The 56,255-nt window shown below is 62.7% G+C and carries 50 protein-coding genes, 1 tRNA gene and 1 riboswitch (2 of these 52 only partly in view); of the genes, 25 read left to right on the forward strand and 26 right to left on the reverse strand.

The genetic code is table 11. The features are described from left to right. The 5 genes from recQ to EIC84_RS11890 form a co-directional block, all read left to right on the forward strand. Positions 1 to 799, forward strand: partial view of a DNA helicase RecQ gene (recQ, locus tag EIC84_RS11870; protein WP_003069534.1) — the 3' portion only. Its footprint begins 1,112 nt before the window's first position; only the last 799 of its 1,911 coding nucleotides appear in the window; its start codon lies beyond the left edge, outside the window; the stop codon is at positions 797 to 799. A 265-nt stretch (positions 800 to 1,064) separates the two neighbouring features. Continuing rightward, complete coding sequence (locus EIC84_RS11875) at positions 1,065 to 2,438, forward strand: aspartate aminotransferase family protein (RefSeq protein ID WP_003069536.1); 1,374 nt, start codon at positions 1,065 to 1,067, stop codon at positions 2,436 to 2,438. Positions 2,439 to 2,626: 188 nt separating this feature from the next. Beyond that, on the forward strand, positions 2,627 to 3,688 hold the full coding sequence (locus EIC84_RS11880; RefSeq protein ID WP_003069537.1) for a peptidogalycan biosysnthesis protein: 1,062 nt from the start codon (positions 2,627 to 2,629) through the stop codon (positions 3,686 to 3,688). Next, the gene (locus EIC84_RS11885; RefSeq protein WP_003069539.1) at positions 3,685 to 4,584 is read left to right on the forward strand and encodes an arginase family protein; all 900 of its coding nucleotides are present in this window, start codon (positions 3,685 to 3,687) and stop codon (positions 4,582 to 4,584) included. Before EIC84_RS11880 ends, EIC84_RS11885 begins: the two co-directional genes overlap by 4 nt. Positions 4,585 to 4,631: 47 nt before the next feature. Continuing rightward, on the forward strand, positions 4,632 to 5,933 hold the full coding sequence (locus EIC84_RS11890) for a cyclopropane-fatty-acyl-phospholipid synthase family protein (RefSeq protein WP_003069541.1): 1,302 nt from the start codon (positions 4,632 to 4,634) through the stop codon (positions 5,931 to 5,933). Positions 5,934 to 5,960: 27 nt separating this feature from the next. Here the strand turns inward: EIC84_RS11890 and EIC84_RS11895 are convergent, their stop codons facing one another. The 12 genes from EIC84_RS11895 to EIC84_RS11950 form a co-directional block, all read right to left on the reverse strand. Continuing rightward, positions 5,961 to 6,965 (reverse strand): ABC transporter substrate-binding protein, encoded by a 1,005-nt coding sequence (locus EIC84_RS11895; RefSeq protein ID WP_003069542.1) that lies wholly within the window; start codon positions 6,963 to 6,965, stop codon positions 5,961 to 5,963. 14 nt (positions 6,966 to 6,979) lie between these two features. Beyond that, on the reverse strand, positions 6,980 to 7,309 hold the full coding sequence (locus EIC84_RS11900; protein WP_003069544.1) for a ferredoxin family protein: 330 nt from the start codon (positions 7,307 to 7,309) through the stop codon (positions 6,980 to 6,982). Further along, complete coding sequence (locus EIC84_RS11905; RefSeq protein ID WP_034363127.1) at positions 7,306 to 8,937, reverse strand: FAD-dependent oxidoreductase; 1,632 nt, start codon at positions 8,935 to 8,937, stop codon at positions 7,306 to 7,308. Before EIC84_RS11905 ends, EIC84_RS11900 begins: the two co-directional genes overlap by 4 nt. Positions 8,938 to 9,082: 145 nt before the next feature. Beyond that, positions 9,083 to 10,288 carry a DegT/DnrJ/EryC1/StrS family aminotransferase gene (locus tag EIC84_RS11910; protein ID WP_003069548.1) on the reverse strand — a complete coding sequence of 402 codons (1,206 nt, stop codon included), beginning with the start codon at positions 10,286 to 10,288 and terminating at the stop codon, positions 9,083 to 9,085. Between the two features lies 1 nt (position 10,289). Next, on the reverse strand, positions 10,290 to 10,676 hold the full coding sequence (locus tag EIC84_RS11915; RefSeq protein ID WP_003069549.1) for a multidrug efflux SMR transporter: 387 nt from the start codon (positions 10,674 to 10,676) through the stop codon (positions 10,290 to 10,292). A gap of 12 nt (positions 10,677 to 10,688) precedes the next feature. Next, complete coding sequence (locus EIC84_RS11920; protein WP_003069552.1) at positions 10,689 to 11,057, reverse strand: EamA family transporter; 369 nt, start codon at positions 11,055 to 11,057, stop codon at positions 10,689 to 10,691. Further along, on the reverse strand, positions 11,050 to 11,958 hold the full coding sequence (locus tag EIC84_RS11925; RefSeq protein WP_003069554.1) for a carboxylesterase: 909 nt from the start codon (positions 11,956 to 11,958) through the stop codon (positions 11,050 to 11,052). Before EIC84_RS11925 ends, EIC84_RS11920 begins: the two co-directional genes overlap by 8 nt. Continuing rightward, on the reverse strand, positions 11,955 to 12,668 hold the full coding sequence (locus EIC84_RS11930) for an MtnX-like HAD-IB family phosphatase (RefSeq protein ID WP_003069555.1): 714 nt from the start codon (positions 12,666 to 12,668) through the stop codon (positions 11,955 to 11,957). The genes EIC84_RS11925 and EIC84_RS11930 overlap by 4 nt, the downstream gene beginning before the upstream one ends. Continuing rightward, entirely contained in the window at positions 12,661 to 13,596 is a 936-nt protein-coding gene (locus EIC84_RS11935) for an HlyD family secretion protein (protein WP_003069556.1), read from the reverse strand. Before EIC84_RS11935 ends, EIC84_RS11930 begins: the two co-directional genes overlap by 8 nt. 2 nt (positions 13,597 to 13,598) lie before the next feature. Beyond that, positions 13,599 to 14,354, reverse strand: a complete 756-nt coding sequence (locus EIC84_RS11940; protein WP_003069557.1) for an ABC transporter ATP-binding protein — start codon at positions 14,352 to 14,354, stop codon at positions 13,599 to 13,601. A 10-nt stretch (positions 14,355 to 14,364) separates the two neighbouring features. Beyond that, on the reverse strand, positions 14,365 to 15,513 hold the full coding sequence (locus tag EIC84_RS11945) for an ABC transporter permease (RefSeq protein WP_003069558.1): 1,149 nt from the start codon (positions 15,511 to 15,513) through the stop codon (positions 14,365 to 14,367). Further along, positions 15,510 to 16,898 carry an efflux transporter outer membrane subunit gene (locus EIC84_RS11950; RefSeq protein WP_034363130.1) on the reverse strand — a complete coding sequence of 463 codons (1,389 nt, stop codon included), beginning with the start codon at positions 16,896 to 16,898 and terminating at the stop codon, positions 15,510 to 15,512. Before EIC84_RS11950 ends, EIC84_RS11945 begins: the two co-directional genes overlap by 4 nt. A 235-nt stretch (positions 16,899 to 17,133) precedes the next feature. On the opposite strand from EIC84_RS11950, the gene EIC84_RS11955 reads away from it, so the two are divergent. Together EIC84_RS11955 and EIC84_RS11960 are read left to right on the forward strand one after the other, a co-directional pair. Next, on the forward strand, positions 17,134 to 17,883 hold the full coding sequence (locus tag EIC84_RS11955) for a response regulator (protein ID WP_003069560.1): 750 nt from the start codon (positions 17,134 to 17,136) through the stop codon (positions 17,881 to 17,883). Continuing rightward, entirely contained in the window at positions 17,868 to 19,040 is a 1,173-nt protein-coding gene (locus tag EIC84_RS11960; RefSeq protein ID WP_003069563.1) for a cell wall metabolism sensor histidine kinase WalK, read from the forward strand. Before EIC84_RS11955 ends, EIC84_RS11960 begins: the two co-directional genes overlap by 16 nt. Here the strand turns inward: EIC84_RS11960 and EIC84_RS11965 are convergent. Together EIC84_RS11965 and EIC84_RS11970 are read right to left on the reverse strand one after the other, a co-directional pair. Further along, complete coding sequence (locus EIC84_RS11965; protein ID WP_034363132.1) at positions 19,015 to 20,571, reverse strand: DUF3482 domain-containing protein; 1,557 nt, start codon at positions 20,569 to 20,571, stop codon at positions 19,015 to 19,017. The genes EIC84_RS11960 and EIC84_RS11965 overlap by 26 nt on opposite strands. A 2-nt stretch (positions 20,572 to 20,573) precedes the next feature. Continuing rightward, positions 20,574 to 22,022, reverse strand: a complete 1,449-nt coding sequence (locus EIC84_RS11970) for a DUF2868 domain-containing protein (protein ID WP_003069567.1) — start codon at positions 22,020 to 22,022, stop codon at positions 20,574 to 20,576. Between the two features lie 187 nt (positions 22,023 to 22,209). Here EIC84_RS11970 and trpB point away from each other — a divergent pair, with 187 nt between their 5' ends. Both trpB and EIC84_RS11980 read left to right on the forward strand, forming a co-directional pair. After that, the gene (trpB, locus tag EIC84_RS11975; RefSeq protein ID WP_003069570.1) at positions 22,210 to 23,412 is read left to right on the forward strand and encodes a tryptophan synthase subunit beta; all 1,203 of its coding nucleotides are present in this window, start codon (positions 22,210 to 22,212) and stop codon (positions 23,410 to 23,412) included. A 120-nt stretch (positions 23,413 to 23,532) separates the two neighbouring features. Next, on the forward strand, positions 23,533 to 24,909 hold the full coding sequence (locus tag EIC84_RS11980) for a glycerophosphodiester phosphodiesterase family protein (RefSeq protein ID WP_192810463.1): 1,377 nt from the start codon (positions 23,533 to 23,535) through the stop codon (positions 24,907 to 24,909). A gap of 66 nt (positions 24,910 to 24,975) precedes the next feature. Here EIC84_RS11980 and EIC84_RS11985 read toward each other — a convergent pair whose 3' ends face one another. Together EIC84_RS11985 and EIC84_RS11990 are read right to left on the reverse strand one after the other, a co-directional pair. Then, complete coding sequence (locus EIC84_RS11985; protein ID WP_003069574.1) at positions 24,976 to 25,296, reverse strand: hypothetical protein; 321 nt, start codon at positions 25,294 to 25,296, stop codon at positions 24,976 to 24,978. Positions 25,297 to 25,322: 26 nt separating this feature from the next. Then, on the reverse strand, positions 25,323 to 26,555 hold the full coding sequence (locus EIC84_RS11990; protein WP_003069576.1) for an ammonium transporter: 1,233 nt from the start codon (positions 26,553 to 26,555) through the stop codon (positions 25,323 to 25,325). A gap of 209 nt (positions 26,556 to 26,764) precedes the next feature. Between EIC84_RS11990 and cls the strand changes: the two genes are divergently transcribed. The 3 genes from cls to EIC84_RS12005 all read left to right on the forward strand — a co-directional run bounded on the left by cls (position 26,765) and on the right by EIC84_RS12005 (position 30,494). Next, positions 26,765 to 28,207, forward strand: a complete 1,443-nt coding sequence (gene cls / locus EIC84_RS11995) for a cardiolipin synthase (RefSeq protein ID WP_003069579.1) — start codon at positions 26,765 to 26,767, stop codon at positions 28,205 to 28,207. Positions 28,208 to 28,452: 245 nt separating this feature from the next. After that, on the forward strand, positions 28,453 to 29,793 hold the full coding sequence (locus EIC84_RS12000) for a C4-dicarboxylate transporter DctA (protein WP_003069580.1): 1,341 nt from the start codon (positions 28,453 to 28,455) through the stop codon (positions 29,791 to 29,793). A gap of 8 nt (positions 29,794 to 29,801) precedes the next feature. Next, on the forward strand, positions 29,802 to 30,494 hold the full coding sequence (locus EIC84_RS12005; protein WP_003069582.1) for a GntR family transcriptional regulator: 693 nt from the start codon (positions 29,802 to 29,804) through the stop codon (positions 30,492 to 30,494). Positions 30,495 to 30,568: 74 nt separating this feature from the next. Here EIC84_RS12005 and metH read toward each other — a convergent pair whose 3' ends face one another. Then, positions 30,569 to 33,328, reverse strand: coding sequence for a methionine synthase (metH, locus tag EIC84_RS12010; protein ID WP_003069583.1), 2,760 nt, complete (start codon positions 33,326 to 33,328; stop codon positions 30,569 to 30,571). A 36-nt stretch (positions 33,329 to 33,364) separates the two neighbouring features. Next, positions 33,365 to 33,474, reverse strand: a riboswitch (S-adenosyl-L-homocysteine riboswitch). A gap of 417 nt (positions 33,475 to 33,891) precedes the next feature. Between metH and gltS the strand changes: the two genes are divergently transcribed. Next, positions 33,892 to 35,130: a sodium/glutamate symporter gene (gltS, locus tag EIC84_RS12015; RefSeq protein ID WP_003069585.1), complete on the forward strand. Its 1,239-nt coding sequence runs from the start codon at positions 33,892 to 33,894 to the stop codon at positions 35,128 to 35,130. Positions 35,131 to 35,240: 110 nt separating this feature from the next. On the opposite strand, the gene EIC84_RS12020 is transcribed toward gltS, so the two are convergent. Beyond that, positions 35,241 to 35,744 carry a PACE efflux transporter gene (locus EIC84_RS12020; RefSeq protein ID WP_003069587.1) on the reverse strand — a complete coding sequence of 168 codons (504 nt, stop codon included), beginning with the start codon at positions 35,742 to 35,744 and terminating at the stop codon, positions 35,241 to 35,243. Positions 35,745 to 35,837: 93 nt separating this feature from the next. On the opposite strand from EIC84_RS12020, the gene EIC84_RS12025 reads away from it, so the two are divergent. Both EIC84_RS12025 and EIC84_RS12030 read left to right on the forward strand, forming a co-directional pair. Next, positions 35,838 to 36,749: a LysR family transcriptional regulator gene (locus tag EIC84_RS12025; protein WP_003069589.1), complete on the forward strand. Its 912-nt coding sequence runs from the start codon at positions 35,838 to 35,840 to the stop codon at positions 36,747 to 36,749. Between the two features lie 126 nt (positions 36,750 to 36,875). Continuing rightward, on the forward strand, positions 36,876 to 37,985 hold the full coding sequence (locus tag EIC84_RS12030; RefSeq protein ID WP_003069592.1) for a PPK2 family polyphosphate kinase: 1,110 nt from the start codon (positions 36,876 to 36,878) through the stop codon (positions 37,983 to 37,985). A gap of 154 nt (positions 37,986 to 38,139) precedes the next feature. Here the strand turns inward: EIC84_RS12030 and EIC84_RS12035 are convergent, their stop codons facing one another. Next, entirely contained in the window at positions 38,140 to 39,063 is a 924-nt protein-coding gene (locus tag EIC84_RS12035; protein WP_003069594.1) for a fumarylacetoacetate hydrolase family protein, read from the reverse strand. 209 nt (positions 39,064 to 39,272) lie between these two features. Between EIC84_RS12035 and EIC84_RS12040 the strand changes: the two genes are divergently transcribed. Beyond that, entirely contained in the window at positions 39,273 to 40,580 is a 1,308-nt protein-coding gene (locus EIC84_RS12040; RefSeq protein WP_034363165.1) for a Glu/Leu/Phe/Val dehydrogenase, read from the forward strand. A gap of 163 nt (positions 40,581 to 40,743) precedes the next feature. Here the strand turns inward: EIC84_RS12040 and EIC84_RS12045 are convergent. Continuing rightward, positions 40,744 to 40,820, reverse strand: a tRNA-Met gene (locus EIC84_RS12045). A gap of 181 nt (positions 40,821 to 41,001) precedes the next feature. Between EIC84_RS12045 and radA the strand changes: the two genes are divergently transcribed. The 4 genes from radA (at position 41,002) to EIC84_RS12065 (ending at position 44,396) form a co-directional block, all read left to right on the forward strand. Continuing rightward, a complete protein-coding gene (gene radA, locus EIC84_RS12050) occupies positions 41,002 to 42,387 on the forward strand; it encodes a DNA repair protein RadA (RefSeq protein WP_003069598.1) in 1,386 nt (461 codons plus the stop codon). A 180-nt stretch (positions 42,388 to 42,567) separates the two neighbouring features. Beyond that, complete coding sequence (locus tag EIC84_RS12055) at positions 42,568 to 43,023, forward strand: hypothetical protein (RefSeq protein WP_003069599.1); 456 nt, start codon at positions 42,568 to 42,570, stop codon at positions 43,021 to 43,023. An 81-nt stretch (positions 43,024 to 43,104) separates the two neighbouring features. Further along, positions 43,105 to 44,043: a branched-chain amino acid transaminase gene (locus tag EIC84_RS12060; RefSeq protein ID WP_003069602.1), complete on the forward strand. Its 939-nt coding sequence runs from the start codon at positions 43,105 to 43,107 to the stop codon at positions 44,041 to 44,043. 143 nt (positions 44,044 to 44,186) lie between these two features. Then, positions 44,187 to 44,396: a zinc-finger domain-containing protein gene (locus EIC84_RS12065; RefSeq protein ID WP_003059801.1), complete on the forward strand. Its 210-nt coding sequence runs from the start codon at positions 44,187 to 44,189 to the stop codon at positions 44,394 to 44,396. A 45-nt stretch (positions 44,397 to 44,441) separates the two neighbouring features. On the opposite strand, the gene EIC84_RS12070 is transcribed toward EIC84_RS12065, so the two are convergent. Beyond that, complete coding sequence (locus EIC84_RS12070) at positions 44,442 to 45,407, reverse strand: capsular polysaccharide synthesis protein (RefSeq protein ID WP_237704513.1); 966 nt, start codon at positions 45,405 to 45,407, stop codon at positions 44,442 to 44,444. Positions 45,408 to 45,469: 62 nt separating this feature from the next. Here EIC84_RS12070 and EIC84_RS12075 point away from each other — a divergent pair, with 62 nt between their 5' ends. Next, positions 45,470 to 46,603 (forward strand): glycosyltransferase, encoded by a 1,134-nt coding sequence (locus tag EIC84_RS12075; RefSeq protein WP_050789005.1) that lies wholly within the window; start codon positions 45,470 to 45,472, stop codon positions 46,601 to 46,603. Here EIC84_RS12075 and EIC84_RS12080 read toward each other — a convergent pair. After that, positions 46,593 to 47,357, reverse strand: a complete 765-nt coding sequence (locus EIC84_RS12080) for a glycosyltransferase family 25 protein (RefSeq protein ID WP_003069612.1) — start codon at positions 47,355 to 47,357, stop codon at positions 46,593 to 46,595. The two genes, EIC84_RS12075 and EIC84_RS12080, sit on opposite strands and share 11 nt — an antisense overlap. A 76-nt stretch (positions 47,358 to 47,433) precedes the next feature. On the opposite strand from EIC84_RS12080, the gene EIC84_RS12085 reads away from it, so the two are divergent. Beyond that, positions 47,434 to 48,732, forward strand: a complete 1,299-nt coding sequence (locus tag EIC84_RS12085; protein ID WP_003069614.1) for an O-antigen ligase — start codon at positions 47,434 to 47,436, stop codon at positions 48,730 to 48,732. Here the strand turns inward: EIC84_RS12085 and EIC84_RS12090 are convergent. Both EIC84_RS12090 and EIC84_RS12095 read right to left on the reverse strand, forming a co-directional pair. Next, a complete protein-coding gene (locus EIC84_RS12090) occupies positions 48,723 to 49,622 on the reverse strand; it encodes a lysylphosphatidylglycerol synthase transmembrane domain-containing protein (protein WP_003069617.1) in 900 nt (299 codons plus the stop codon). The two genes, EIC84_RS12085 and EIC84_RS12090, sit on opposite strands and share 10 nt — an antisense overlap. A 32-nt stretch (positions 49,623 to 49,654) precedes the next feature. Continuing rightward, complete coding sequence (locus tag EIC84_RS12095; RefSeq protein ID WP_003069620.1) at positions 49,655 to 50,671, reverse strand: glycosyltransferase family 2 protein; 1,017 nt, start codon at positions 50,669 to 50,671, stop codon at positions 49,655 to 49,657. 265 nt (positions 50,672 to 50,936) lie between these two features. On the opposite strand from EIC84_RS12095, the gene EIC84_RS12100 reads away from it, so the two are divergent. From EIC84_RS12100 to EIC84_RS12110, 3 genes are read left to right on the forward strand one after another with little or no spacing between them, the layout of a single operon-like run. Continuing rightward, on the forward strand, positions 50,937 to 52,316 hold the full coding sequence (locus EIC84_RS12100) for a glycosyltransferase family 39 protein (RefSeq protein ID WP_003069622.1): 1,380 nt from the start codon (positions 50,937 to 50,939) through the stop codon (positions 52,314 to 52,316). Further along, positions 52,313 to 53,323, forward strand: coding sequence for an NAD-dependent epimerase (locus EIC84_RS12105; protein WP_003069624.1), 1,011 nt, complete (start codon positions 52,313 to 52,315; stop codon positions 53,321 to 53,323). The genes EIC84_RS12100 and EIC84_RS12105 overlap by 4 nt, the downstream gene beginning before the upstream one ends. Continuing rightward, positions 53,320 to 54,657, forward strand: coding sequence for a UDP-glucose/GDP-mannose dehydrogenase family protein (locus EIC84_RS12110; RefSeq protein ID WP_003069626.1), 1,338 nt, complete (start codon positions 53,320 to 53,322; stop codon positions 54,655 to 54,657). The genes EIC84_RS12105 and EIC84_RS12110 overlap by 4 nt, the downstream gene beginning before the upstream one ends. Positions 54,658 to 54,709: 52 nt before the next feature. Here EIC84_RS12110 and EIC84_RS12115 read toward each other — a convergent pair whose 3' ends face one another. Together EIC84_RS12115 and EIC84_RS12120 are read right to left on the reverse strand one after the other, a co-directional pair. Further along, positions 54,710 to 55,930 (reverse strand): ATP-binding protein, encoded by a 1,221-nt coding sequence (locus EIC84_RS12115; protein WP_003069628.1) that lies wholly within the window; start codon positions 55,928 to 55,930, stop codon positions 54,710 to 54,712. Further along, positions 55,930 to 56,255 carry the end of a response regulator gene (locus EIC84_RS12120; protein WP_034363143.1) on the reverse strand. It continues 424 nt past the right edge of the window, so 326 of the gene's 750 nt are visible here — the last part of the coding sequence; the start codon falls outside the window, past its right edge; the stop codon is at positions 55,930 to 55,932. The genes EIC84_RS12115 and EIC84_RS12120 overlap by 1 nt, the downstream gene beginning before the upstream one ends.

The raw sequence follows: 56,255 nt of genomic DNA on the forward strand, positions 1-56,255 counted from the left end.
CCTGCTCGGTCTGGCCGAGGCCACGGACTGCCGACGCGTACGCCTGCTGGCCTATTTTGGCGAGCAGTATGGACAGGAGCCGAGCCTGGATGGCAAGCCACTGCAGGCCGTTGCCCGCACCCATTGCGGCAACTGCGACAACTGCCTGGAACCGCCGGCGCTATGGGATGGCACGGATGCGGCACGCAAGCTGCTGTCCACCATCTTCCGCGTGCACGAGGCCAGCGGCCTGACCTATGGTGCGGGCCACATCATGGACGTGCTGCGCGGCAAGGAGACGGACAAGGTCACGCAGTACGGGCATGACAAGGTCTCCACCTTCGGCATCGGCAAGGAGTATTCGGAGCCACAGCTGCGCGCCGTGATGCGCCAGTTGCTGGCCACGGGGGCCCTGGGCCTGCACAAGGTGGTGAGCGAGAACAGCGGCCATGTGTTTGACACCTTGTGCCTGGCCGCGGGCTCGCGTGCCGTGCTCAAGGGCGAGGTGCAGGTACAGCTGCGCGAGGCCGTGGCCGCATCGCGCAGCAAGAAGCAGGGCAAGAAGTCCGCTGCCAATGCAGCTGCGGTCAATCTGGGTCCCGACGCACAGGTGCGCTTCATCAACCTCAAGGCCTGGCGCGCCGAAGTGGCCAAATCTCACAATCTGCCGGCCTATGTGATCTTCCACGACGCCACCCTGGCATCGATTGCCGAACTCAATCCCCAGAGCCTGCAGGAGCTACAGGGCGTCAGCGGCATGGGCGCCAAGAAGCTCGATGCCTATGGTGCCGAGGTGCTGCGCGTGGTGGCACTGGGCTGATCGGCCCGGATTCGACAGCGGTCTGGACGCCGCCTCAAGGACCTGCAGCAAGCCGCGCCCCGGACCTTGAACAGGGTCGGGCAAGCTGCTGCTGGCAGCTGCGCGCGCCCGGACACCTGTTGCCGCCGTTTGCGGCGCTGGAAATCGCCCGACGCAGAGCTCTCCACAATTCCCACACAAATGCTCGACAGCCCGGAAATATTGCAAACGCACACTGCTTCCGCATACCGTTGACCGAATCCATTTTTGCGGAGCGCTTTCTGCTGTGATCAATACTGCCCAATTGCTGGCTGACGAAGCCAAATACTGCTCGTTTGGCGACACCGTCCACTACGTCAATCCTCCCAAGATCTTCACGGGCTGCGAAGGCAGCTATATGTACGACGATGCCGGCACGTCCTACCTCGATCTGCAGATGTGGTATTCGGCCGTCAACTTCGGCTACAAGAACAAGCGTCTTGAAGCCAAGATGATCGAGCAGCTGCAGGAGCTGCCCCAGGTGGCCAGCCAGTATCTGCACCCCACCAAGATCGAACTGGCCAAGTTCATTGCCGAAGACGCCAAGAGCAAATGGGGCCACGACGGCCGCGTGCACTTCAACGTGGGCGGCGCGCAAGCCATCGAGGACTCGCTGAAGGTCGTGCGCAACGCCAGCGGCGGCAAGAGCCTGATGTTCGCATTCGAAGGCGGCTATCACGGCCGTACGCTGGGCGCGTCCTCGATCACCTCCAGCTACCGCTATCGCCGCCGTTTCGGCCATTTCAGCGACCGAGCACAGTTCATCCCCTTCCCCTACCCCTTCCGCCGCCCCAAGGGCATGACGGCAGAGGAGTACGCGGAATCCATCGTGGCCGACTTCCGTCGCAAGTTCGAAAACGAATACCACGCGGTCTGGGACCCCAAGACCAACCAGTGCGAATACGCAGCCTTCTACATCGAGCCCATTCAGGGCACCGGTGGCTACGTGATTCCGCCTGCCAACTTCTTTACCGGCCTGAAGAAAGTACTGGACGACCACGGCGTACTGCTGGTGGTTGATGAAATCCAGATGGGCTTCTGGCGTACCGGCAAGCTGTGGTCGGTGGAAAACTTCGGCATCCAGCCCGATGTGCTGGTGTTTGCCAAGGCCCTGACCAACGGTCTGAATGCACTGTCCGGCCTGTGGGCTCGCGAAGAGCTGATCAACCCCACGGTGTTCCCGCCCGGATCCACCCATTCCACCTTTGCCTCCAACCCGCTGGGTACGGCCCTGGGCCTGGAAGTCATGAAGATGACCCACGAGATGGACTTCGGTCGTCAGGTGCGCGAATCGGGTGCCTACTTCCTCGAAGGCCTCAAGGAGCTGCAAAAGCGCCACAAGGAAATCGGCGATGTGGACGGCCTGGGCCTGGCGCTGCGTGCCGAAATATGCACCGAGGACGGCTTCACGCCCAACAAGGCGCTGCTGGACAAGATGGTGGACATCGGCCTCGAAGGCGGCCTGGAATACCAGGGCCAGAAACGCGGCCTGGTGCTGGACGTGGGCGGCTACTACAAGAACGTGATCACCTTCGCGCCTTCGCTGATGATTTCGCGCAGCGAGATCGACGAAGCCATGGTGCTGCTGGATCAGTTGCTGACCAAGGCTAAAAAGGCGTAACCCCCTGAGCGGCTTTGCCTAGGCGGCCCCGCCGCTTCCCCCTCTGTCTTCGGGAGGGGGAAGACAGCCTCGCTGTGCGGCGGCGGGGGCCGCCCAGGTCTTGCTCGTTGTCTCTTGCTTGAGTTGTGCCAGTTTTCTGCGCTGCAGACACACTCAGGCGCCATCAAAACCGACTACAAAAAGGCGAAATGGCGACGGAAAATTTCCGCAACCAGCTCGAACCCAGTGGCTTGCTGCAGCAGTTCTCCAACCATCCTCCAGAAGGCTTTGTCTTGCTGAAGGAATGGCCGGCGCCAGCATTCACGGCCCCCTTCGATTTGCTGACCACCGCAGAAGACGCGCTCAAGGCGCGTCTTCTGTCGTTGCCGGGCGGGCGCTGGCTGAGCACCAGGCTCAGGCTGAAGACGGACTTCATCGGCAGCACGGTCAGCGAGTATGCGCCCCTGCCCCAGGGCGTAGAGGCCTCCACGCTGGCGCGGCAACTGCGCGCCGTTGCAGGCCGGACCATGCTTACCATCGTCAAGGATCTGCCGCAGGCATCGCCCCTGCTGAGCGCCAGCGACAATGACTTTGCCAGAGCCTTGTCGCAGGCGCTGGCGGAGCAGGGCTTTGTGGCCCTGGAAGGCCAGGCGCTGGCCTATGTACCTCTTGGCTTTGCCAGCACCGATGAGTATCTGGCCGGCCTGTCCAAGAACCGCCGCAGCAGCCTCAGGCGCAAGCTAAAGAGCCGCGCCGGGCTTGACATTCGTCGCCTGCCGACCGGCGCTGCCTTTGCCGGCGAGAGCCGCATCGACGCCTACTACACCTTGTTCGAAGCGGTGTATGCGCAAAGCGAGATCCATTTCGACAAGCTCTCGCGCGCCTTCCTGGCCGGCCTGCTGCGCGATGCGGACAATGGCGGCATCGTGTTCGAGTATCGGGATCGACAAAGCGATGCTCTGCTGGGCTGGAATCTGTGCTTCGAGCATGACGGCAGGCTGATCGACAAATACATAGGCCTGTCCTACCCGGCAGCGCGTGAGGCGAATCTCTATTTCGTGAGCTGGATGGTCAATCTCGAGTACGCACTGGAGCGGGGTCTGTCCCACTATGTGGCAGGCTGGACCGACCCGGAAGTCAAGGCCCAGCTCGGCGCCAGCTTCACCATGACGCAGCATCTGGTCTTCATCCGCAACCCCGTGCTGCGCGCGTTGGGGCGACGCTTCTCCGGTCTGTTTGAAAGCGATAGCCAGTGGGGTGACAAGCCATGATGCAACAAACACCTGTGGTGCTGGATGTCGATGGATCGGTAGGCCCGCTGGCGCAAGAAAAGCGCCTGCCGCTGGCCGACTGGCAGGAGCTGGTGCGCTTTGGCTGCGGACTGCGCAGCTTCAGGCGCTTCGGCCAGGCCATGCAGGAGCAGTTGCCCGCGCAGCACGGCACCGTGCTCATGGGCAGCGGCGACTTTCACCATCTGAGCTGGCCGCTGATCGAGCGCTGCATCGCCCAGAAGGGCTTCAGTGCCAAGCATCCGCTGCGCGTGGTGGTGCTGGACAACCACCCCGACAATATGCGCTTCCCCTGGGGCGTGCACTGTGGCTCCTGGGTGCGGCGCGTGGCCATGCACCCCGCCGTGTCGCAGGTCCATGTGGCAGGCATCACCTCGCAGGACATAGGCTCGGCCCACGCCTGGGAGAACTATCTGCGGCCGCTGCGCGCCGGCAAGCTCACCTACTGGAGCTGCGGCGTGAACACCGGCTGGGCCAGGCACGTGGGCGCGGGCAAGGCGTTTCGCAGCTTTGCCGATATCGCCGAGCTGGTACAGGCGCTGTCCGACCATCTGCATGACTGGCCGCAGGACACGTATCTGAGCATAGACAAGGATGTGTTCGCCGCCGAAGTCGTGCGCACCAACTGGGACCAGGGCCGGATGCTGGAAGAGCAGGCCGTGCAGCTGATCGATGCGCTGCGCGGACAGATCGCGGGCAGTGACATCACGGGCGACGTGTCGTCATGGCACTATGGCACCTGGTGGAAACGACTGATGAGCGCGGGCGACGGCCAGGACACACAGATTGACGCCGCTACGCTGGCCGGCTGGCAGGCCGGGCAACATGCATTGAACCAGCGGCTGATAAAGCGCATAGCGCTCAGCAGCGCGAGTTAGGGCGATTTCACCGACCACTTTTCAACACTTCGCTTCAAGGAGCTGACATGCTGGATCGGTTGACCGAAAAATTGCTGCAACAGGCATTTGCACCTCTGGTCACCACGGGACGGCTCGAAGTCATCACTCCTTCAGGAAAGGCGCTGATCTTCGGCGACGGCGGCCAGCCCCAGGCGCGTCTGCGTTTTGCCGACAGACGCGCCGTCATTGCACTGCTGCGCGATCCCGACCTCAACTTTGGCGAGCTGTTCATGCAGCGGCGCCTGCTGGTCGAGCAAGGCACGGTCTACGACGTGCTGGAGCTGGTGCTGCGCGGCGCCAGGCACGTGCCCGTCAGCGCCACGGTGCGCGTGCTCGATGCCTGGCGCATGAAGCTGCGGCCCTTGCTGCAGAACAATCTGCGCGGCAAGTCGCGTGCCAACGTGGCGCATCACTACGATCTGGACGACCGGCTCTATCAGCTGTTTCTCGACAGCGAGCGCCAGTACTCCTGCGCCTATTTCGAGCAGGGCAACGAAGACCTGGAAACGGCACAGCTGGCCAAGAAGCGCCATATCGCCGCCAAGCTGCTGATCGAGCCGGGCCAGCGCGTGCTCGACATCGGCTGCGGCTGGGGCGGTCTCTCGCGCTATCTGGCCGAGGTGGGCGGTGCCGGCCATGTCACAGGCATCACGCTGTCCACGGAGCAGCTGGCCGGCGCGCAGTCCAGGGCCTCGCAATCCATCCATGGCGAGCGGCTGGAGTACCGGCTGGAAGACTACCGCGACACACAGGGGCCGTTCGAGCGCATCGTCTCTGTCGGCATGTTCGAGCATGTGGGCACGAGATTCCATGACGCCTTCTTCCGCAAATGCCATGAGCTGCTCAGCGAGGACGGCGTGATGCTGCTGCACTTCATCGGCAACAGCGATGTGCCCGACTTCAACAATCCCTGGATAGAGCGCTACATCTTTCCCGGCGGCCATATCCCGTCGATGTCGGAGTTCACGCCGGCCATAGAGCGCGCGGGGCTGGTGATCTGCGATATCGAGGTGCTGCGCCTGCACTATGCCCAGACCCTGCGCCTGTGGCGCGAGCGTTTCATGGCACGCCGTGCCGAAGCCGCAGCCCTGTATGACGAGCGCTTCTGCCGCATGTGGGAGTTCTATCTGTCCATGTCGGAGACCGCGTTCCGCTATCAGGACATCGCCATCTTCCAGGTTCAGCTGGCGCGCAGGCAGGATGCCGTACCGCTCACGCGCAGCTATATCGCCGAGAGCGAGACAGCACTGAAAGCCAGGGAGTCCGGACAGAAATGCAGAGTCTCCGCTATGACGGATCCCACTGAAGCAAGGGAAAATATCGCTTGATTCCAACGATCTTGTCAGAAGAAAAGCTCATGAAAACCCGGGAATCTTCCAGCTCTCAACGGAAAAATCCTTGCGCACCAGCTTTTCATTGAGCAGGAAGCGTTTGGCCTCGGAGATCAAATGCAAGCCTTGCTCCGGATAGGCCTGAGCGGGCAGATTACTCAATGCCACAGAGGCTTTGACCGCAGGCACCGGGAAACCGCTGGCCTCGGCATGAAACGCCAGATACGCTGCGCTGTCGCTACGAATCTCCCCCAGGGCAATGCTGCGTGCGCGACCCCAGGTAGCAGGAAATTGCGGCAACCTCGCAAGCAGTTTGGGAGAAATCACAATGACCGATGTGCCCAGCAGCGTCGGATACTGCGCAGCCTCTGCCAGAACCGGAAAGCCTTGCTGCGCCAGCAACGGCCCCATATTGATAGGTGCGGCAAACGCAGCCACATCCCCACGCTCCAGCGCCGGTGCACCGTCGCGCGGCAGCATATGCACCACCTTGACCCTGCCGCTCAAACCATGCTGCCTGAGCAGACCCAGCACAAAGCGGTGCATGTATGAGCCCAGAGCCACGCCAACGACTTTGCCCTTGAGCTCCTCCACCGTCTTGATGCCAGCCTTGGGCGTCAGCAGCCAGGTGTTCATGCCCACGCAATCAAAACCCAGCAACTTGCCTTGAAAGCCTTGCGCATGGGCGACCACTGCGGGTGTGTCGCCATAGATGCCGATGTCCAGATGGTCGGCAATGAATGCTTCGTTCAAGTCCGGTCCATTGGGAAACACACGGGTCACGACCTGGGAGAAGCCCAACGTGCTCAGTTCTCGCTGCAAGATGCCCTGCTGCAGCGCCCAGCCCGTGGCATAAGCAGGCTTCTTTCCAGGACCGATATAGCCGATACGCAAGGTCTGCGCCGCGCTTTGAGACTGCGCTTCACCCAGCATGGGAATGCTTGCCGCCAAAGCGCCAAGCAGCCATTGACGACGATTGAAAGCGGCACAAGAGCCTGCTTCCGACAAACGGATTTCATGTTCTGACATGGATGACAAAATTTCTAATGCGCACGCGCCAGCAGCTCGTAGCTGGCATCCAGTGCCGCGGTAGATTGGCGACCTTTGCCCCAACCAACGGAGGCGCGATAGCTGCCCAGCAAAGCTTGCGTGGCAGGCGAAAGCTCATCCACATGGGCAGCCGCATCTGCCACCGGGGCAACATACAAGGCGTCCTCGGGGCAATACAGCTCGCACATAAAGCAAGTCTGGCAATCGCTTTGCCGGGCAATGCGCGGAGCCTGCCCTTTGACCATGTCGAACACATTGGTAGGACAGGCATGGACGCAGATATTGCAGCCGGTGCAACGCTCTGAGCTGATGATTTCGATCATGCGAGCACTCCTTCGGAAGACGGCACTTCTTTGACCCGCTGACGACGCACCCAGACTTCATCAAGGCCGCCAGAAATCAATCGATGTCTCTGGCCAGGGTCCAATTCTTGATGATCGCGACGGCGATGCATGCCCCGGGTTTCGGTACGCTGCAAGGCACTCCGGTACATCCATCGCGAGGTAGCCAGCATGGCTGTTGCCTCCCTCAGGCGCAGGCGCTCTTCGATGGACTGGAACTGCACACCAGTACGCAGGCGCAGCCACAAGGCATCAAGGTTCTGCAGAGACTGCTGCAACTCATCGGATTGGCGATTCCAGTTGCGCTCGTACGGGAAGACTTCGGCCTGTACCGCTTGAATCAGCTGACTGCTGTCCAGCCGAGCTTGACCCTGCTCCTCAAGACCTGGACTGCCTGCGCGGTAAAGCAGCCGTTTTTTCATCGGGTTATGCAAGGCAAAGCGCGCAGCGCCGGCACCAGCCCAGAATCCCGAAGAGAGCGCCCAGGCTGCGTTATGACTGCCGCCCCCGGTAAAGCCACCACAGATCAGCTCGCGCGTTGCTGCATCGCCTGCAGCGTACAGCCCGGCCACGGAGGTTGCACAGTCGGCATCCACCACATTCAGACCGCCAGTGCCACGCACCGTTCCTTCCAGCCGCAAGCTGACCGGGAACATTTCATGAAAAGGGTTGATGCCTTTGCGGTCAAACGAGACAAAGAAGTTGGGCTGTGCCGTGCGCATCCATGCCTGAATGCTCGCATCGGCTTTATCCAAGCGCGCAAAAACAGGCTGTGTTTGCAACGTCTGCGCAATGATGCTGCGCCCACGCGAAGACCCTGCACCATCGATCAGCGAGCCGTCTGCATAGTAAAAACTGGCCCAGTTGTAGAACAGGGACTTGGTGACCGAAGAGAACGCCGGCCCCAGCCCATAGGCATTGGAGAATTCCATGCCCGAGAGCTGTGCCCCCACCTCGGCGGCCATCAGGTATCCATCACCGGTCAGCACATTGCAGCCCAGCGCGCGGCTAAGAAAAGCGCAGCCGCCGGTGGCAATGATGGTTGCACTTGCACGCACAACCCAGGTATCTTCGGCTTGCCTGCGCACACCTGTTGCGCCGCATACCGTGCCAGCGTCATCCACGAGCAATTCCAGCGCCGGGCTATGGTCAAGAATACGTACGCCGGCAGCCTTGACCTGCTTGCGCATCAAACGCATATATTCAGGGCCTTGCAGGGAGTTGCGCCGCAGCTTGCCTTCCACATCGACAGGAAACGGGTAGCCCCATTCAGTCAACAGCTCGATGTTGTTCCAGGTCTGCTCCAGCACCCGATCCATCCATGCCTGCTCGGCCAGCATGCCGCCCATGGTGTAACGGCTGGCTTTGGCTTTCTCACGCAAATCCCCGGTATTGTCGACATGCCAAACGCCGCAGCCCGAAGGTGCAGTTGCGCCCGATGTTCCGCAATATCCCTTGTCGACCAGCAGCACGTTTGCCCCCTGGCTGGCCGCACTGATGGCAGCCCATGCCCCTGCTGGCCCAGCGCCGATAACCAGAACATCCACATCGTGCTGGCAGGCCCCCGCCGCGCTTGACAGCGCTTGCCTTGAGCGTTTTCCTACTCCCATTTTCACCACTCCTTGTGCCTTGATCTGCGGGGCAACAGGCCATGCAGTCCGTTCAAGTTCAGTGTAGAAACGAGCCGGCGAAAACAGAACGAATGGATTTCTATATCGTTATTGCAGACAGATTGCAGGCGTAGGCGTAGGCGTATCAGCGTGCTGCCAGCGTGTCCAGCAAATCCGCAAAGCGCTCGTCATCCAGCCATGGGCTATTGCTGATGGCCAGCAAGCGCTGCGCCCAGTCGCGCGCCTGGCTGACCGCATCGTCGCGTGCAGCACCCAGTACATGGTCGTAGCGGCCATAGTCGGGCAGCACATGGACAAAGGGCAGAGACAGACCACAGCCACCGCCCCAATGCGCGCGCAGCACGGCATCCCTGGCCTGCTGGCTCGGCATGCGCAGCAGGATCACCGGCCACACGCCCTGTGCCCGGGGCACGGCATCCTGCACCACTTCCAGCCCGCAAGCCTGCAACTGAGCGATGCGCAGGCGGGCCTGTCCGGATGCTTGCTGCTGAAACCCCTCCAGCCGCCGCAATGCCCTGGCCCCCACGCTCTGGCGCCAGCGCCCCAGACTGTGCTGGGGAATGAGATCGTCGAAGTCATCGCCTGCGGCCTCTACCCAGTCACCACGCGACAATGATTTCTCCAGCGGCTTGCCATAGGCCATGCGCAGACCCGAGGGCCGGTAGAGCATGGCGTAGCCCAGCAGCTCGATGCTGCGGCGCAGCTCCCACCACAGGCTGAACCGGGTGGCGGCGCCGGCTGCGCTCAGCGCAGCACGCATGGAAGGCTCGCGCGCCATCAGCACGCCACCTTCAAAGGTGCTCAACCCCTTGCCGACGGCCAGGCTGAAAAAGCCGATATCGCCTTTGAGGCCCACCGAAGCTCCGCCGCTGCGCGCTCCCAGCGCCTGGGCGGCATCCTCGATCACATAGGCGCCCACGGCGCGCGCGCATTGCAGGGCGGCGTCCACATCGGCCACACGCCCGCACAGATGCGTGGGCAGCACGGCCAGCGTCCGGTCGCTGCACAGGCGCTGCAGGCAGACAGGGTCCATGTCCAGCGCATCGGCGCGCAAATCGCACAGGCGCAGTTGCAGCCCGCACTGCGCAATCGCCAGCGCCACCAGCGGACAGGTATAGGCCGGTGCAACGACCTCGCTGCGCCCAGGACTGAGGGCCTGCAGGCTGCGCAGCGCCACCATCAGGGCCGAGGTCCCCGAGCATTCGAGTTGCACCGCCTCCACGCCCAGCCAGCCAGCCAGCTGTCCTGCCAGGCTGCCCGCACCCGAAGGCCAGAGGTCGCCGAGCTGTAGTGGCAGGCCGGCCGTTGGCGGCACCGTGGGCTGGCGCATGTCAGGCGGCCTGCTCGGCCTCTGGCTTCTCGCTCACCGCCAGGCACATGATGCCGGCCACGATGAACAGACAGCCAATGATCTGCGGCCAGCCAATGGGCTCGTTGAACAGCCAGTACGAGATCGCCAGCACCGAGATGATCTCCAGATGCGAGGCCGCGAATGCCGGGCCGATGGGAGCGTGCTTGAGCAGGCTCATCCAGGTGAAAAAGGCACCGATGTAGCCAACGAATGCACCGTAGATCCAGGGCTGGCTGAACACGCGCAGCAGCCAGCCGGTGGAGAACTCCAGCGGCAGTGCGGAATCACCGGCCTGCTTGAAGCTGAGCTGCGCCAGCGTGTCAAAGGCCATGAGTACCAGAAAGCCGACAATGTAAAAACGCTTCATAGCCGACGGCCCTCAGTGCAATCCAACGATGGCCACGCCTACGGACACCAGCACGATGCCGGCTACGCGCATGGGCGCCAGCTTTTCGCGAAACAGCACCCGGCCCAGAATCATGATGGCGACGATGTTGATCGAGCCCAGCAGCACCCCGTCCGACAGCGGCACCAGCGACAGAAATGCCAGCCAGACCAGAAACTCCGCCACATAGCAGGCAATGCCCACCCACAGCCAGGGCCTGGCCAGCATGAAGCGCCAACGCTCCGTGCCATTGCGATGCCCCGGCTCGCTGGCCGCGGCCTTGAAAGCCAGCTGTCCCCCGCTGTCCACCAGCACATTGAGTATCCACAGCGTCACCACCAGGGGCGAGAGATCACTACCCATTCGCACCCCTGGCAGGCGCTGCCGAGCTGGCGATGCGCGCGATGAACTCGTTGAGCTTGGCAATCACGGTGCGGCGCTCGCGGTCGATGGTGATCATGTGATAGCAATTGTCCAGCAGCACCAGGTCGACATGGGCGTTGACCGCGCCGCGCTGGATATCGTGGGCATTGCTGACCGACGAAATATCGTCTTCCCGGGCGTGAATGACCAGACAGGGCGAGCGCAGCTGCGCCAGTCCGGCCTGCACATTCGCGGACAGGGCGCGCAGCTCGATGACGCTCCACCAGGGATTGCCGGGCAGGCCTGCGGCAGAGCTGTCGCCGCTGTTCATCTGCTCGACCACGCGCGCGCGCAAGGCCTCGTCCTTGATGCCGTAGGGTGGCGCCTCCATGAAGACGCTGTTGCGGCCAATGCCCAGCAGGCGGAATAGCGGCAGCAGGAACGCCAGCTTGGTATAGGCAGGGATGCTCCAGCCGTCATAGCGGAAGGTGGTGGACAGCGCGCAGACGCCCGCAACCTTGTCGGGATGGCGCTCGGCCACGGCCAGCGACAGCAGCGCCCCCATGGAAAGACCGCCGACCACCACATGGTCCACATGCAGCGAAAAGCGCTGCAGGCCCGACTCCACACTTGCCAGCCAGTCCGTCCAGCGGGCAGCCACCAAGTCTTCCATGCTGCCGCAATGTCCTGCCAGCTGCACCCCGTAGACCGTGAAGCCCTGCTTGTTCAGACCTTTAGCGAGCAGGCGCATCTCGGCGGGCGTGCCGGTCAGGCCATGGATCAACAGCACGCCCGTGCGGGCATTGCGGCCTTCGCCGGGCATGACGAACTCATGCGGCGTCACGCACAGCTGCTGCAAATCCGGCTGCTGCAGCAGCCCCAATCCATCGGCCGCATTCATGCAATCTGCTCCATGCCGAGCAGGACCTGCTCCAGCAGCTGGGTGGCCTGCGCAAAATGCTCGAAGCGCGCGTGGGCAATCCCCTGGCTCTCGCAATAGTCGATGAGCTTGTACTTGGCCAGCACGAAATCCGCCTTGCCGGAAACGCAGAAGTCCGACGTGCTGTCGCCGATATAGAGCACCCGCCCATGAACGGCCTGCTGCTCGGCCAAGCGTTCGCACTTGCAGTTGCCGCTGGCCCGTGTGCAGCGATTGCTGGCCCAGGGCGAATCCAGTCGCCAGCTACGCTCGCCCGTCTGCACCAGATGGTTGGCGATCACTTCCAGATCCCCGAGGCCATGGCGTGCGAGCACATGGCGAATCGCATAGTCAATGCCGTCGCTGACGACCTGCACCTTGATGCCATGCAGCCTGGCCTCGGCCACGAAGCCGGCAAAGTGCTCGTCGATCTCGATGCTGTCCAGATGGTTCTGCAGCTCGACCTCGCTCATGTCCAGCAGGGCCACCTGCCCCTTCATGCATTCGCGCGAGCCGATATCGCCGCGCTCCCAGGCGTCTTCCAGTTCCTGCCAGCCCGGCTTGCCAAAGCGATTGAGCAGAGTATCGGTCACGTCCAGCAGGCTGATGGTGCCGTCGAAATCGCTTTGCACCATCCAGCCGGCCGCAGCTGTACCTGCAGGCGACGGGAAAATCTGAATGCGCTTATTCATGGAAACTGACCCTCACGTTCTGACCGACCTTGACATTGGCGGGCGGCTGGTCAAATGCCAGCACGCATTCCACAACCCTTACCGGGCCGCGCTGCGCGTCGTCCTGCAGCTTGGCCGCTCCATAGACGGGACTGATGCGCAACACGGTCGCAGCAGGAAACTCCTGGCGGGCAGCGCTGCCGTCTGCGTCCACCGTCACCAGGGCCTTCATGCCCTCGCGAATCGCCGTCACAAAGCTTTCGTTGACTTCGGCACGCACGATAAAGGGGCGCTTGGGCAGCAGCACCGCCACCGGACTGCCGCTTTGCAGCATGCTGCCGCCCTGTGCCTGCAGACGCACCACGACTGCGGCCTCGGGCGCACGCAGCTCGTGGCGCTGCAGCAGGGCCCGCAACTGCTCGGCCTTGCGCTTGGCGACCGTGACTTCTGCAGCCGCAATATCCACTTCGGACTGCGCATCACGCAGGGCCTGCACGGCTTCGTCCACGCTCTGCAGGTCCGCTGCCCCCTGTTTGGCAGCGGACTGCCAGCGCGTCAGCGTGGCCTTGAGCGCGGGCAGGCGATTCTGGCGCGTCTTGAGTTTGGTCTGCGCCAGCTGCAGCTCGGACTCCGCCACCGCCAGATCGGCGCGCGCCGCATCGTCGGCGAGACGCAGCACTGGCTGGCCTTTCTGCACGCTCTGCCCTTCCTTGACCAGCAATTGCTGCACCACGCCCGATGCGGCAGACGAGAGATCGAGCAGACCGCCTTCTACATCGATCTTGCCCCGCGCAACGGCTACCTGGCTTTGAGGCTTGATCTGGGCTGCGGCCGGCGTGATCACGGAGGCTGCGTCCTGAGACGGAGAGCACCCGCCCAGCATCAGCACGGCAGCCGCCAGCAGCGGCGCGCCCGACACAATGCTGAGACGAAATGGGCTTGGGTTCATGTTTATTCCTTGATGGGGCTGTTCTGGCGCCAGTCGCTGCGAATGGCGCCGTCTTCCATGCCCAGCACACGATCGGCGTGGCGTACCAGGCGCGGATCATGGCTGACGCAGAGCACCGTGGTGCCGTGCGTGCGCGCTGCACGGTGCAGCAAATCAATGACACGCTGGCCGCTCTCGGCGTCCAGCGCACTGGTGGGCTCGTCGGCGAACAGCAGGCGAGGCTGCTTGGCCATGGCACGTGCGATGGCCACACGCTGCTTCTCGCCACCCGACAGCTGGGCCGGGCGCATATGACTGCGGTGCGAGAGCCCCACTTCATCGAGAGCCTCCTTGGCACGGCGCAATGTCTCGGCGTTCTTGAGGCCCATATAACCAAGCGGCAGCTGCACCTGCTCCAGTGCCGTCAAGGCCGGAAACAGATTGAAGCCCTGGAAGACAAAACCCGTATGACGCAGACGAAATTTCTCCAGTGCCGCCGTACCGAGCTTGGCCAGGTCCTCGCCCAGTGCCAGCGCATGGCCGGCATCGGGCTTTTGCAGTCCCGACATCAGCGACAGCAGCGTGCTTTTGCCGCAGCCCGAAGGGCCGGAGATCAGGCTCAACTCCCCCGCATACAGGCTGACGGACAGTCCTTGCAGCACATGCACCTGGACGATGCCCGACACAAAGGATTTGTCGAGACGCACGGCCTCGAGGCTGGGCGCTGCATCCTTGACTGCAGCAGAATTTTTGATGCGTTCCATGGTCTCGGCTTGCATGTTTCAGGCCTTAACGCAACAGGGTTGCCGGGTCGGCACGCAGCAAGCTGCGCATGGCGCCCAGACCCGACAGCAGCGACAGCACGGCCACCAGAAAGCCGCACGCAAGTACCGCGGACAGGTTGAGGGCAACAGGGACGCGGTAGCTGGATGCAATGCTGAGCAGCACCGCGCTGGCCAGTGCCGCCAGCACAAAGCCCAGGCCGCCAATCCAGCAGGCCTGCTCGACCACCACGCGGCCCAGGGCTGCTCGGCTCACGCCCAGAGCATTGAGCACCGCATACTCGCGGGCGGACCCTGCCACCACCGCCTTGAGCGACTGGCTGGTCACGATGGCGCCCACCAGGCAGACGATGACGGCCATGAAGAGCACGCCGGCACCGGCGCCGGTATCGAGCATCCAGTAACGCTGAGAGCGGCGCGCAAAGGCATCCGCCGTCCAGACCTCGTACGGGCCGAAGCTGCTGCTGGACTGACTCAATCTCGCCTGTGCCTCGCCTGCCTTGGCTCCTTGCTTGAGGCGCGCCACGAAATAGGTGCTGCCATGCTCGGCACTGGTTTCTGCAATTTCGCGGGCCGTGCTGAGCGAGGCGATCACGTTGACACCGCCCAGGCCGCGCAAGCCGTCTACGGCAGCCACGATCTTGACCGCATGGTTGTTGATCCAGGCCGTGCTGCCTTCCTGCGCGCCCAGAGTCCCCAGGTCCGCCCTGTCCACAATCACGGCACCGGGCTCGCGCAGCAGCTGTCGCTGCCAGGAGGTGAGCACCTTGGTGAACATCATGGAGTTGTCCGCAGTGCTGACGCCCGAAAGATAGACCGAGACTCCGCCTCCGGTCGCGCCCTGGGCACCGGCGCGCGCGCGCCAGTCGCCATCGACCCAGACATAGGATTCCACGGCCGCCACATCGGGGTCCATGCGCAGACGCATCTCCACATCGCTACCGATATTGCGCCCGAAGTTCACGCTTTGCGTGCCCGGATAGCCCACCCAGAGATCGGCCGAAGAAGCCGTCACGTAGATCGCGGCAGAGCCGAAGATGCCCAGCACCAAGGCGGCCTGCATGGCCAGCAGAACGCCCGAAAAGCCCACGGCGAACACCGAAGGGACAAAGCGTCTCCACTCATGGATCAGCGTCTTGCGCGCCAGGGCAATCATGGCTGAGCCTCTGTGGTCCGGGTAACAAGCGCGGCATCGACAGGGGCAGCACCCACTGCCTTGTAGAGAGCCACATAGGCCAGCGCCTCGGCAGCCCTGGCGGTTGCCAGCTCGCTCTGGTTTTCCAGGCTGGCGCGGGCGCTATCGATGCCCGCAAGCTCGCTGGACAGGCCCAGTTGCTGGCGCACTGCCTGAGCCTTCTCGCGCCCGGCATGAATCTGCTGCTGGGACTGCAGCTGCTGCTGCCTTTGCTGCTGGGCGGCAACCGCTGCCAGGGCAGTTTCGGCCTCGGCAATGCCATTGAGCACGGCCTGGCGGTATGCCTTGATGCTGGCCTGCAGCGCCAGCTCCTTGCCGTCTGCCACGGCACGGCGGCGACCCCAATCAAAGAGCGGAATGTCGATCTGCGGACCGACCATGGGAATGGAGTCCGAGGTCGTGCGGTGATTGCGCGTCAGGTTGTATGCATACAACAAGGACCCCGTCAGGGTCAACCGCGGATAGAGCGCCGCGCGCGACACGCCGACCTCGGCCGCAGCCTGCTCCACCGCAGCCTCGGCACTTTGAATATCGGGGCGGTTGCGCAGCAGGTCTGCCGGCAGTACGGCAAGCGCCTGCATTGCGGGCAACGCGGCATCCGTCCTGGGCTGCAGCCACTGCGGCTCGGCACGCTCACGTCCCAGCAGGGCAGCCAGCGCATGGGCAGCACGCGCCTGGGCCTCGTTCAGGGTGGACAGCTGAGACTCTGCGGTGCGCAGCTGCAGCTGTTGCTGCTCCAGAGACTGGGCATCTGTCAGTCTCTGCTCATGCCGAATCTGCAAGAGCTGCAGCTGTCGCTGCGCCTGCTGCAATTGCCTCTCGACCAGGCTGCGCTGCACCTGGGCCAGCCGGATATCGAGATAACGGTGCACCACATCGGCCACCAGCGCCACCCGCGCTGCATGCAGCTGGGCTTGCGCATCCAGCACGCCGGCCGCGCCTGCACGGCGCGCCGCTTCGGAGTCACCAAACAGACCAAGATCCCAGCTCACATCAATGCTGGCATGGAAGTAAGTATCAACTGCTGCAATATCCTGCAGAGTCCGCGCTCCGGTGCTGACTATGGGGCGAAAAGCCGCATCTGCCGTACCCGCCAGCAAGCGCTGCTGACGCAGACGCAGCACGGCCTGAGCCACATCAAGATTCTGGGCCAGTGCCTCGTCCACCAGCGCATTGAGAGCAGGGTCATTCCAGGCACGCCACCATTGAGCCAGCTCCGCGGGGTCCGACTTTTGAGCCGACTCCTGCTGCTGCCATTGGGGTGGCGTGGTCCGGTCCAGCTTGACTGCCTCGGGCGCAGCACAGCCTGCCAGCAACGACAAGACACACAGACACAGACTGCCCATGCGAAGACGCGAGACGTGAGAGGGAAATATCACAGCGCAGTTGGCTCAAGCTTTAGGTTGTACCCCGGGGAAGCTGCAGAAAGCAGAGACAGCTTTCCATCCTCGCCATTGAACGGCAGCAAGCTTTCGCCAGATTGCAGGGTTTATGTAGGAATTATGGAGAGCCTCCGCCATTCGGCTATTGCAGCGGCAACGCACATAATGTGCAGATAACAAGTTTCAGGGAGTCCAGCAGATGCATGACTTTGCTGCACACAAAACCATGACTACTTTTACGCAACCCGCTTCCACGCCCATGGTGCTTGTAGTCGAAGACGAACCCGGAATTGCCGGCGTTCTCAGCGCCTATCTGGAACGCGACGGCCTGCGCATTCGCATGGCGCAAGACGGCGAGGAAGCCCTGCAGAGCTTTCGCCAGCTGCGCCCGGACCTGGTGCTGCTAGACATTCATCTGCCCAAGGTCGATGGCGTGGATGTGCTGCGCATGATTCGCAATGACAGCGATGTCCCCGTCATCATGGTGACGGCCCTGGCAGACGATGTGGACAAGCTGCTGGCACTGCGCCTGGGGGCGGACGACTATGTGGTCAAGCCTTTCAACCCTCCCGAGGTGGTGGCCCGGGTGCGTGCCGTGCTGCGCCGTACCCAGGCCAAGCCTGCGCCGGTGGCCGCTCCCATTCGCGTCGGCCCCATAGAGATCGACGTGGAAGCCCATAGTGCAGCCGTCTACGACGATGCGGGCCAGGCCGTACCTCTGGCGCTGACGCTCACGGAGTTCCGTCTGCTGGCCTGCCTGGCGGCCCAGCCACGCCGCTGCTTTTCACGTGCCTACCTGATTGAGAACTGCCTGCCGGAAAGCGATGCGCTGGAGCGGGTGATCGACTCCCACCTATCCAAACTGCGCCGCAAGCTGCAACTGGCCGGCCAGGACGGGCTGATCGAGACCGTGCGCGGTATTGGCTATCGTCTATGGCCCTGGGACTGAACCGCATCTGGGTCCGCTTTGGTCTGTGGATCACGGCAGCCGTGCTGCTGGCCATTGCCTCCCTGGCCATTGGCGTGCTGGCGTTTTCCGAGCTGCAGTACCGCGAGTTCTACCGCCACCTGCCAAGTCCCGTCAGAACCGAGCTGGAGGCGCTGAAGTCCCAGGATCTGGAGGACAGCCCCAGAGCCCTGCAGATCTACTCCGAGTACTGGGAAGGCGACCGCCTGTTTGGCGAGAAATGGTCGCTGGTCATCGGCCTGGCTGTCAGCCTGCCTTTCGGCATGGCCGTGGGCTTCTGGATTTCGCGACGCATCACCAGTCCGCTGGCCTCCATGGTGGAAGTGGCTGCGCGCGTGGAGCGTGGCGATCTGGCCCCCAGAGCCGTCAAGGGCAATGCCCATGGCGAGATGGCCGAGATGATCGATGCCTTCAACGGCATGGTTGATTCGCTGGAGACGCTGGAGGCGGAACGCCTGGCGACGGCAGCCTCCATCTCCCACGAGCTGCGCACCCCATTGACGGTTCTGCAGGCAAGACTGCATGCGATCTGCGACGGCGTCATCGACTCCAGCCAGGCCGAGATGAAGACGCTGCTGGCCCAGGTCGAGCATCTGGGACGGCTGGTCGGCGATCTGCACACCCTGTCCATGGCCGACGCCGGACAACTGTCTCTGCGCAAGGAACGCATAGACCTCGCCGCACTGGTCGGTGATGTCGTCGAGGACTTGCACCCGCAGCTGCAGAAGCTGGACATGGCCCTGTCACTGGATCTGCCCATGCAGGACGGCGATGGCAGCACCGACATCAAGGCCGACACCGATCGCTTGCGCCAGATCACCACCAACCTCATCAGCAACGTGCTGCGCCATGCCAGCAGCGGCCACTGGCTGAGCATCCGGGTGCATGCGAGCTCCGACCACCAGAACCAGTCATGGGTGATCCTGGAAGTAGGCGATGCGGGGCCCGGCCTTGCTGACGAAGTTCAGGCCCATCCGTTCCAGCGCTTTGTCCAGGCCCCAGGAAAGCGCCGTCGGGAAGGCTCGGGCCTGGGCCTGTCCATCGTCAAGGCTCTGGTGACCTCGCAGGGCGGCACCGTCAGCACCGGCGTCTCCGAGCGTGGCGGCGCGCTTTTTACCGTGCGCTTTCCCCGTCTCTGACTCCAGAGTCCGCGTTCAGCCCCGGATAGAGATCGGCCATGATCTGCTGCAGGCTTTGCGAGAGCAGCTCCATCATGGCGACTCTCTGCACATCGGTAGCCGCTCCTGCGGCATGTGCTTCGCGCAGCTGCGCCCAGAGTGCGGCCCATTGCGCGGCATGCGTCTGCACCGTGCCTTGGGCCAGCTCACTCCATTGACTGGGCGCCGCAGGGCTGGTGTAGCGACCGCGACCGCGGCCGAAATGCGAGATCAGCAGGTACTTGAGCAATACCTGACCCGCTGCTGCGTTCAGATAGTCGGTCGAGAGTTGAAAGCTCTGCTGCTCCTGGTCGAACATCTTGTTCGCTCCCCAAGCCGCGCCCCCAAAGGTGATGGCCCCCAGCAGCGCCCCCACCAGGGCACCGGCACCCAGCGTCAAACCTCCTGCCATCAGATCGGCCCCCAGTCCTGTGGCTGCGCCGGCAGTCAACGCCCCCCACAAGCTGGCTGCCTGCGCATCGACCGGCGTGGTGATCTGAAGCTGGCTGCGCAATTGCTCCTGTATCTGACTGGCCGCCTGACCGTCGAGTCCATGAATCTCGAGCAAGCGCTGGGTGGCCTGCACATCGGCCTGACGCAAACCCTGCATCAGCCGCTGAACGGCTGCCTTGGCCTGGGCTCCGAGCCGCTCTTCACCCTCTGCCGATTTACCCAATTTGGCGGTGAGCTGGCTCAGGCTTTGCCAGGCTCGCGCCAGCAGTTTGCCTTGCTCGGGATCAAGCTTTTCATGCAGACCTGCCGCAGCTATCAGCTGATCTGCCATGACCCCCAGGCTCGCCTGCTCGCGCTGCTGCTGCAGCAAAGCTCGCTGTGCCAGCAGGCGCTGATAGGCAGACTGTTTGGACTGAGGCAACAAAGGCGCAATGCTTTGCATCATCTTGCGCTCATGCCACCAGCTGCGCGTGAAGGCATCCAGCACCAGCACATCGCGCACCACGCTTTGAAAGCTCTGCGTCGCCTGCTGCCAGCGCCGCAAATCTTCCTGTGTCTGCTCTGCCGTGGTGTCGCTGCCAATCTGGTTGAGAAGCACGATGACCGGCTTGTTCATCCAGGCCAGAATGTTCATCTCGGCGCTCCAGTAGCCTGCATCGGCCGGGTCTTCAGCCGCGTTGACGAGGTAGAGCATCACATCCGCATGATCGCGCGCAGCGAGCAAGGCACGCTGACTCAGATAGAAAGGCCTGTCGCGCCAGCGATCCCAGACATTGCTGAGAAACCAGCCCAGCGGATTGCCCTGCTGCCGCAGGCGTTCATAAAGCCGCACCGAGTCGCCGAAGCCCGGTGTATCCCAAAGCCACAGCTCATCGCCCTGCTGCGTTTTCTGAAGCAGATAGCGCTGTGACTGAGTGGTCACATGTGCGGCATCGTCAATCTCGCCGACATCGTCGGCCATCAGCGTACGGGTCAGCGTGGTCTTGCCGATATTGGTGTGCGACAAAAGACACCACTGAATGCTGCTGTCAATCGGAACCAGCTCGTTGCTCTCACTCATCATCACACTCCTGCGCCTGGCACCAGGGTCGCGTTCAGGCCCGCGCCGCGCACAAATTCCCGCCACAGCTGCTCGCGCTCCTGCACTCGCGCCGGGGCACCGCTGTTGCGCGCACGAAAGTCCGCCGCCCATAGCCACACATCGGTATGCGCGCCCCAGCGGTTCAATACCTGCGCCAGCAGCACGCCATGAATTTCCGCCTCGGGCGTGGCAGCCAGATTGAGCAACAGCACCTGCTGTGCGTCAACAGCCGAAGCGTCCGGCAAGGGCGATCCATAGGCCAGCACCGGCAGCAACGCAAGCTGCGCACCAGCGCCGTAGCTCTGCGCCACATGGCTGCGCAGGGCGGCTTCGCGCTCGGGCGTGATGTCCAGGCTGTAGGGCTGCACCAGCAGCGCCGTTGCACGCCCCGCCCAGTCACGCTGCAGCTTCTGGAAATAGGGCTGCTGCAGCGGCAATGTCAGATGCTGGCTCAACCACCAGACCCTGGCACCCTGCCACAGCGCCAGCAGCAGACGCGGCGCCACCACCATCAATCCCAGCAACCAGCTGTAGAGCTGCACCCAGCGCGGCCCCGCATCTGCGGCATCGCCGGCCGACCAGCCCTGCAGTGCCTGGATCTGCGCCAGACTCCACGGAGCTTGGCCCAGCAGATGCTGCACCGGCGCAAACAGCATGTTCAGACAGGTCTGCACGGCAGAAGGCGAGAGGAAAGTGCTCTCCCACCCCACTTGATAAGCCTTGGTGAGGCCGGTGAGCCATAGTGATGCCAGCGCACCCAGTGCCAGCATTGCCGCACCCAGATGCAGACACACAAGCCATTGCGCATGGCGCGGTCTCTGGTTGACCTGCCACCAGTTGCGCTCGAAGTTCAGCGCCATCTTGCGCAGCCCGGTGCCGCGCGAAACACTCCACCTTTTCGTCTGCAGCTTTTGCAGCCAGCCACCGGGTGCAGCCACGGGCCGCTGCGGCGCAGCGCCCTGACCCGGCTCAGGCTCCAGCGGTGCAATCACTGTTTGCCTGCGCCGAACAAGACTGCGCAGCCAGGACAGCAGCAACAGCACATAGACCAGCAGATTCCACAGCACGATACCGATCAAGGAGGCGGAGAGCAGATCCACACGATGCGGGTCCGTGATCGCATGACCCGCAAAGCCCAGCGCAAATGCCGCTGTCATCACGGCCAGCACCAACCAGCGTGAAATACCGGCGCGCTGCCGGGCCACGGCGCGTATGTCGGCAGGCAGCTGCGCTGCAGCAATCACGCGTTGTGCCCGCTCCTGCAGAAAACTCTCGAACGCTGCACGGCCGCCGCCCTTGGCCTTGCCCTGGGCGTGCAGGCACTCCTGCGTGATGGCAGTGCAGCGATCGGTCGTGGGCAGCGCCTCGTGCGGAGCTGCGGTTTCCAGGGCATGGGCAAAGACAATATCGCGGGCTGAGCTGGCTTTCATGTCGCTATTGTGTTTCAGAGCAGGAGCAGGTTGCCTGCCAATATCAAAACAATAGCTGTCAGCGCTTTCATCTTGAGGGCTGCGTTCATTTCTGTGCTGATTCCATCCGGACTTGCCTGCAAGCGACTTGAGCCCGCCGTGTGCTATGAATGCAGCTTTGCTGCACCACACACCAAGGAGACAAGCCATGACCCAGAACCCCCAGGCCATGCCCGATGCGCAAGGCTTCTTCGGCCCCTACGGCGGCCAGCTCGTGCCGCCAGAGCTCAAGCGATGCATGGACGAGATTGCCGCGGCCTACGAGGAGATCGTCAAACGCCAGGACTTCCAGGCCGAGCTGGCCGCGCTGTTTGCCGACTATGTGGGCCGGCCCAGCCCCATCTTTCACGCCAGGCGCCTGTCCGATCAACTGGGCGGCGCGCAGATCCATCTCAAGCGTGAGGATCTGAATCACACGGGGGCTCACAAGATCAACCACTGCCTGGGCGAGGCACTGCTGGCCAAATTCATGGGCAAGAAAAAAGTCATTGCCGAGACCGGTGCCGGCCAGCATGGCGTGGCCCTGGCCACGGCCTGTGCGCTGGTGGGCATTCCCTGCGAGATTCACATGGGCCAGGTGGATATCGAGAAGGAGCACCCCAACGTCACCAAGATGCGCATCCTGGGCTGCAATCTGGTGCCAGTCACGCGTGGCGCGGCCACGCTGAAGGAGGCAGTGGACAGCGCCTTCGAGGTCTATCTGCAGGACCCCGTCAACACCATTTACGCGATTGGCTCGGTGGTCGGCCCCCACCCCTTTCCCATGATGGTGCGGGACTTCCAGTCCATCGTCGGTCGTGAGGCACGCGAACAGTTCCAGACCCGGCACGGCAAGCTGCCCGACCATGTGGCCGCCTGCGTGGGCGGGGGCAGCAATGCCATGGGCATCTTCACGGCCTTTCTGGGTGACGAGTCCGTGCATCTGGTGGGCGTGGAACCTGCCGGCGAGGGCGTGGACAAGCCCGGCCGCCATGCCGCCACGCTGTCGGTTGGCAAGCCCGGCGAGATTCACGGCATGAAGTGCTATGTGCTGGAGAACGCCGACGGCACGCCGGCCGCCGTGCACAGCATTGCCTCGGGCCTGGACTACCCCGGCGTGGGCCCGCAGCACAGCTATCTCAAGGATATAGGCCGCGTGGACTACCAGTCCGTGGACGACAAGGAATGCCTGAATGCCTTCATGACGCTGTCGCGTGTGGAGGGCATCATCCCGGCGCTGGAAAGTGCGCACGCCGTGGCCTGGGCCATGCGCGAAGCGCCGGGGCTCGGCAAGGACCAGCATATTCTGGTCAACCTCTCGGGTCGCGGCGACAAGGATGCCGATTACGTAGCTAGGAAGCTGGGACTGTAACTGCCGCACCCCGCACAAGGCTGCCGCCCCGGCAGCCTTGTGCTTCGGAGCGTGACATGCTCCGAGGGCACGGTCACACAACCGTCATCAACAAGCGCAAGCATGAGGCGATCTCCATCCATGCCTGAACCCATGTCCCATACCCGCCACCCCGTCTTTGCTCTGACCTTGCTTGCCGCCTTTGCCCTGAGCGCCTGTGGCGGCGGAGACGGCCCGACACCAGCGCCTGCGCCGCAGTTTCTGACGCTGGACGGCAAGCAGCCCCAGGTCATCGCCCACCGCGGCTACTCGGGTCTGTACCCCGAGCAGACCCAGATGGCCTATGAAAAAGCCATTGATGCTGGCGCCGACATGATCGAGCTCGACATGCACATGACGCGCGACTGCCAGCTGGTGGCACGCCACAACGCCTGGCTGAGCGACAGCACCAACATCGCCGACGTTGCCAAGAGCAATTCCTATGTGGCCGCGCGCAAGCGCACCACGCCCGGGGTATGGGTCGATGTGAAATACCCCGCGACACCCGACAACGGGCCGGCCCGCTATCTAAGCGACCGTATCGATCCCAACAACCAGAAATCCGTGCTTCAGGCCCTGGTCGTCGATGGCGAGGGCCACACCGGCGACTGGTCCATCTCCGACTTCAGCCTGCATGAGCTGCGCACGCTGCTGGGCGGCACCATACTGGACAACCGTGCCGACCGCCCCACGGAATGGAATGGCAAGCTGCCGCTGATCAGCGCACAGGATGTGATCGATATCGCGCTCGCCAAGGGCAAGGCGGCAGGCCGCACGATTGCCGTCTACGCCGAGACCAAGAACCCTTACTGGAACAACCAGCAGGCCATCGCCAACAGCTGCGGCACGGGCGAGCATCCGTTCGAGGATGCCGTGATGGAGCTGCTCGAGAAGAACCAGCTCAACCGCAAGGATGCACCCATCTACATCCAGAGCTTCGATCCTGACAGCCTGAAGTATCTGCGCAAGGCGGGCATGAAGGCCAAGGGCGTGCAGCTGATCGACGGCAATGACTACAACTTCAGGGATGGCTCGGTCGGCTACATCACCAGCGACGAATGGACCTTCATCAGCGGCCGCCCCTACAGCTGGACGCTGGCAGGCGATGCGCGCACCTTCGCGGTCATGCAGACACCGGCAGGCCTGGCCGAGATCAAGACCTATGCCGACGGCATCGGCCCCTGGAAACCCCAGGTGCTGGCCCATTCCGTCGTTCCCTACAAAGACGGTGCAGGCCTCAAGGATGTGAATACCTTGAAGGACACGGGCCTGATCGCCAACGCGCACAAGGCCGGCCTGGTGGTGCACAGCTTTACCTTCCGCAGCGAGGCCAGCCGCCTGGCTGGCATCTTCAAGGGTGACCCTGCACAGGAATACCTCGCTTACTACCGCCTGGGCATTGACGGCGTATTCACCGATTTCACTGCTGCTGGCGTCAAGGCTCGCGAAGCCTATATCGCCGAGCTGAAAAAGCAATAGACCGGGCTCGTTGCCGGCATCGGCCTGAGCGCCGGTGCCGTCCCGGCCTCAGGTCCTGCTTGTGCCTCAGCGCAGCCCGCCGATATAGCGTGCCGAGGTGCGCAGTATCTCGGCGGCCTTGGTGGTGACCGAGCTGTCGCTCTGCGCAGTCTCGGCAGGCGCTGCATGCCGGGGCTTGTCGCCGCTCCAGCTGCCCTGCAGACGCCGGGCCAGGCGCGCCAGCTCCTCGTCCTGTTGCTCTCGCGCATGCTCCAGCGCAAAAGCCACCATGGCCTGTGCATAGGCCTGGTTGCAGGCCATCCATTCGGTATCGGTCACCCGGCCCGTCTTGCGCCGCAGCACCACATGCAGATGTGCGGCCACCGCCACTCGATCGCTGTCCTCCATACACCGCTCCTGTCTTTGATGGATCACTAGTGCTGACGCTCCAGATGCAGACTGATATCCAGGCCCTCCATTTCCTGCACGGCATCCACACGCAAAGGGATCAGCAGACGGATCAGCACCAGCACCCCGGCCGTGGCTGCACCGCTGTAGGCAGCCACCGCTGCCACCGCAATCAGCTGATTCAGCACCGTGGCGCCTGTGCCCGCGATCAGCGGGTCGGCAAACACCGCCGTGAGGATGGAGCCTGCAATGCCGCCCACGCCATGCACGCCGAACACATCGAGCGAGTCGTCGGCCCCGAGACGGCGCTTGAGCCAGGTTGCGCCCCAGAAACAGACTGCGCCCGCAATCAAGCCTATCCACACCGCACTGCCCACCTGCACAAAGCCAGCAGCCGGTGTGATGGCCACCAGTCCGCCCACCATGCCCGAGAGCAGGCCCAACAAGGTCGGAGCACCGCGAACCAGCCATTCCACCACCATCCATGCCAGACCGGCAGCCGCTGCCGCCACGAGAGTGACCACAAAGGCCAGCGCTGCACGCCCATCGGCAGACAGGGCCGATCCCGCGTTGAAGCCAAACCAGCCGAACAGCAGCAGCGCCGTGCCCATGGCCGTCCAGCCCAGGCTGTGCGGCTCGAATGGCTCGGTTCCGTAGCCGCGCCTGCGCCCCATCATGAAGGCACAGACCAGTGCCGCCACGCCCGCATTCACATGCACCACGGCGCCGCCGGCAAAGTCCAGTGCGCCGAGCTGGTTCAGCCAGCCCCCGCTCTCCCACACCCAGTGGGCCACCGGCGCATAGACCACCACGCTCCACAGCGCGGCAAACACCAGCAGGGCCGCAAAGCGCATGCGCTCTACCACGGCCCCCACGATCAGCGAGGTGGTGATGATGGCGAATGCGGCCTGGAACAGGGCATAGGCCGCCTCGGGCAGATGCGGTGCCAGATGGCTGACCGAGATCACGCTGCGCCGGCCATCGAAGTGCAGCGAGGCAAACCAGGCTCGTCCCAGATTGCCAAGCCAGGCAGACTCGGCGGTGAACGCAAGCGAGTAGCCCAGGCCGAACCAGGTCAGGGTAACCACGCAGGCCACCGCAAACACGGCCACCATGGTGTTGACCACATTCTTGCGCCGCACCAGCCCCGCATAGAACAGGGCAATGCCCGGCAAGGTCATCAGCAAGACCAGCGCCGACGCGACCATGACCCAACCGGTATCTGCCTTGTCGATGGCAGTCAATGGCACCATTTCCATGCACTCCCCCCTGCTTGTTTGCTTTGACGAAAAAAGGAAGCAGGTTCCATGCCAGTGCCATGCCGATCTGTCGATGCTTCATGATGGATAGCAGCATGCGTTGATCCATCAAGGTCTTTGCGCCTGTTTCATGAGAGCCACGACGGGCAGCTTGTGCTCAGGCCTGAGCCCGTTATGCTCGACAAGGTCCATCGTTGCTGCACTGATTCATGACCTGGCTGCTGCTGACTCTTCATGTATTGCTGATTGCCGCCTTCGGCCTGCGCATTCTGCTGCGCAGAGACATGCGGCCCGATGTGCGGCTGGCCTGGCTCATGGTCATCGTGCTGCTGCCCTATGTGAGCTGCCTGCTGTACTACCTGTTTGGGGAAGTGGCCCTGGGCCGTGTACCTGGCCGCAGAAGGCTCAATGTGCGCGAGTTCTGTCAGACCCGGGGCAGCGCCCTTGCGTCCGCACCCGGCCCCATGTCGCAGGCACGACCCGCCATTCCCGATCAATGGCTGCCGGCCTTCCGCTATGCCTCGTCCATCAACGGCTTTGTACCGCTGCCCGGCCACAGGGCCGAGCTCATGCGCGATGGCGCGCATGCCCGTGCGCAGATGCTGGCCGACATGGATGCCGCGCGCCACGAGATCAATGTGCTGTACTACATCTGGCTGGACGACAGCACCGGCACCGATGTGGCCCATGCCCTGATGCGTGCCGCGCAGCGCGGCGTGACCTGCCGGGCCATGGTCGACGGTCTGGGCTCGCGCGCACTGACGCGCTCGCCACTGTGGCAGCAGATGCGGCAGGCCGGCGTGCACCTAGCGATTGCCCTGCCCATCAGCAATCTGCTCAAAGTCATGCTGACCAGCCGCATCGACCTGCGCAACCACCGCAAGATCACGCTCATAGACGGCAGGATCAACTATTGCGGCAGCCAGAACTGCGCCGACGAAGGCTTTCGCATCAAGGCTCGCTATGCCCCCTGGGTGGACATCATGCTGCGCCTGCAGGGTCCGGTGGTCATGCAGATGCAGCAGGCTTTTGCCAGCGACTGGGCGCAGTCTGATGCGTGCCTTGCACCACCGACCCCCGAGGCCGGCGCTGCCGCTGACGACGGCTTCCATGCCGTTGCGATTGCCGAAGGGCCGACGGAAAGAGCACGCTCTACACCCCAGCTGGTTGCCAGCCTGCTGGCCTGTGCGCAGCGCGAGGTCGTGATCTCCACCCCCTACTTCGTACCCGACAGCACGGTGCTAGATGCCTTGTGCGCCGCCGCGCTGCGCCAGGTGCAGGTCACACTGATCCTGCCCGCCCGCAATGACTCATGGATAGTCGGTGCCGTCAGCCGCAGCCATTACTGGCGGCTGCTGAGCGCCGGGGTCCATATCCACGAATTCCGCCCCGGCCTGCTGCATGCCAAGACCCTGTGTCTGGACGGATCGGTCAGCCTGATCGGCTCCACGAATCTGGATCTGCGCAGCTTTGACCTGAACTTTGAAAACAATGTATTGCTGCACGACGAAGCCATCACCGAGGCCATCCGGCATCGGCAACAGAGCTATCTGCACGAATCCGATGTGGTGACGCTGGCACAGGTGCATTCGGCTCCCTGGTGGAAGCGCATCTGGGACAACCTGCTGGGCGCCCTGAGCCCGCTGCTGTAAGCGCCATGCCCTGGCTTTGGGCATGCCCAAAGCCCGCGCACCACGCGCGTGCACACTGGCGCCCCCTCTCGCACCAAGGCGGAACGCCCTTTTATTTCATACGTGAAAGTCAGGGCTGATCCTCCCCTAATTTACACAAATCTGCAGGAATACCCTCTGCTGGCACGCCTTTCGCTTGCCTACATTCTTGTATGCAAGTTGCAGACAACTTGCATACAAGATTCCACAACTTGCGAAAGACGACTATGCGCCGCTTTGTCAGATCACTGTTCGGACAGGTGGTGATCGCACTCATACTGGGTGTGCTCGCCGGACTACTGGCCCCTGAATGGGCCGTGAAACTCAAACCCCTGGGCGATGGCTTCATCAAGCTCATCAAGATGATCATCCCCATACTGGTGTTCTGCGTGGTCGTGCACGGCATTGCCGGTGCAGGCGACCTCAAGCGCGTAGGCCGCGTGGGCGTCAAGGCCCTGATCTATTTCGAGGTTCTGACCACCATCGCCCTGGGTATGGGCCTGGTGCTGGCCTTTGTCTTCGAGCCCGGCGTGGGCATGAACGTGGACACCAGCAAGCTCGATGCCTCGGCCATGGCGGCCTATGCCAGCAATGCCGACAAGCTGACCAGCGGCGGCACGGTGGATTTCCTGATGAAGCTCATTCCCACCACCGTGGTGGAAGCCTTCGCCAAGGGCGACGTGCTGCAGGTACTGCTGTTCGCCGTGCTGTTCGGCTGCGCGCTGACCATGCTGGGAGAACGCGGCAAGCCCGTCTCCGCGCTGGTGGACGCCTTGTCCATGGCTCTGTTCAAGGTCATGGGCATCATCATCAAGCTGGCACCGCTGGGCGTGCTGGGCGCCATCGCCTTCACCGTGGGCCAATACGGCATAGGCTCGCTCAAGCAGCTGGGCATGCTGGTGGCGCTGTTCTACGTCTCGGTGCTGATCTTCGTGTTCGTGGTGCTGGGTCTGGTGATGCGCCTGTCGGGCTTCAGCCTGATCAAGCTGCTGCGCTATCTGCGCGAGGAGCTGACCATCGTCTTCGCGACCACCTCCTCCGACAGCGTGCTGCCCCAGATCATGGCCAAGCTGCGCAACATGGGTGTGCGCGACTCCACCGTAGGCCTGGTGATTCCCACCGGCTACTCGTTCAACCTGGACGCGTTTTCCATCTATATCACACTGGCTGCGGTCTTCATCGCCCAGGCCACCAACACGCCGATCAGCATGTCCGACCTGCTGACCATTCTGGCCATCGCGCTGGTGACCTCCAAGGGCGCACACGGCGTACCGGGCTCGGCCATCGTGGTGCTGGCAGCCACCCTGCATGCCATTCCCGCCATCCCTGCGATCGGCCTGGTGCTGGTGCTGTCGGTGGACTGGTTCATGGGCATTGCGCGCGCCCTGGGCAATCTGATCGGCAACTGCGTGGCCACCGTGGCGATTGCTGCCTGGGAGGGAGACATCGACCGTGAACGTGCCCATGCGGTACTTGACGGCAAGGCCGAGCCACTGACCGAAGAAGAAGACCATGCATCTGCTATCGTGCCGCCTGTCGTAGTCCCCATCCCTCACTCCAGCCACTGAACCAAGCAATGACTCCTGCCTCTCCACAGCACATCGCGGAACGCGTCGTCGAAGCCATCCTGGCCCAGAAACTGGCACCCGGGGAGCGGCTGGGAGAGCAGGAGCTTGCCAACAATTTCGACGTCAGCCGCACCGTGGTGCGCGAAGCGCTGATGCAGCTACAGGCTCGCGGCTTTGTCCAGGTCCAGGCCCGCAGGGGCTGGTACGTGGTACAGCCATCGGCCGCCGAGGCCATGGATGCATTCTCTGCACGGCGGATCATCGAGACCGGCATATTGCAGGAAGCCGGCAAGCCGCTGCAGCGCGTCATCACCAGACTGCGCCGCCATATCGCCCAGGAGCAGAAAGCCATCGCCGGGGCGGACAGCGCCACGCGTGCCTTTCTGCTTGCGGATTTCCATGTCTGCCTGGCCGAACAGATGGGTCACAGGCTGCTGGCCGACACGCTGCGCGATCTGACGGCACGCACCACCCTGGCTGCCACGCTCTACCAATCCACGCACAGCGCCAGCCAGTCCTGCGCCGAGCACGAACGCATCGTGGCCGCCCTGGAACGCGGCGACACCGAGGGTGCCAAGGCGCTGCTGCTGGAACATATAGGCATGGTGGAACGCTCGCTGGAAATCCGTGCGACCGAGAACGAAGAGCCCGGCGACCGACTGCGTGCCACGCTCGCCCCCGTGCTCAAGCAACGCCTCTGAGCACCGCGCCCCAAGCGAAAAGCCAGGGTCGACCCTGGCTTTTCTCATTTGCGAAGTGCGATCTCGAAGCTGGTTCAGCCCAGATTCGGCGCCAGATAGCGGCGCAGCTCCTCGACATCCATGCCACGTCGCTGGGCCATGTCGGCGAGCTGGTCTTCGCCGATCTGGCCCACGTTGAAGTAGCTGGCCTCGGGGTTGCCGATGTAGAAGCCGCTCACGCTGGATGCGGGGTTCATGGCCAGGCTCTCGGTCAGCGTCATGCCGATCTCATCGGCCTGCAGCGCCTTGAACAGGTCGATCTTGGCCGTGTGATCGGGGCAGGCAGGGTAGCCGGGCGCGGGGCGAATGCCCTTGTAGGCTTCCTTGATGAGCTCCTCGTTGCTCAGGTTCTCGTCTTCGGCATAGCCCCAGAGATCCTTGCGCACGCGCTGGTGCAGGCATTCGGCAAAGGCTTCGGCCAGGCGGTCGGCCAAGGCCTTGAACATGATGCCGCTGTAGTCGTCCAGCGCGGCCTCGAATTCCTTGTCCTTCTTCTCGGCACCGATGCCGGCGGTCACGGCAAACAGGCCGGCATAGTCGGCAATGCCCGACTCCTTGGCGGCCACAAAATCGGCCAGGCAGCGGCTGGGGCGCATCACGGGTCGGCCATCCGGGCCGTCCACGGCCTGCTTTTCGGTCTGCTGGCGCATGCCGTACCAGGTGGTCAGCACCTGGCTGCGCGATTCGTCGGTGTAGAACACGATGTCGTCGCCCACGCGATTGGCGGGGAACAGGCCCATCACGCCATTGGCCTGCAGCCAGCGGCCGTCGATGATCTTCTGCAGCATGAGCTTGGCATCGGCCAGCACCTTGCGCGCCTCCACGCCCACGACCTCATCGTCGAGGATGGCCGGGTAGGGACCCGCCAGATCCCAGGTCTGGAAGAACGGGCCCCAGTCGATGTACTGGGCAATTTCGGCCAGGTCGAAGTTCTTGAACACGCGGCGGCCCAGGGTGCGCGGCACCACAGGCGCATGGCCCACCACGGCAGCATTGGCTCTGGCCTGCTCCAGCGTCCACAGCGGCGTCTTCTTCTTGTTGGCATGCTGGGTGCGCACCTTGTCGTAGTCGGCGCTCAGCTCGTCCAGATAGGCCTGCTTGCCGTCGCCCAGCAGGCTCTGCGCCACGCTGACCGAGCGCGAGGCATCGGGCACATAGACCACGGGGCCGTCGTACTTGGGGGCAATCTTCACGGCCGTATGCACACGCGAGCAGGTCGCGCCGCCGATCAGCAGCGGAATCTTCTTGATGCGGAAGTAGTCGTCCTTGTCCATCTCGCCGGCCACATACTGCATCTCTTCGAGACTGGGAGTGATCAGTCCCGACAGGCCGATGATGTCCGCGCCCTCGGCCTTGGCACGCGCCAGGATCTCGTGGCAGGGCACCATCACGCCCATGTTGATGACCTCGAAGTTGTTGCACTGCAGGACCACGGTGACGATGTTCTTGCCGATGTCGTGCACATCGCCCTTGACGGTGGCGATGACGATCTTGCCCTTGCTGGTCACGTCCATGCCCGCCGCTTCCTGCTGGCGCTTCTCTTCCTCGATATAGGGCACCAGGTGGGCCACGGCCTGCTTCATCACGCGTGCGGACTTGACCACCTGGGGCAGGAACATCTTGCCGGCGCCGAACAGGTCGCCGACGATATTCATGCCGTCCATCAGCGGGCCTTCGATCACGTGCAGCGGGCGACCGCCGCCCTGCACCACGATCTGCTGGTAGGCCTCTTCGGTGTCTTCGGTGATGAAGTCGGTGATGCCGTGCACCAAGGCGTGCGACAGACGCTCACCCACGGTCTTCGGTGCCTCCGGCGTGCCGCGCCACTCGAGCTTCTTGCTGTCGTCCTTGGCCGCGCCCTTGGCGCTGTCGGCGATCTCGAGCAGGCGCTCGGCCGCATCGGGGCGGCGGTTGAGCACCACGTCCTCCACGCGTTCGCGCAACTGGGGCTCCAGGTCATCGTACACACCGACCATGCCGGCATTGACGATGCCCATGTCCATGCCCGCCGCAATCGCGTGATAGAGGAACACCGTGTGGATGGCCTCGCGCACGGGGTCGTTGCCACGGAACGAGAACGAGACATTGGAGACGCCGCCCGAGACCTTGGCACCGGGCAGGTTCTGCTTGATCCAGCGTACGGCCTCGATGAAATCGACGCCGTAGTTGTTGTGCTCTTCGATGCCGGTGGCCACGGCAAAGATGTTGGGGTCGAAGATGATGTCCTCGGGCGGGAAGCCCACTTCGTCGACCAGAATGCGGTAGGCGCGTTCGCAGATCTCGATCTTGCGCGCAAAGGTGTCGGCCTGGCCTTTTTCGTCAAACGCCATCACCACGGCGGCAGCGCCATAGCGCTTGACCAGCTTGGCGTGCTTCTTGAACTCCTCGACGCCCTCCTTCATGGAGATCGAGTTGACGATGCCCTTGCCCTGCAGGCAGCGCAGGCCGGCCTCGATCACGTCCCACTTGGAGCTGTCCACCATCACAGGCACCTTGGCGATATCGGGCTCGGAGGCAATCAGGTTCAGAAAGCGCACCATGGCGGCCTTGCTGTCCAGCATGGCCTCGTCCATGTTCACATCGATGACCTGGGCGCCGTTTTCCACCTGCTGGCGCGCCACGGCCAGAGCCTCTTCGTACTGCTCGTTGAGGATCAGGCGCGCAAAGGCCTTGGAGCCGGTGACGTTGGTGCGCTCGCCCACGTTGACGAACAGCGTCTCATCGCCGATGAAGACGGGCTCCAGGCCGGACAGGCGCATGGGAGGAATGGCAGTGGAAGGGGTAGCAGCGGACATCAGCTCACCTGTGTGAAAACCAGAAACAGAATCGAAAACAGGTGAGCGCCGTTGTGAGTGCCAGCAGATCGTCAACCAGATCTGCGACCCCGAGCCTGACGGGTCAAACATCTCTGGGATGACCGGCTGCAGCGCTCCTCGGGGTGAAGCCCGTCATTCTACGGCGAGGGCGGGCAATCGGGGCTTCAAGGCGCTTTGCCCCGCGGCTGTGCAGGAGAGCTCTATTCGAATGGCTATAGCAGATTCGACTTTCCACACCCCAAAAACAGGAGCAGGGCAAAAGGTAATTTCGCAAAACACGAATGCAACCATCTCATTTCAAGCATATTCCCGACATGGTGCGCATCCGCAAGGAATGGCGCACACCGCTTTCCTGCTCTCAGGCAGCCCGGCACCGACGGGTCCGCCTGCCATGAGTGGACAAGCACCTACAGCCCCTATCTTTGAGTCTTTGGCACCATCGACAGCAAATGTCTGGTCCATGTGCTCAGCCGTGCACAGCCGATTGCCAGCCATGACCGGGCAGGCCATTCAGCCCTCGCATGGAACACCCAGGAGATCCTATGAACGTGACCTTCGGCGCGTACTACACCCTCATCATGGCCGTGCTTGTGCTCATGCTTGGCAAGCTCATGACAAGACATATCCGCTTTCTGCGCGACTTCAATATTCCCGAGCCTGTCTCCGGCGGCCTGGTCGTGGCGGCCATCATCTTCATGCTGCATCAGACCACGGGACTGGCGCTGAGCTTCGAGGGCAGTCTGCAGTCGGCGTTCATGCTGGTGTTCTTCTCGTCCATCGGCCTGAGTGCGAACTTCGCGAAGCTGCGTGAGGGCGGCTCTGCGCTGTTCCTCTTCCTGGGCGTGATTGCCGTCTTCATCATCATGCAGAACATCGTGGGCGTGAGTCTGGCGTCCGTGCTGGGACTGGACCCGCTGATCGGCCTGGTCGCGGGCTCCATCACGCTGGTGGGCGGTCACGGTACGGCCGGAGCCTGGGGCTCGGTGCTGGAAAACCAATACGGTCTCACGGGAGCCACCACCCTGGGCATTGCCTGCGCCACTTTCGGCCTGATCATCGGCGGCCTGGTGGGCGGCCCGCTGGCCAAGCGACTGATCACGCGCCATCAGTTGGCCCAGCCGCTGACCGAGTCCGAGCAGCTGCGCGCCGATGCGCCCACGGTCAGCGAAGGCAGCGAGGTCGCCAACTTCGAGTCGCCCAACAAGGCACCGCGCCTGATCACGGCCGATGCTGCAGTCGAAACACTGGCCCTCTTCGCTGGCTGCCTGGCCTTTGCCGAATTCATGACTGGCCTGACCATGGGAACGGTCATCCAGCTGCCTACCTTTGTCTGGGCGCTGGGGGGAGGCGTGATCATCCGCAACGTGCTGGACTATATGTTTGGCTTCAAGGTCTTTGACCGCGCCATCGACGTCTTCGGCAATGCCTCGCTGTCCATGTATCTGGCCATCGCGCTGCTGTCGCTCAAGCTGTGGGAGCTGACCGACCTGGCCGGCCCGCTGATGGTCATTCTGGCCGCGCAAGCCATCGTCATGACGCTGTATGCGGCCTTCGTGACCTTCCGCATCATGGGCAAGAACTATGACGCCGCCGTGCTGGCCGCCGGCCACTGCGGCTTCGGCATGGGGGCCACGCCCACGGCCGTGGCCAATATGCAGGCCATCACCAACCAGTACGGTCCTTCGCACAAGGCCTTTCTGATCGTGCCCCTGGTCGGAGCCTTCTTCATCGACATCATCAACGCCTTTGTGCTGCAGGCCATGCTCAGCATTCTTCGCTGACCGCTACATCAGCCCCCCAAAAAAAAGCGTGTTCCTGTTTGACAGGAACACGCTTTTTTCATAGCTATTCACGCTTCATGGAAAAGCGCCAGAGACATATCTGACTCAGATCATGCAGCCACGGCCTGGGCCGAAGCCGGCAAGCCGAAGATGCGGTCAAAGGCCCAGTTGAAGGCAAAGGTGTAGACCATGAAGAACACCAGCAGACCGGCTTCCATCACTGCAGCTTCCCACAGCGAGATGCCGAACCACCAGGCCATCAGCGGGATCAGCATGGCGGCGATGCCGCCTTCGAAACCGATGGCATGCACCACGCGGCGCATCAGGGAGCGGCCCTTGACACTCTGGCGCGATTCCCATTTCTCGAACAGGTGGTTGAAGCTCAGATTCCAGCAGATCGCGATCACCGAGGCAGCCACGGCCATGACGCCGGAATCGCTGGCCTTCTGGCCGATGGCCATGAAGATCAGGCTGGAGACGATGATGGCAATGATTTCGTACAGACCCACATAGAGGATGCGACGTTTGGGACCTTGAAGGCCCTTGGCCTTGGCGGGGGTGGCAAAAGCGGCGGTATTTTTGAGAGAAACGGCAGAGGAAGAAGCGGATGCCATCGCTGAGGCTTGTTGAGACATGGGCTGCAGTGTATGTTCTATAAATTGAAGATAAAAGTCAGTTCCTTTCAATTTTTCTGACAGATCGACACCATGCCCTTTAGCGCCGACCAGGTTCCGCTGTTTCTTGCCGTGCTCGATGCCGGCTCTTTCTCAGCGGCTGCACGCAAGCTGGGGCGTGTGCCCTCGGCCGTCAGCATGGCCATTGCCCAGCTGGAGGCAGAGCTGGAACTGCAGCTGTTTGACCGCAGCGGACGCGAGCCCGTGCCCAGCGCCGCCGCCCGCGCGCTCGAGCCGCAGGCGCGCCTGCTGGCCGAGCAGTTGCAGCTGCTGAACTGGCAGGCTCAGGCGCTGCATGCCGGGCTGGAGGAAAGGCTGACGCTGGCCATCGCCCCCGAACTGCTGGCCACGCACTGGAGCGAACCGCTGAACCGGCTGGTGCGCGAGTTTCCTGCGCTGCCGATTGAGGTGCTGGCAGCTCCCCAGGCAGATGCGCTGGAGCTTTTGCATGCCGGCCGCGCCCATCTGGCCCTGGTGTTCGAGCGGCCCGCCATTGACGGGCGCGAGGGTTTCCAGGAAATGGGCCGCGAGACGCTGGTGGCCGTGATGTCGCCGCAGTTCGAGCTCTGGCAGCAGGCGCTGGCCGAGCATGAGCAGGGCCGCACCACACGGCCACAGCTCACGGTGGAACAACTGGCTGCCACGCGTCAGGTACTGGTGGCCAGCCGCGACCCGCAGCAGACAGACCCGCGCTTTGTGTTTGCGCGCCAGCTCTGGCGCACGGACAGCCACCAGGCAGCGCTTTCGCTGATAAGTGCAGGTCTGGCCTGGGGCTGGCTGCCCAAGGGCCTGGTGGAGTCGCATATCGGCAGCGGTGCGCTGATGGAAATTCCCGTGCTCAACATCAGCAACGGCACGACCTTGTTCGTGGACTGGGTCTGGTCCAAGGAGCGGGCCCAGGGTCTGGCGGCCAGGCGCTTTGTGCAACTGCTGCGCGAGCGCTGAGCTTCCATGGGCTGGCCTCCAACATCTGGTCTTGAAGACAAAAAAGCTTAAGGAGCAGAATGTACAAGCGCCAGCCGCTAGTCATTCCATAGCGAATCAATTTGCACTGCACAGGAGTTTCAATACATGCCCCGTCAGCCCGCCAAAGCCGCCCCCGCTACCTCGTCTGCCGCGCAGGCCGAACCCGATCGCCAGCCAGCGCGCAAGCGCCTGCCGTTTCCGACCAGCGAATCGGTACAGGCCACCAAGGCAGCCAAGCCATCGCCCTCCCGGCCTGTATCGCGCAAAAAGCCTGCCGCCAAAACCGTGAGCCGGACCGCTGCGCCCACGGCAAAAGCACCCGCCTTGTCCTTGGTCTATCCTTTCGAGACCAAGGACAAGGCGCTGCGCAAGCTATGGCAGCCCTGGCAACCGGGCCAGCCACGGGACAGTCGTTTGACCACCGGACACCCTCGGCCCGCAGTGGAGTTGCAGAAGTTCGACCCGACCGCCAAGCCCTTCTCCTCCGACAAGGGCAAGCAATATGACAAGGACAGCGTGAACCAGCTGGCCGAGGCTCTGGACGGGCTGCAGAATATTTTCTATGCCGACCGGCGTTTCAAGCTGCTGGTCATCCTGCAGGGCATGGATGCCGCGGGCAAGGACGGCACGCTGCGCGCAGTCTTCGGTCGCATGTCGCCGCTGGGCGTGCGCACCGTGGGCTGGAAGGCGCCCACCGAAACCGAGAAGGCGCATGACTATCTGTGGCGCATTCACCAGCAGTTGCCAGGTGCGGGCGAGATCGTGCTCTTCAACCGCAGTCAGTACGAGGATGTGCTGGTGCCCGTGGTCAACGGCTGGCTCACGCCCGAGCAGCAGACCCAACGCTATGCGCAGATCAACGACTTCGAGCGCATGCTCAGCGAGACCGGCACGGTGATCGTCAAGTTCATGCTGCACATCAGCAAGGACGAACAGCGCGAGCGGCTGCAGCAGCGGCTGGACGACCCCTGCAAGCACTGGAAGTTCGACGAGAACGACCTCAAGGTACGCGCCCAGTGGGACGACTACCAGCAGGCCTACGGCCAGCTGCTGGGCGCCACGCACACGCCCTGGGCACCCTGGACCATCGTGCCCGCCGACTCCAAGACCCACCGCAATCTGATGGTGGCCACGGTGTTGCGCGAGGTGCTGGGCAATCTGGAGCTCAAATATCCGCCCGGGGCACCGGCGCTGGATCACATCAAGGTCCGGTGACGCACACAGCTCCCGCCGCCATCAGAGCTCGCATATAGCTCTCAAAAAGAGAGCTGTTGGCGTTTGTTCTCAATGATTTTCAGATTAAAAAGCATCTGAAGTCATTCATCAAAAGGCGCTAGCAGCTCCTGTTTTTGAAAACTACCGGGACAGATCAGAACTGCCAGCCCAGTGCGCCCAGGCCGTCGAACTCCATCTCGAAGCGATCGCCGGCTTGAAGCGGCATGCAGCCGCACCAGGTTCCCGTCGTCACCACGGTGCCGGCAGGCACGCTGCCGTATTCGCGCGCCACATGCTGCAGCCAGTCCACGAGCAGCCAGGCCGGATCGCCCAGGCTGTGCGTTCCGGTAAAGCGCTGTGGCGGGCCGTCATTTACGGTCACCGTGCACAGCTGTCGGGCCCAGTCGCGGCCGGCAATGACGGAAGCACTCTGCCACTCGCCCAGCGCCAGTCCGCCATGGCATTGGCCGTCGGCCAGCAAGGCCAGGGCCGGGGCCTTGAGGCCGTCGCGCCAGCGCACATCCACCCATTCCACGGCCACGCAGGCGGCGTCAACCAGCGCCAGCGCGCTGTCGTAATCGAGGGTTGCAGCCTGATCGGCGCTCACATCCAGGCCTATGCGCAGGGCGATCTCGGCCTCGGCACAGCGCAGATTGAAGACGGTGTCGGGCGCGGGCACCGGATTCACGCCCTGGCGAATGCCGTCCTCGGGCAACGGCACATGCAGCAGCGCGGCGTTGCGGCCCGGGCCGCCGGACTTCCAGTAGCGCGGCGCGCGATCGGCGGGCCACCAGTTCCAGGTACGCGCCAGCGCGCTTTGCACGGCACGGGCATCGGCGGCATCGCGCATCAGCGCTGCCACGTCGGCGCCCTGGGCCTGGGCCGTGCCCAGTTTGCGCGACCACCACAGCGCATCGGCCGTGGCATAGCTGTCCTCGGGCAATTCGGGCCACAACGTCTTCCAGTCGGGCAGCACCTCATCCTGCGTCTGCAGCTCGGGAGCCAGCCCAATGGGCGGGGTATTGGCAAACGGTGCCGGGCCGCACCAGCCGCTTTTGCAATCATTGTTTTCAGACATGACGGCAATGATGGCAAATTTCCTGTCTCCATGTCACCAATTCAGTGCTTGGCCCACATCCAGAGCGGCTTTCAGATGGTTATGCACAAAATGCATAGTATCTCAAACAAGAAGCCTTGGACAGGAAAATCCGGCGCGCGCACACTGTGAATCCCGGACAGCAAGGGCTTACAACGACCTTGCTCCACTCAGTCAACCAGGCCTACATCATGCAAGCCAAAGACTCTTCAGCGCTGTCCACAGCGCATGCTCTGCCCTCCTACCTCAACTCCGATCATCTCGGTCCCTGGGGCATTTATCTGCAACAGGTCGACCGTGTCACCCCCTACCTGGGCTCGCTGGCCCGCTGGGTTGAAACGCTCAAGCGACCCAAGCGCATCCTGATCGTCGATGTCCCCATCGAGATGGACGACGGCCGTATCGCACACTTCGAGGGCTACCGCGTGCAGCACAACCTGAGCCGAGGTCCCGGCAAGGGCGGTGTGCGCTTCCACCAGGATGTGACGCTGTCTGAAGTGATGGCACTGTCGGCCTGGATGAGCATCAAGAATGCAGCCGTGAACGTGCCCTACGGTGGCGCCAAGGGCGGCATCCGTGTCGACCCGCGAAAGCTGTCCAAGGCCGAGCTGGAGCGCCTGACACGCCGCTATACCAGCGAAATCGGTCTGCTGATCGGCCCCACCAAGGACATTCCGGCACCTGACGTGAACACCAACGGCCAGGTCATGGCCTGGATGATGGACACCTACTCCATGAACACGGGCGCCACGGCCACCGGCGTGGTCACGGGCAAGCCCGTGGACCTGGGCGGATCGCTGGGTCGCGTCGAGGCCACGGGCCGCGGCGTGTTCACCGTGGGCGTGGAAGCCGCCAAGCTCACCGGCCTGAATGTGCATGGCGCACGCGTGGCCGTGCAGGGCTTCGGCAATGTGGGCGGCACTGCGGGCAAACTGTTTGCCGATGCTGGAGCCAAGGTTGTGGCCGTGCAGGACCATACGGGCACCATTCAGAACGCCAATGGCCTGGATGTGACGGCATTGCTGGAGCATGTGGGCAACACCGGCGGTGTGGGTGGCTTTGCCGGTGGCGAAGCCATGGATGCAGCCGCCTTCTGGGGCGTGGATTGCGACATCCTGATCCCCGCGGCACTGGAAGGCCAGATCACCGAGGAAAACGCCGGCCAGATCAAGGCCAAGCTCGTGATCGAAGGTGCCAACGGCCCCACCACTCCCGAGGCCGACGACATCCTCAGCGAAAAAGGTGTGCTGGTTCTGCCCGACGTGATTGCGAATGCCGGCGGCGTGACCGTGAGCTACTTCGAGTGGGTGCAGGATTTCTCCAGCTTCTTCTGGACCGAAGACGAGATCAACGCCCGTCTGGTGCGCATCATGCAGGAAGCCTTTGCCGGCGTCTGGGCCGTGGCCCAGGAGCATAAGGTGACACTGCGCACCGCCACCTTCATCGTGGCCTGCAAGCGCATTCTCCACGCCCGCGAGGCACGCGGCCTGTATCCATGACCTGCCTCTGAGCGGCTTTGCCGCTTCCCCCTCTCTGGCATCAACCGGAAGGGGGATACCGGCTTCGCCATCGGTCCGGCCCTAGCTTGCCGTCTCTTGGAGAGGGCAAGCGGCTTTGAGGCCCAAACGAAAAAAGCCTTCTGTTTCCAGAAGGCTTTTTGTTTGGTTGCGCGAGAAGGATTTGAACCTCCGACCTTTGGGTTATGAGCCCAACGAGCTACCAGACTGCTCCATCGCGCGGTAATTTGTTTCTCAACAGCAGTCGCTGTGTCGATAGGCGCAATTGTAGCCTAAATCGGCCTGTCATGCGGAGCAGTTATATAAACACGCGCTTTTTATGGTTACTGGCTCTGAGATTTGTCGCCAGCTCCGCATGGGCAGCAGCAATTGCCGCCCATGCCAGTCGGTATAGTTGCCGCCCATGGCCAAAGAGAAAACCACTTTCACCTGCAACGCCTGTGGCGGCACCAGCCCGCGCTGGCTGGGCAAATGCCCTGGCTGCGGCGCTTGGAACACCCTGGTCGAGACCGTGGCCGACTCCGCCTCGGGCGGCAAGAACCGCCTGAGCCAGCCCCAGGGCTATGCAGGTCTGGCCAATGCCCAGCCCGTCACCCCGTTGTCGGCCATCGAGGCCCAGGATGTGGCGCGCACGCCCAGCGGCATCGAGGAGCTGGACCGCGTGCTGGGCGGCGGCGTGGTCGAAGGCGGCGTGGTGCTGATTGGCGGGGACCCTGGAATTGGTAAGTCCACACTTCTGTTGCAAGCCATGGATGCATTGCACCGCATCGGGCTGCCCACGCTCTATGTGACGGGCGAGGAAAGCGGTGCCCAGGTGGCGCTGCGCTCGCGCCGGCTGGGGCTGGACAACAGCCAGGTCAATGTGCTGGCCGAGATCCAGCTCGAGAAAATCCTTGCCACCGTGGAGGCCACCCAGCCCGCCGTGGTGGTGATCGACTCGATTCAGACCGTGTATTCGGACCAGCTTTCCTCGGCACCAGGATCCGTGGCCCAGGTACGCGAATGCGCGGCCCATCTGACGCGCGCGGCCAAGACCACGGGCGTCACCATCATTCTGGTGGGTCATGTGACCAAGGACGGCGCGCTGGCCGGCCCACGCGTGCTCGAGCACATGGTGGACACGGTGCTCTACTTCGAAGGCGACACACACAGCAACTTCCGCCTGGTGCGCGCCATCAAGAACCGCTTCGGTGCCGTCAACGAGATCGGCGTCTTCGCGATGACGGAAAAAGGTCTCAAGGGCGTGACCAACCCCAGCGCCATCTTCCTGAGCCAGCACAGCGAGCCCGTGCCCGGCAGCTGCGTGCTGGTGACGCTGGAGGGCACACGCCCCATGCTGGTGGAAATCCAGGCCCTGGTGGACCAGGGCGGACCAGCTGCGCGTCGTCTCTCGGTCGGCCTGGACCGTGACCGTCTGGCCATGCTGCTGGCCGTGCTCAACCGCCATGCAGGCGTGGCCTGCGCCGACCAGGATGTCTTCGTCAACGCCGTGGGCGGCGTGCGCATCAATGAGCCTGCAGCCGACCTGGCGGTGATGTTGGCAATCACTTCCAGTCTGCGTGGCAAGTCGTTGCCCAAGGGCTTTATCGCGTTTGGCGAGGTCGGTCTGGCCGGCGAGGTGCGCCCCGCCCCTCGCGGTCAGGAGCGACTCAAGGAAGCAGCAAAGTTAGGATTCACTATCGCCGTGGTTCCCAAGGCCAATGCCCCCAAGAAGCCCATCGCCGGCCTGACCATCCATGCCGTGGAGCGTGTTGATGAAGCCATCAACATCGTGCGCGGCATTGGCTGATGTACTTTGATAGCTGCTTGCGCTTTTGAATCATCGGTATCAGGTAATAAGTGATCTGAAATCGTTGTTCTAAATATGCATGCAGCTCCTGTTTTTGAAAACCCCTTGGTCACAGCGGCCTGTGCGGGCATACGCACTGTCCGCACACTCAAACCCATACCCTCGTAAGACAATAAGCCCATGAATTTGCGCAATATTTTGGTTCCCCTGGGCTTGATCGTGCTGGTGATCGCAGCCTACAACTCTGCGGGCTGGCCCGGCGTGGCGGCCGTGGCAGGCGGCATCATCATGTGGGTGCTGCTGCACTTCACTCGCCTGATGTCCATCATGAAGAAGGCGTCGGACCGGCCTATCGGCTATGTGGGCAGCGCCGTGATGCTCAATGCCAAGCTCAAGCCCAAGGCCCCTCTGGTCCATGTGGTGGCCATGACCCGTTCTCTGGGCCAGCGTCTGTCCGAAGAGGGCCAGAGCCCCGAGATCTACCGCTGGACCGACGGCACACAGTCCCATGTGACCTGCGAGTTTGTCGCCGGCCGTCTCATGAAGTGGAAGCTGCAGCGTCCCGAGCAAAAGGAAGACTCGGTGGCGGCTGATGCGCAAGCGACAGACCGGACATCTGCCCCGACCTCCCCCTAAAATGGCAGCTTCAGGAGACAAGCGCTGCCGCCGACCCGGCAGCAGCGCCCGCCGAACACACAACCCATAGAGGATGGTTTTATGAGCCCTGTTGTTCCCTCGATGTCCGACCGCGACGGCAAGATCTGGATGGATGGTCAGCTGGTGGAGTGGCGCGATGCCAAGATCCACGTGCTGACCCATACGCTGCACTATGGCTGCGGCGCCTTTGAAGGCGTGCGCGCCTATGAAACCGCACAGGGCACGGCCATCTTCCGCCTCGAAGAGCACACCAAGCGCCTGTTCAACAGCGCCAAGATCCTGCGCATGCAGATCCCATTCAGCCAGGAGCAGATCAACCAGGCCCAGGTCGAGGTGGTCAGAGCCAACGGCCTCAAGTCCTGCTATCTGCGCCCGCTGACCTGGATTGGCGACCGCAAGCTGGGCGTCTCGCCCAAGGGCAATACCATCCACCTGATGGTGGCTGCCTGGGCCTGGGGCGCCTATCTGGGCGAGGAAGGCATGCAGCGCGGCATCCGCACCAAGATTTCCAGCTTCACCCGCCACCATGTGAACATCACCATGAGCCAGGCCAAGGCGGTGAGCAACTACACCAACTCCATCCTGGCCAATACCGAGGCTCTGGACGACGGCTACGACGAGGCCATCCTGCTGGACGCATCGGGCTTTGTCTCCGAAGGATCGGGCGAAAACATCTTTGTGATCAAGGATGGCGTGGTCTACACCCCCGACCTGTCCGCCGGCGCGCTCAACGGCATCACGCGCAACACAGTGCTGCACATCTGCAAGGACCTCGGCCTGGAAGTGGTGCAAAAGCGCATCACCCGCGATGAGCTGTATATCTCGGACGAGCTGTTCTTCACCGGCACCGCCGCCGAAGTCACGCCCATCCGCGAAGTGGACCGCCTGCAGATCGGCGAAGGCCGCCGCGGCCCGATCACCGAGAAGATCCAGGCTGCCTACTTTGACATCGTCAACGGCCGCAACCCCAAATACGCACACTGGCTCACCTTGGTATAAATCACCCCCTGAGCGGCTTTGCCGCTTCCCCCTCGGGGGACAGCACCGTCGCTGCGGGAAGGCCCTTGCTTGGTGCTTCTGATCTCAGTTGCGCCAGTATTTCCGGCCATGCTTCATTATTGAAAACACGAAAGACACGAGAAATGACCACGAATGCCGTCGTCGAACTGGCCGCCAAAGACCTCAACGCCCAGGGTGGTGTGTTCTGCCCCAGCCCCAAGGCCGACATGAAGCTGTGGAACAGCCACCCCAAGGTCTATCTGGATGTGGCCAAGACCGGCGACGCCAAATGCCCTTATTGCGGCACGACCTACCGCCTCAAGGCCGGTGAGGTGTTTGCTGGCGGGCATTGAAGCAACCACCGTTCATGAAAGAGGCTCCCGATAGGAGCCTCTTTTTTATGCCTCGGGATTGAGAGCCCGATGCCAGGTGCTGCCTGGCACTGCCCCGCCGTGGGCTTTGAACATTTCCGTGAAATGCCGCCTCTCTCCGCCTCTGAGCTTGACGATGGGAGCACTGATCTTCGGCCCCTGAACCCGACACAACTGGGGATACAGCAAATACCATTTCCAGCGCAAGGCATGGTGATAGTAATAGGCCGAGTCCTCGGCCTTGAACAATGCCATGCGTGAATACTGTCTTTGGCGCAGCACCTGCTGTGCCGTGACATGGATCAGCAGGTAATGGGGATCGCCAATGTTCTGCCGGATATCGACCCAATCGGACTGTGCCTGGAGCCGCTGCAGATAGGCCTCGGTTCCCTCGACAATCAAGGCTTGGTGAAATTCCCGCTGCCAGGCGACGATGAAATCGGAGCCCGCCAAAGCACCAAATGCCCAGCTTTCGATCACAGGCCTCTGCACCTGGGTGGTGAATTTCTCAAGATAGAAACCCACAAACTCAGTCCTGGAGTCGACGGCGGCCTGCATCCAGCCCAATGAGCGCGTCAGCAGGGTGCTGGCATCCAGCCAGAAGCCTCCATGCAGGGCCACGAGGTACAGGCGCAGCCAGTCAGATTGTTTGGTGGGATGCAGCTCATGGAACCGGGCAGGCAAAGCTTCTTGTGCCACGTACTGGGCCAGGTTGCCAGGATGCACAAGGCATACTTCATAATCCGGACACTGCAAACGCCAGCTCTGGATGCATTCGCGCACAAACGAGTCGGGCTGAGCATGGTTCCAGTAGGTCCACAATTTCTTGGGAATCGCAGCGCCCGGCGACTCCGCTAATTGCGGTGCGGGAGCAGCTACCTTGCCTTCGACAATGACCGGTATTGCGTCGCAATAGCTTGCTGAGAATTTCAGCGTCCGGGGCTGAACCAGCTTCAATGCGCTTTTGAATAATTGGGCAGGAATCCGGGTCATGGTGCGGAGAACAAAAAGAAACAATAGACGCAAATGATCTGTGCAGATTGTCCATCAGAACAATGAACTCACACTCTTTCCCTGAGCCAAAAACTGACGCTACAACGCCGATCCGAATCCTGCACTTCGTGACCGGAGGATTTTCCGGTGCCACCCAGGTCGCCGTGGACCTAAGCCTGGCCGCGCTGCGCACGCCCGGCCATGAGGTTCTGCTGGTGCTCCGCCGCAAGCCCAGCACGGACGAGCGCAAGATCGAGGCCCTGCGCCAGCAAGGCCTGCAGGTCATCGTGGTCTCCAACTGGCTGCATGCACTGACTGTCTGGGAGCTGCGCAAGATCATTCGCGGCTTCAGGCCCGATGCTGTGTTCGCCCACGGCTTCAGCGACCATATCTGGGGCAGGCGCGCTGCTGCAGCCGAGGGGGTGGCGCATATCTTTCATGTGGAGCACAACTCGCGCGAGCGCTACACGCCGCGTCGTCTGCGCCAGGCTCTGGCGCTGGAGCCCTTCACCCAGGCCCATATCGGCGTCTCTGAAGGCGTCAGAACCAGTCTGGTCGAGCGAGGCTTCCCGGCCGAAAAATGCATTGCCATCTGCAACGGCATCGACCTGACACGCTTTGCTCAAGACGCCATGCCCCAGCTCTGGCAGGAACGCGAGCCGGCCATTTACATGGCGTCGCGCTTTGCGCGCCAGAAAGATCACGACACGCTGATCAGGGCTCTGGCCGCGCTCAGGCAACGCGGCCTGACGCCCACACTCTATCTGGCCGGCGCAGGCAAGAGTTCGCTCAGGGCCAGAGCCGAGCGGCTGGTGGCTGAGCTGGGACTTGAGCAGCAGGTTCGCTTCCTGGGCAATGTCTCGGACCTGCCCCAGCGGCTGTCGAGAACGCAGATCTTTGTTCTGGCCACGCATTGGGAAGGCATGCCTCTGGCGCTGGTGGAAGGCATGGCCGCAGGCTGTGCCTGTGTGGTGTCCGATGTCATCGGAGCCCGGGAAGTCATCACCCCCGAGGTGAACGGCCTGCGGGTGCGGGAGTCAGACCCCGACTCCATGGCAGACGCATTGCAAAGACTGCTCCAGAATCCAGCGCTGGCCCAGAGCCTGGGCACAGCGGCGCGTGTCCACGCACTAAGCCACTACGGACGAGAACAGATGTGGTGCCACTATCAAAGACTGCTGCCGGTCAGCGCTTGAGAACTGCCGTTACAAGAGGCTTTGAAGCCCGAAAGTTCCCCCAGCTCAAAGCCAGCTTCATCTTGAATTTGCGCATTTTTTGCAAACGATTCACCGGTGCTTCTTTTTGGGCCCAGATGCTGCTGATCTCGCTGGTGTCATCCAGAGAAATGACCGAGGGGTAGACCCCGTACACACGCAGGTCGTTCTCAAACCAGAAGCGAATATCCACATCGACTGGTCTATCGAAGGGAACACGTGCCTCCAGCATCTTGCGGGCACCGGATCGACTGATGACATAGCCGGCAGCAAAGCTGGGCACGCGCTGATAGGAGATCAGTTGCAAAGATCCCTGAACCAACGGACCTTGATCCGCGATCTTTTCCGGCTCGCGCCCGTAGAGCTTGATCATGTCCCAGCTGCCATCGGTGGGCAGTGCTTCAATCGCGGCCAGCGCCTGGGGCAAATCCGGCAGAAGCCGCACATCATCCTCGAAGACCACCATGGCAGGAGCGTCGCTATCCATGAGTTGCTGCCATGACCTCAGATGACTGGCGTAACAGCCCTTCTCTCCGTTGCTCAGGGGTTTGAAGTAGCGGCCATGGCTTTGCGGCGCGCAAAAGAAGGTCTTTTGCTCGGCCTCGGACAGATCCCCCCACCACACGGCAGGCAAGCGCGACGCCGTCAGCCCCATTTGCGCGAACTGGGCCGTCATGCGCTCGCGACGCTCCGCGTCCTTGGACAAATTGATAAAGACAATGGGTAATGACGACATACACTTCTGCACCGAATACAAGACCTGCAGTGTAGGTTGAAGCCAACCGCCACGCAGGAGAACCTGATTGACAACTATGAATGTGCCTACACAAGTCACACCTCGAACCGGCAAGCGGACCGCTGCTCTTGCTCATGCCCTCGATGCCGCCTGCTTTGCATTCTTTGCGCTGAGTCTTTGCGTCCCCTCTGGCTACTCCTACGGATCCACGGCCCTGGCCCTTTTGACTCTCGCCGGTTGTATCGCGGCCCGCCCCCAAGGCCTTGCCAGGCGCGAGACTTTCGTGCTGGTGGGCCTGCTGCTGGTGCTGGGCCTGCTCTGGAGCCTGTCCTTCGACCACTGGTTCTCGGCGGCGGGCTGGGGTTATGGCGCGAAATACGCGCTGGCCGCTCTCTGCCTCTGGTATCTGAGCAAAACCGGTCTCCGGCTCACGGCCATTGTCTGGGGCCTGGCTCTGGGTAGTGTGGGTGCTCTGGCGATTGCCGCCTATCAGGCCGGCGTGCTCAAGATGCCGCGTGTTTCGGGCTTTACCAATGCCATCCAGTATGGTGGCATCGCCATGTATATGGGTTTTGCCACCTTGTCCCTGGCTTTGCTGGGCCGCTGGAGCAAGTCTCAAACAGCAGCCCTGGGGCTAATGGCTGCATGCGGTATTTATGCGTCCTTTCTTTCCGACTCCCGCGGCTCCTGGGTCGTGATCCCGCTGCTGATTGCGGCCATCTGGCTGATGGCATGGCTCAATGGCTACAAGCGTCTGGCCAGCATGACGGCGGGAGCCATGCTGCTGCTCGGGCTGATCGTGGCAGTGCCGGCCTACCCAAAGCTCGAGCAGCGCAGCGCCGAAGCCGCGCGTGAAGTCTCACAGTATCTGCAGGACCCCCAGAAATATGCGGTGACCTCGGTCGGCCAGCGCCTGGAGCAATGGCGGCTTGCGATTCATCTGATCGAGCAGCGTCCCTTCAGCGGCTGGGGACTGGCCGGCTACCCTGCAGCCAAGCAGCAAATGGTCGATCAAGGCCTGGCCCACCCTTCGGTCATGGAATATGGGCATGCGCACAATGAAATCCTGGACATGTGGGTCAAGCGCGGGCTGCCGGGTCTGATCCTGCTGCTGGCGTTCTATGCCGTGCCTGCAGCCATTTTCTGGCCCACGCAGCGCCGTCTGGCCCACGCCGATGCGGCGCAGCGCTCCAAGCTGCTGGCTCTGCGCGCGGCCGCCACGCTGCTACCGCTGGCCTACTTCGGCTTTGGCTGGACCCAGGTGTTCTTCGCGCACAACAGCGGAAACATGTTCTATATTTTCAGCCTCGCCGTGCTCTGGGGCGGTATTTGCAGAATGGAAACCCAGTCTGCAGTCACCAAAACTCAGTCCTGAGACCTGCCCGGCAAACCCAGGGCCAGAGCTCCCAGAGCCCCCTGGCCCAGGGCAAAGACACCATACAAGAGCCCAACCCCAACCGCTAGTACCGCAGGTACTCCGAAGGGAGCCAGGGCTGCCACTGCAGCGGCTTCACGGGTGCCCCAGCCGCCCACACTCACCGGCAATGCCGCCATCAGGAACACGGGGGCGATGACAAAGGCCCAGACGACCAGCGGCAAATGCAGGCCCAGAGCGATCGCGCCGCAAGCCAGCGCAGCAGCAGACAGCAGTTGCACGAGTGCCGAGGATGCTGCCTGCAGCCAGAGCTGCGAAAGAAAGTCAGGGCGGTTGGCCGCCGTACGCACAGGCTCCAGCCATGCACCAGGCAACTTGAACCAGTGGCTGCGCAGACCCTGCAGCAAGGCCCAGGGCAGCAGCAGCCAGATCACGGTGACGGCAAGCAGCAGCGTGACGAAGAGAGCGGTATTCAGGTGCACCCAGGGGGCCAGCGTGGAAGCGCAGGCCACTGCCCCCAGGCCGCCGATCGCGCACAGCATCCACAGACCGCTGACGCGATCCAGAATCACCGACAGATTGCTTGCCGCCTTGGTCTGCCCGGTCTTCTGCAGCGCAATCGCACGATAGACATCACCGCCCACAACAGCGCCAGGCAGCAACACATTCAGGCCAATCGCCTGAAAATACCAGCGCATACCTGAGGCCAGCGACATCTCGGCCCCGAGCCACCGCGCCATGGCGCGCCAGCGCCATGCCGACACTGCGTTCGAGGCAATGGAAATCCCCAAGCCCCCCAGCAACCACCAGGGGCTGGCCTGTTGCAGCCGGCCCCACAGTTGCACAGGGTTGGCGAGATAGACAACGGCTGCCAGCAAAGCGATGCCCATCAGGGCCCGGACAAACGCCTTTCGCGCCTTGCTCACAGAACCGCGGTCTCGGTTTTCGCGGCCTTGTCTGCAGGCTTGTGTTCGACAGCGCCGTAATCCTTGGCGTAGTACTGAAGACCGCTGCCCGACTCGTAATAGATACGCGTCAGCAGCTCGCCGATCAGGCCCGCCGCGATGAACTGCATGCCCATCAGCACCAGCATGACCCCTGCCATCAAGAGGGGCCGGCCGCCAATCGATTCACCCATGATCTTCTGTGCCAGCAGCCACAGCAGGATCAGCACGCCAGGCGTTGCCATCCACAGCCCCATGCCGCCGAAGGCATGCAGGGGACGCTGGCGAAAGCGCATGAAAAATACAATGAAGATCAGATCCAGAATCACCCGGAAGGTGCGATCTATGCCGTATTTGGAAACACCGCGCGTGCGTGCATGGTGACGCACCGGAATCTCAGTGATACGCGCGCCGGCATCACGCGCCAGTGAAGGGATGAAACGGTGCATCTCGCCATAGAGGCGAATGCGATCGATGATCTCGCGGCGGTAGGCCTTCAATGCACAGCCGTAATCATGCAGCTGCACATTGGTGAATTTGGAAATCAGGCGGTTGGCCAGCACCGAGGGCAGGCGGCGCGACAGCGCCTTGTCCTGGCGGTTCTTGCGCCAACCAGAGATCATGTCCACATCGGGATCGTTTTCCAGACGCTCCAGCAACAGCGGAATATCGCCGGGTTCGTTTTGCAGGTCGGCATCCAGCGTGACCACATACCGGCCGCGCACCCGGTCAAAGCCGGCCTGCAGGGCGCTGGACTGGCCGTAGTTGCGCACCAGACAGACGGCACGCACCCAGGGGTGCTGCTCGGCCAGCTCGCGCAGACGCCTGGCACTGCCATCCGTCGACCCATCGTCCACCGCAATCAGTTCGTAGCTCAGTGACTGGGTGCGCATGGCCTCGTCAATGCGGGCCACCAGATCGGGCAGATTATCGAACTCGTTATAAACAGGAACAACGATGGAAACTTCGGGATTGGAATCGTGCACGGACGTCATGCTCAATGATTTTGGATAACAGTCACCTATACTAACTGAATACCCTAGGTGCCATTTGCGCCAGGCCCATTGTTTGGCCTGCAAAGCCAAGCGCAATCGTAAGTGCGCACTATCAAAACATGTGCACCCGCCAAATCCTATGGCATCAAACTCCTCGACTTCTATTCGCCCAGACTGGCAACAAGCTCTGTATGCCAAGCCATGGATATGGCTGGCTCTTTTAGTTTTTGCCCATATCGTTTCCCGCATCAGCATTTCAGCAGGCATGAAATGGGATGAGTCCGAACAGATTCTCTGGGCCCAGCAATTGCAGCTGGGTTATGGCCCGCAGCCGCCTCTGTATACCTGGATGCAATGGGCGGTCTGTCAGCTTCTCGGCCCTTCGGTGCTGGCACTGGCATTGCTCAAACATCTGCTGATTGCCCTGGCCTATTGCCTGGCATGGCTGGCTGGCCGGCAGTTGCTGGGTCAGAAAGGTGCCTGGTGGGTTGCCGCAGGTCTGCTGCTGATGCCACCCTTCGGCTGGGACTCGCTGCGCGACCAGACGCATACGGTGATGGTGACGGCCATGACCATGGGCTTGTGGTGGGCCGTGCTGCGCCAGGTTCAAAAGCCGCAGGCCGTCAATTTTGTTTTGATCGGCCTCTTCTGCGGTCTGGGCATGCTGTCCAAATACAGCTATGCCATGCTCATTGGCGCCTTGTTCCTGGCCTCCATGACGGTGGCACAGGTCCGCTCGGCCATCTTCGCCAGGGGCTGGTGGCTGGCTCCGCTGGTGGGCTTGCTGGTGTTTGCGCCCCATGGCTTCTGGCTGGCTTCGCACTGGGGCATGGCAACCACCGAGACCGTACAGAAGATGTCCATCTCCACCGAGGCCTCGCATCTGAAAGGTCTGGGCAATCTGCTCAAGGCCCTGCTTTCGACCTTGGGCCTGTGGCTGATTGCCGCTCTGATCAGCTACCGCTCCAGTCTTTGGAGACCAGGCATCAATGCGTCCTTGCCGGCCCAGGTCTGGGCCAGGCCTTTGCTGCGCAACTACCTGCTCATCATTGCCGTCTGCCTGCTGGCCATGGTGCTGGCTGCCGATGTCACGGACTTCAAGCAGCGCTGGATGCTGCCTCTGACGGCTGTTGCGCCCTTGGCCCTCTATGTCTGGCGCCCGGCACTGCTGGAACAAGGCGTGGGCCGCCTGTTCACCGTCTTCGTCATCGTCTTTGCCCTGATCTTTCTGATCATGGCCACGCTGCGCCCCTGGCAGGGCGGCCGCAAGAACGATCCCGACGAACTCAACCACCCGGTCAAGACGCTGGCCCAGGAACTGCGCCAGGCCGGCTACAACGGCAAGGGAGTCATCGTCGGCTCGGACCATATGCTGGCGGCCATGCTGCATTCGCAGTTCCCGCAAACATACGCCCTGGGCTGCTCTGATGGCGCACTGCTGAGGCAATGTCTATCTCAGGCCGGCGCCGATACCACAGGCGGCCTGCTGCTGATCACACGCGCCGACAAGCCCGTCGCGGGCTGGTGGGACGGCATCTTCACCACCCAGGCAAAAACCGCGCTGCAGACACTGAGCATGCCTTTCGAGAAAATGCCTGCCAGCGCAACACCTGCGCAATACCAATATCTCTGGATTGCCCCATGAATCCCGTCCTGATCACCGGCTGTGCCGGCTTTATCGGCATGCATTGCGCCAAGCGACTGCTTGAGCAAGGCGTGCCCGTGCTTGGTATCGACAACCTCAACAACTACTACGACGTGGCGCTCAAGCATGCCCGCCTCGCCGAGTTGCGCCCACACGCCCACTTCCGCTTTGTGGAACTCGATCTGGCGGACCGGCAAGGCATGGCCGACCTGTTTGCCGAGGCAGCCCCCAGCAAAGTTCTGCACCTAGCCGCACAAGCCGGTGTGCGCTACTCCATCGATCAGCCCGACGACTACACCGATTCGAATCTGCTGGGCTTTGGCAATATCTTGCAAGGCTGCCGCAAGCACCAGGTCGAGCATCTGGTCTATGCCAGCAGCTCCAGCGTCTATGGCGGCAACACCAGGATGCCGTTTGCCGAAAGCGATGCGGTGGACCACCCCATCAGCTACTACGCAGCCACCAAGAAGGCCAATGAGCTGATGGCCCATAGCTATGCGCACCTCTACGGCATTCCCACCACAGGCCTGCGCTTCTTCACGGTGTACGGCCCCTGGGGCCGCCCCGACATGGCCTTGTTCAAGTTCACCAAGGCCATGCTGGCGGGCGAGAGCATCGATGTCTATGGCGAAGGCAAGCTGGTGCGCGACTTCACCTATATCGACGATATCGTCGAAGGCATCATGCGCGTGCTGGACAAGCCCGCCACGCCCGACGCCGGCTATGACAGCCGGAACCCCAATCCCGGCACCAGCACCGCGCCCTATCGCATCTTCAATATAGGCAACAACTCGCCCACCGTGCTGATGGACTACATCGCAGCACTGGAGGGCGCCCTGAAAATTACCGCCCGCAAGCAAATGCTGCCCATACAGCCCGGCGACATGCACAGCACCTCGGCCGACACGCGTGCCCTGCAAGCCTGGGTCGGCTTCTCGCCAGCCATGCCCGTGGCCACCGGCGTGCAGCATTTTGTGGATTGGTATCGCTCTTTTTATCGCGTATGAAAGTTACTGTCTTTGGTACCGGCTATGTCGGTCTTGTGCAAGGTGCCGTGCTGGCCGATGTCGGCCACCAGGTGCTTTGCGTGGATGTGGATGAGAAGAAAGTCGCGGCACTCAAGGCCGGACAGATTCCCATCCATGAACCAGGCCTCGATGCACTCGTCATCAACAACCAGCAACTGGGCCGTTTGCAGTTCACCACCAATGCCGCCGAAGGCGTGGCGCACAGCGAGCTGATCTTTCTGGCCGTGGGCACGCCGCCCGACGAAGACGGCAGCGCCGACCTGCAATATGTGCTGGCCGTGGCCCGCACCATCGCCCAGCACATGGACGGACCGCGCATCGTCATCAACAAATCGACCGTGCCCGTGGGCACGGCGGACAAGGTCTCGGCCGTGATTGCCGAAGGCCTTGCTCAGCGCAATCTGCAGCACCCTTTCGATGTGGTGTCCAACCCCGAGTTTCTCAAGGAGGGTGCGGCAGTGGGCGACTGCCAGCGCCCGGACCGCATCATCATCGGCACCGGCAACCCGGCTTCCGAAGCCAAGCTGCGCGAGCTCTACGCGCCCTTCAACCGCAATCGCGACAAGATCGTGATGATGGATGTCCGAAGCGCCGAGCTGACCAAATATGCGGCCAATGCCATGCTGGCGACCAAGATCAGCTTCATGAACGAGATTGCCAACCTGGCGGAAAAGCTGGGTGCCAACGTGGAGGCCGTGCGCCGCGGCATTGGCAGCGACCCGCGCATCGGCTACCACTTCATCTACCCGGGCGTGGGCTATGGCGGCAGCTGCTTTCCCAAGGACGTGAAGGCGCTGATCCACACCGCCAGGGAGGTCGAGTTTGAGCCTCTGCTGCTCAATGCCGTAGAGGACCGCAACCATGCCCAGCGCAATGTGCTGTTCGAGCGCATCAGCGCCTTCTACAGCGGCCAGCTTGAGGGCAAGACCATCGCCGTCTGGGGCCTGGCTTTCAAGCCCAATACCGACGATATGCGCGAAGCGCCCAGCCGCAACCTTCTGGAGTCGCTCTGGGCCGCCGGTGCCAAGGTGAAGGCCTACGATCCCGTTGCCATGAAGGAAGCCCGTCGCATCTACGGCGAGCGTGCCGACCTGGAGCTGGTGGATAGCCCCCTGGCTGCCGTGCAGGATGCAGACAGTCTGGCCATCGTGACCGAATGGCAGATCTTCCGTGCGCCGGACTTCGACCTGCTGGCCGCAACACTGAACGACAGAATGATTTTTGACGGCCGCAACCTCTACGAGCCTGCCCTGCCTGCCAGCCATGGCCTGGGCTATGTCTCCATAGGCCGCCCCGCCCAGCAGCCGCGCTGAAACAAAAAGCCCCGCAGGCAGAAACCTGCAGGGCTTTTTTCCGGGCAGCGGCTCAGGACAGCGGCAGGCAGATCACAAAGCTCGCACCGCTGCGGCCGTCCTGGCGCGCCTCGCAGTGCACGGTGCCGCCATGGCGCTCGGCGATCGAACGCACCAGCGACAGGCCCAGGCCCACGCCGCCGGAGCGCTCGCTGGCCCCGGGCAGGCGATAGAACTTCTCGAAGATACGCTCGCGCTGCGCCTTGGGAACCCCGGGGCCGTGATCCTCGACACGGATCAACGCCATGCCATCCTGTTTGGACAGGGACAGAGTGATCTCGCCCTCGCTGTAGCGGCGCGCATTCTCCAGCAGATTGCGCACGGCACGGCGCAGCAGTTTCGCGATACCTTGCACCTCAAGCGGACCATCGGTCTGCATCTCCAGTTCGGCATCGATGCGCGCGCATTCCTCGGCCGCCAGACCGATCAGATCGACCGACTCCACCGTGCCCACATCGACCTCGCTGGAGTCCAGGCGGCTGGCCAGCAGGATCTCGTCGACCAGTTGGTCAAGCTCGCCAATATTGCGCTGGATCTCGGCCTTGGCGCGTGCACTGGCCGGATCGTCACCCATGAACTCCAGGCCCATGCGGATGCGCGTCAGCGGCGAGCGCAGTTCATGCGAGGCATTGGCCAACAGAGATTTGTGAGACGTCATCAAGGTCTCGATGCGCGCTGCAGCGGCGTTGAACTGGTGCGCCAGATCCGCCACCTCGTCATGACCATGCTCGGGGACACGCACCGACAGATCGCCCTCGCCAAAGCGCTTGACGCCGCGCTGCAGGTTTTCCAGACGCTTGAGCAAACGGCGAATGATGGGGAACACGCCCACAACCACCGCCACGCCGACCAGGCCCAGCATCCACAGGAAGCCGAACGGCGGCCGCAGCCAGAAGGCGACGGCACCATCACGCGGGGGAGGGCGGCCCTCACGCCACTCGCGTGGCGCCATCCATAGCTCATAGACCTGACCGTCCCGGGCGGCAATTTCAAAACGCACGCCATCTACGGGCGAGCCGGAGATGCGGTTGCCACGCCCCTCCACCAGAACCTCGCCCTCGGGGCCTTTGAGCACCATCTCGCGCGAGGGCGGCGTGGTGCTGTTCTGTGCGCGCTGCTCTTCGGCAATATTCCAGGCCCAGGCCACGCACAGCGTGAGCACGGCCACGCCAACCACCACGGCCAGCCAGATGCGCAGATACAGGCGCTGGGAGAAGATGTGCAGCAGCTTCATCAGTCTTGTTGCTTGGCAAAAACGTAGCCCACACCGCGCACCGTGAGAATGCGCTTGGGAGCCTTGGGGTCGGCTTCAATAGCGGCGCGGATGCGGCCCATATGCACGTCGATGGAGCGGTCGAAGGCCTCCAGTTCGCGGCCGCGCACGGCTTCCATGATCTGGTCGCGCGTCAGAACGCGACCGGCGCGCTCGGCCAGTGCCACGAGCAGGTCGAACTGGTAGGAGGTGAGGTCGGCCTGCTGCTCGCCCACCGACACGGTGCGAGCATCGCGATCGATTTCCAGGCTGCCGAAGCGCATGACGGCATTGGCGGGGGTCGCCT

This window comes from Comamonas sp. A23, assembly GCF_004522605.1.
GTDB classification, from domain to species: Bacteria; Pseudomonadota; Gammaproteobacteria; order Burkholderiales; family Burkholderiaceae_C; genus Comamonas; species Comamonas thiooxydans.

Excerpts from the sequence above, each read along its gene's own strand:
- EIC84_RS11880 (WP_003069537.1), top strand. The coding sequence starts at position 2,627 with ATGGCGACGGAAAATTTCCGCAACCAGCTCGAACCCAGTGGCTTGCTG.
- EIC84_RS11885 (WP_003069539.1), top strand. The coding sequence starts at position 3,685 with ATGATGCAACAAACACCTGTGGTGCTGGATGTCGATGGATCGGTAGGC.
- EIC84_RS11890 (WP_003069541.1), top strand. The coding sequence starts at position 4,632 with ATGCTGGATCGGTTGACCGAAAAATTGCTGCAACAGGCATTTGCACCT.
- EIC84_RS11895 (WP_003069542.1), bottom strand. The coding sequence starts at position 6,965 with ATGTCAGAACATGAAATCCGTTTGTCGGAAGCAGGCTCTTGTGCCGCT.
- EIC84_RS11900 (WP_003069544.1), bottom strand. The coding sequence starts at position 7,309 with ATGATCGAAATCATCAGCTCAGAGCGTTGCACCGGCTGCAATATCTGC.
- EIC84_RS11905 (WP_034363127.1), bottom strand. The coding sequence starts at position 8,937 with ATGGGAGTAGGAAAACGCTCAAGGCAAGCGCTGTCAAGCGCGGCGGGG.
- EIC84_RS11910 (WP_003069548.1), bottom strand. The coding sequence starts at position 10,288 with ATGCGCCAGCCCACGGTGCCGCCAACGGCCGGCCTGCCACTACAGCTC.
- EIC84_RS11915 (WP_003069549.1), bottom strand. The coding sequence starts at position 10,676 with ATGAAGCGTTTTTACATTGTCGGCTTTCTGGTACTCATGGCCTTTGAC.
- EIC84_RS11920 (WP_003069552.1), bottom strand. The coding sequence starts at position 11,057 with ATGGGTAGTGATCTCTCGCCCCTGGTGGTGACGCTGTGGATACTCAAT.
- EIC84_RS11925 (WP_003069554.1), bottom strand. The coding sequence starts at position 11,958 with ATGAATGCGGCCGATGGATTGGGGCTGCTGCAGCAGCCGGATTTGCAG.
- EIC84_RS11930 (WP_003069555.1), bottom strand. The coding sequence starts at position 12,668 with ATGAATAAGCGCATTCAGATTTTCCCGTCGCCTGCAGGTACAGCTGCG.
- EIC84_RS11935 (WP_003069556.1), bottom strand. The coding sequence starts at position 13,596 with ATGAACCCAAGCCCATTTCGTCTCAGCATTGTGTCGGGCGCGCCGCTG.
- EIC84_RS11940 (WP_003069557.1), bottom strand. The coding sequence starts at position 14,354 with ATGCAAGCCGAGACCATGGAACGCATCAAAAATTCTGCTGCAGTCAAG.
- EIC84_RS11945 (WP_003069558.1), bottom strand. The coding sequence starts at position 15,513 with ATGATTGCCCTGGCGCGCAAGACGCTGATCCATGAGTGGAGACGCTTT.
- EIC84_RS11950 (WP_034363130.1), bottom strand. The coding sequence starts at position 16,898 with ATGGGCAGTCTGTGTCTGTGTGTCTTGTCGTTGCTGGCAGGCTGTGCT.
- EIC84_RS11955 (WP_003069560.1), top strand. The coding sequence starts at position 17,134 with ATGCATGACTTTGCTGCACACAAAACCATGACTACTTTTACGCAACCC.
- EIC84_RS11960 (WP_003069563.1), top strand. The coding sequence starts at position 17,868 with ATGGCCCTGGGACTGAACCGCATCTGGGTCCGCTTTGGTCTGTGGATC.
- EIC84_RS11965 (WP_034363132.1), bottom strand. The coding sequence starts at position 20,571 with ATGAGTGAGAGCAACGAGCTGGTTCCGATTGACAGCAGCATTCAGTGG.
- EIC84_RS11970 (WP_003069567.1), bottom strand. The coding sequence starts at position 22,022 with ATGAAAGCCAGCTCAGCCCGCGATATTGTCTTTGCCCATGCCCTGGAA.
- trpB (WP_003069570.1), top strand. The coding sequence starts at position 22,210 with ATGACCCAGAACCCCCAGGCCATGCCCGATGCGCAAGGCTTCTTCGGC.
- EIC84_RS11980 (WP_192810463.1), top strand. The coding sequence starts at position 23,533 with ATGCCTGAACCCATGTCCCATACCCGCCACCCCGTCTTTGCTCTGACC.
- EIC84_RS11985 (WP_003069574.1), bottom strand. The coding sequence starts at position 25,296 with ATGGAGGACAGCGATCGAGTGGCGGTGGCCGCACATCTGCATGTGGTG.
- EIC84_RS11990 (WP_003069576.1), bottom strand. The coding sequence starts at position 26,555 with ATGGAAATGGTGCCATTGACTGCCATCGACAAGGCAGATACCGGTTGG.
- cls (WP_003069579.1), top strand. The coding sequence starts at position 26,765 with ATGACCTGGCTGCTGCTGACTCTTCATGTATTGCTGATTGCCGCCTTC.
- EIC84_RS12000 (WP_003069580.1), top strand. The coding sequence starts at position 28,453 with ATGCGCCGCTTTGTCAGATCACTGTTCGGACAGGTGGTGATCGCACTC.
- EIC84_RS12005 (WP_003069582.1), top strand. The coding sequence starts at position 29,802 with ATGACTCCTGCCTCTCCACAGCACATCGCGGAACGCGTCGTCGAAGCC.
- metH (WP_003069583.1), bottom strand. The coding sequence starts at position 33,328 with ATGTCCGCTGCTACCCCTTCCACTGCCATTCCTCCCATGCGCCTGTCC.
- gltS (WP_003069585.1), top strand. The coding sequence starts at position 33,892 with ATGAACGTGACCTTCGGCGCGTACTACACCCTCATCATGGCCGTGCTT.
- EIC84_RS12020 (WP_003069587.1), bottom strand. The coding sequence starts at position 35,744 with ATGGCATCCGCTTCTTCCTCTGCCGTTTCTCTCAAAAATACCGCCGCT.
- EIC84_RS12025 (WP_003069589.1), top strand. The coding sequence starts at position 35,838 with ATGCCCTTTAGCGCCGACCAGGTTCCGCTGTTTCTTGCCGTGCTCGAT.
- EIC84_RS12030 (WP_003069592.1), top strand. The coding sequence starts at position 36,876 with ATGCCCCGTCAGCCCGCCAAAGCCGCCCCCGCTACCTCGTCTGCCGCG.
- EIC84_RS12035 (WP_003069594.1), bottom strand. The coding sequence starts at position 39,063 with ATGTCTGAAAACAATGATTGCAAAAGCGGCTGGTGCGGCCCGGCACCG.
- EIC84_RS12040 (WP_034363165.1), top strand. The coding sequence starts at position 39,273 with ATGCAAGCCAAAGACTCTTCAGCGCTGTCCACAGCGCATGCTCTGCCC.
- radA (WP_003069598.1), top strand. The coding sequence starts at position 41,002 with ATGGCCAAAGAGAAAACCACTTTCACCTGCAACGCCTGTGGCGGCACC.
- EIC84_RS12055 (WP_003069599.1), top strand. The coding sequence starts at position 42,568 with ATGAATTTGCGCAATATTTTGGTTCCCCTGGGCTTGATCGTGCTGGTG.
- EIC84_RS12060 (WP_003069602.1), top strand. The coding sequence starts at position 43,105 with ATGAGCCCTGTTGTTCCCTCGATGTCCGACCGCGACGGCAAGATCTGG.
- EIC84_RS12065 (WP_003059801.1), top strand. The coding sequence starts at position 44,187 with ATGACCACGAATGCCGTCGTCGAACTGGCCGCCAAAGACCTCAACGCC.
- EIC84_RS12070 (WP_237704513.1), bottom strand. The coding sequence starts at position 45,407 with ATGACCCGGATTCCTGCCCAATTATTCAAAAGCGCATTGAAGCTGGTT.
- EIC84_RS12075 (WP_050789005.1), top strand. The coding sequence starts at position 45,470 with ATGAACTCACACTCTTTCCCTGAGCCAAAAACTGACGCTACAACGCCG.
- EIC84_RS12080 (WP_003069612.1), bottom strand. The coding sequence starts at position 47,357 with ATGTCGTCATTACCCATTGTCTTTATCAATTTGTCCAAGGACGCGGAG.
- EIC84_RS12085 (WP_003069614.1), top strand. The coding sequence starts at position 47,434 with ATGAATGTGCCTACACAAGTCACACCTCGAACCGGCAAGCGGACCGCT.
- EIC84_RS12090 (WP_003069617.1), bottom strand. The coding sequence starts at position 49,622 with ATGGGCATCGCTTTGCTGGCAGCCGTTGTCTATCTCGCCAACCCTGTG.
- EIC84_RS12095 (WP_003069620.1), bottom strand. The coding sequence starts at position 50,671 with ATGACGTCCGTGCACGATTCCAATCCCGAAGTTTCCATCGTTGTTCCT.
- EIC84_RS12100 (WP_003069622.1), top strand. The coding sequence starts at position 50,937 with ATGAAATGGGATGAGTCCGAACAGATTCTCTGGGCCCAGCAATTGCAG.
- EIC84_RS12105 (WP_003069624.1), top strand. The coding sequence starts at position 52,313 with ATGAATCCCGTCCTGATCACCGGCTGTGCCGGCTTTATCGGCATGCAT.
- EIC84_RS12110 (WP_003069626.1), top strand. The coding sequence starts at position 53,320 with ATGAAAGTTACTGTCTTTGGTACCGGCTATGTCGGTCTTGTGCAAGGT.
- EIC84_RS12115 (WP_003069628.1), bottom strand. The coding sequence starts at position 55,930 with ATGAAGCTGCTGCACATCTTCTCCCAGCGCCTGTATCTGCGCATCTGG.